Raw genomic sequence first — 56,521 nt, forward strand, 5'->3', positions numbered from 1 at the left:
AGCGGCGACTGGGCGCGCCGCGCGCCACGCGAGCGTGCGCGCGTGCTCAGGCGCTGGGCCGACCTGGTCGAAGCCGATGCGCCCACCCTGGGCCTGATAGAAGCCGTGGGTTCAACCCGCCCGGTGCGCGATGTGATGGCCTGGGACATTCCCTTCACCGCCGAAGGCCTGCGCTTTTTTGCCGAGTATGCCGACAAGATAGGCGGCGAGGTTGCGGCCACGCAGCATAGCCAGCTCGGCATGACGATTGCCGAACCCTATGGTGTGGTGGGCGCGATCACACCCTGGAATTTTCCGCTGGTGATGGTGTCATGGAAGGTCGGCGCTGCGCTCGCCGCAGGCAATGCGGTGGTGCTGAAACCTTCTGAACTCACGCCCTTCAGTTCGCTGCGGCTGGCCGAGTTGGCCGTGCAGGCCGGCGTGCCGGCGGATATCTTTAATGTGGTCCAGGGTTATGGCCATGTGGCCGGCGATGCGCTGAGCCGGCATCAGCGCATTGCCAAGATGACGTTTACCGGATCAACCCGCACCGGCTCCAGCATCATGGCTACCTGCGCGCAATACGGCCCCAAACCCGTGACGCTGGAGCTGGGCGGAAAAAGCCCGCAACTGGTGTTTGACGATGCACCGGACATCGACAAACTGGCGGCCCTGATTGCGGGCGCCATCACCGGCAATGCGGGCCAGGTGTGTGTCGCCGGCTCGCGCCTGATTGTGCAGCGCGGTATTGCCGAGGCATTGACAGAGCGCGTGAGCGCACGTTTTGCCGCGCACCGCCCGGGCCCGACCTGGGATACCGACGCCACCTTGCCGCCGATTATTTCCGCCGCGCAAGGCCAGCGCATAGGCGGCATAGTCGGCCGCGCCAAAGAGGCCGGCGCGGTGGTTCGTTGCGGTGCGGGGTTTGCCGATATTGCGCAAGCACGCCAGGGCGGCTCCTACTACCTGCCCACGCTGCTCGAAGGCGTGGACAGCAGCAACCCCGCCGTGCGTGAAGAGATCTTTGGCCCGGTGCTGACGGTGCAGACCTTTGATGAAGAAGAAGAGGGCCTGGCGCTCGCGGAGCATGAGTGTTATGGCCTGGCCGCCGGTGTGCATACGGCGGACATCAGCCGCGCGCTGCGTGCGGTGCGCAAGCTGGAGGCCGGCACGGTCTGGGTTAACCGGTATGGGCGCAGCAATGACTTTGTGATTCCGACCGGCGGTTATCACCAGTCCGGCATAGGCAAGGACCTGGGACGCCAGGCGGTGGAAGCCAACCTGCGTTTCAAGAGCGTGCTGGTCGATTTTGCCGCGCCGGTTTAGGCCGCGCCCTGTTCATGGGCGGCCTAGGGTTAACGCGAGGTATTTTGGTGCCGGATGCACTTCCAGCGTGCGGACCGCAGTCCATGCCGGGCGGGCCGTCCAAAACACCAGTTTTCGCTTTGAAGTGGCCTCAATACGCCTCAAATATTTTTTATGCCCATGTTTCAATGACGTCATCGTGACAGGCGAATAAGCGCATCGTTTAAACATCTAAAACCTTTTTTCCAACCTTTATAGACAGGATTGCAGACATGACCTTCCGCCCGAAATTCATTACCTTTGACTGCTACGGCACCCTGACACGTTTTCGCATGGGCGATATGGCGCGCGAGATGTTTGCCGACCGCATCCCGGCCGCGCAGATGGAGCTGTTTGTCGCCGACTTCAGCGCCTACCGTTTTGACGAAGTGCTGGGCGCCTGGAAGCCTTATGCCGATGTGCTCAGGAACGCCTTGAACCGCACCTGCAAAAAATGGAACATCAAGTGCACCGACGCCGAAGGCCGGGCTTACTACGACGCCGTGCCGACCTGGGGCCCGCATGCCGATGTGCCGGCCGGCCTGTCGCGCATCGCCGACAAGATTCCGCTGGTCATTCTTTCCAACGCGTCCAACGACCAGATACACAAGAACGTAGACAAGCTCGGTGCGCCATTTCATCGTGTTTTCACCGCTCAGCAGGCCCAGGCTTACAAGCCGCGTCTGCAGGCCTTTGAGTACATGCTGGACCAGCTCGGTTGCGGTCCTGAAGACATCCTGCACGTGTCGTCCAGCCTGCGTTACGACCTGATGTCGGCTGATGACCTGGGCATCAAGAACAAGGTGTTCGTCAATCGCGGTCATGGTCCTGGCAACCCGGCGTACAACTACGTCGAGATCCAGGACATCGGCGGCTTGCCCGGTGTGGTCGGCCTTTAATTTTTGACACGGCGGATATGAAACTCCACTCCTACTGGACCGACAGCGCCCCGCTGTTTGCGCCCGCGCAAGAGGCCTTGCCGGCCCGTGCCGACGTGGTGATTGTGGGCGGTGGGTTTACCGGCCTGTCCGCCGCGCTGGCCCTGGCCAGGCGCGGCGCCAAGGTCGTGGTGCTTGAAGCCGGCGCTGTGGCCGGCGAAGCATCGGGCCGCAACGGCGGCCACGTCAATAACGGCCTGGCGGTGGACTACGCGCTGCTGGCCGAACGTGTCGGTAGCGAAAAAGCCGGCGACTGGTACCGCGCTTATGATGCGGCGGTCAATACCGTGGCCCAAGTGGTCCGCGATGAAAACATAGACTGTTATTTCGAGCGCAACGGCAAACTCAAGCTGGCTTCGCGCCCCGCACATTACGACACGCTGGCGCGCGGCCTGGACCGCCTGCGCCGCGAGGTCGATGCCGATGTGGAATTGCTCAACGCGTCCCAGGTCAGGCAGGAAGTCGATAGCGACAAGTTTTACGGCGGGCTGCTGCAAAAACGCAGCGGGCAAATGCACATGGGCCGTTTTGCCGTGGGCCTGGCGCAAGCGGCGATCAAACACGGCGCGCAGATCCATGCGCGGACGCCGGCCATGAAGCTGGAACGCATCACTTCCACCGGCCATGCGCACCGTGTGCATACCGCGCGCGGCGTGATTGAGGCGGCGCAAGTGCTGGTCGCCACGGGCGCCACGTTGCACGGCAACTACGGCAGCTTCGGTTTCTGGCGCCGGCGCATTGTGCCTATAGGCAGTTTTATCATCACCACCGAATCGCTGGGACGCGAGCGCGCGCTCAAGGTTTTGTCGGGCCGCCGCACCTACACGACGACGGCCAATATCCATAACTATTTCCGCCTCACGCACGACGACCGGCTGGTCTTTGGCGGGCGGGCGCGGTTTGCGATGTCAAGCCCGCAGTCGGACGCCAAAAGTGGCCTCATCCTGCAGCAGGCGCTGGCGCAGATGTTTCCTCAGCTCGGCGATGCGCGCATCGACTACTGCTGGGGCGGCCTGGTCGATATGACGCAAGACCGGCTGCCGCACGCAGGTCAGCACAACGGTTTGTATTACTCGATGGGTTACAGCGGCCACGGTACGCAGATGTCGGTGCACATGGGCCAGTGCATGGCGCGTGTGATGGGCGGCGAGGTTTCGGCCAACCCCTGGCGCGACCTGCGCTGGCCGGCGATTCCGGGCCACTTCGGGCCGCCCTGGTTTTTGCCCGCGATCGGCCTGTACTACCGCATCAAAGACAAATTGCTCTGATCTTTTTTAGTTGTTATCGACCCACCACCCAGGAGAACTGCCATGAATGAAAGCAAGAAACTGCAAGCCTTGATCGGCCCCCAGGAAAGCATGCGCGTGATGAACGCGATGCAGGCAGGCGCCAAGCGGCGCGATGTGCTCGCCATGCTCATGGCAGGCGGCATGCAGGCCACGCTGGCCGGCAGCCTGGCGGGCATTGCCGGCGCCGCCCATGCGCAGACGCCGCGCCGTGGCGGACGGATCCGGGTGGCCGGCGCCACCGCTGCAATCAATGACACGCTGGATCCGGCCAAGCAGTCCAACCAGAGCGACTACATCCGCGGCAGCATGTTCTACAACGGCCTCACGGTGCTGGATGGCAGCCTCACGCCGCGCCCCGCGCTGGCCGAAGAGTTCACCACCAGGGATGCGACCACCTGGGTCTTCAAGCTGCGCAAGGGCGTGGTCTTTCATGACGGCAAGCCGCTGGTCCCAGCCGACGTGGTGTTCTCGCTGATGCGCCACAAGGACCCGGCCACTGCCTCCAAGGCCAAGGCTCTGGCCGACCAGATCGACGACGTGAAGGCCAGCGGCCCTAACGAAGTGACGATCAAGCTCAAGGCGCCCAACGCCGACTTGCCGGTGATCCTGGGCACCTTCCACTTCCATATCGTCAAGGACGGCACCACCGACTTCAATGCCGGCATCGGCACCGGCCCTTACAAGGTCAAGGAATTCAAGCCTGGCGTGCGCTCGATCGCGGTGCGCAACGAGGCCTATTGGAAGCCGGGCCGCCCTTACCTCGATGAGATTGAATATGTGGGCATCGGCGATGAAGGCGCGCGTGTCAATGCGCTGCTGTCGGGCGACCTGGACCTGGTGGGCTCGGTCAATCCACGTTCGGTGCAGCGTGTGCGCGACTCCGCCGGCCATGCGATCTTTGAGACGCAGTCGGGCGGGTACACCGACCTGGTGATGCGCCGCGACGGTGGTCCGGGCTCCAACCCCGACTTCGTGATGGCCATGAAATACATGTTTGACCGCGAGCAGATGAAGCGTTCCATTGCGCTGGGCCATGCGGTCGTTGCCAACGACCAGCCTATCGATCCGACCAACCGCTTTTATTTTGCCGGCCTGCCGCAGCGCGCCTTCGATCTGGACAAGGCCAAGTTCCACTTGCAAAAAGCCAATCTGGGCAGCGCCCCGATTCCGGTTGTGGCCTCGCCCGCAGCGCTGTATTCTGTCGAGATGGCATTGGTGATGCAGCAGACGGCGCAGAAACTGGGCTTGAACCTGGACGTCAAACGCATGCCCGCCGATGGCTACTGGTCGAATCACTGGATGAAAAGCCCGGTCGGTTTCGGCAACGTCAATCCGCGCCCCAGCGCCGACACGCTGTTCACGCAGTTCTTCAAGTCGGATGCGGCCTGGAACGAGTCGGGCTGGAAAAGCGAGAAGTTCGACCAGCTGCTGGTTGCCGCGCGCGCCGAAACCGACGACACCAAGCGCCGCAAGATGTACGCCGACATGCAGGTGCTGGTGCACGAGCAGGGCGGCATCGGCATTCCGCTGTTCCTGGCCAGCATTGACGGCCACTCGAAGAAACTCAAGGGCTTGTCGCCGATCCCGGTCGGCGGCCTGATGGGCTACGCCTTCGCTGAACACGTCTGGCTGGAAGCATGAGCCCCCACGCTCGGCACTGCGTGTCCTCGCTGCCCCCCGAGGGGGCGCTGCGCCTGCGGCCCGGCAAAGCCGGTTCCGCGGCCCCTGCTGGAAGGGGAGGTAGCATGAGTCCCCACGCTCGGCACTGCGTGTCTTCGCTGCTCACCGAGGTGGCATGCCCCGCTTGGGGTGGCCCGGCGCGAGGCATGGCATGAACCTGCAACTCCTGCGCCTTATCGCGGGCCGGCTGGCCGTGGGGGTGGTTTCACTCCTTATTGTGTCGGCCGTTGTGTTTGCGATCACGGGCTTGTTGCCTGGCGACGCGGCGCAGGAGCAGCTGGGCCAGGAGGCGACGCCTGAAGCCCTGGCTGCGCTGCGCCAGCAGATGGGCCTCACGCAGTCCGGCCCGGAACGTTACTGGCAGTGGCTGAACGGCTTGCTGCGCGGCAACCCCGGCCAGTCGATTGTCAGCAGCGCACCGGTCGCCGACCTGATCGGCAGCCGGCTGCCCAACTCGCTGATGCTGGCCGGCGTGACCGCGCTGGTGTCGGTGCCGCTGGCGCTGCTGCTGGGCATTTTGTCGGCGGTCTGGCGCGGCTCCTGGTTTGACCGCGCTGCCAGCATGGGCGCGGTGGCCGTGGTCTCGGTGCCCGAATTTTTGGTTGCCACACTCGCGGTGCTGGTGTTTGCGGTGCATTTGCGCTGGCTGCCGGCGCTGTCTTATTCGGTGGACATCTCGTCGCCGGGCCAGATGCTGCGCTCGTTTGCGATGCCGGTCATGAGCCTGTCCTGCGTGATCATTGCGCAGATGATGCGCATGACACGCGCTGCGGTGATTGACCAGCTGCGCGCGCCGTATATCGAGATGGTCAAGCTCAAGGGCGCTTCGCCTGCGCGCATGGTGCTGGCGCATGCCTTGCCCAACGCGATCGGCCCGATAGCCAATGCGGTGGCGCTGAGCCTGTCGTATTTGCTGGGTGGCGTGATCATTATCGAAACCATTTTTAACTACCCCGGCATCGCCAAACTCATGGTCGATGGCGTGAGCCAGCGCGACATGCCGCTGGTGCAAGCCTGCGCGATGATTTTTTGCGCTGCTTACCTGATTCTTGTGACGCTGGCCGACCTCTGCGGCATCGTCGCCAACCCAAGGCTGCGCCACCAATGAGCTCCGCTATTGAAACAATTCCGCCCGCCGCCGTTCCGGCGCGCCTGGTGCCGCGCCTGTCGCGCTGGTCGCGCACCGGCCTGCTGGGCCTGGCGGTGCTGGTCTTCTGGCTGTTTATTGCGGCCGCAGGGCCGTGGATACTGCCGCACGGCTCGGGCGACATGAGCACGGCAGGCGTTTTTGACGCGATCAGCCGGACCCATTGGCTGGGCACCGATTACCTGGGCCGCGACATCCTGAGCCGCGTCATGGACGGCGCGCGCTACACCGTCGGCGTGGCGCTGGCCGCCACCGTGATGGCCTGCGCTGCGGGCACGCTGCTGGGCCTGCTGGCTGCCGTCAACGGCGGCTGGTTTGACGCCGTGTTGAGCCGGCTGCTGGATACGCTGGTGTCGATCCCGAGCAAGATGCTGGCGCTGATCATTGTGGCGGCTTTCGGCTCCTCGATACCGCTGTTGATAGTCACGGTGGCGGTGGTCTACACGCCGGGCGCTTACCGCATCGCACGCGCGCTGGCGGTCAATATCAACGCCATGGACTATGTGACCGTGGCGCGCGCGCGCGGCGAGGGCCGCACCTACATCATGCTGCGCGAAGTGCTGCCCAACATTGCCGGCCCCTTGCTGGCCGATATGGGCCTGCGTTTTGTGTATGCCGTGCTGTTGCTGGCGAGCCTGAGTTTTCTTGGCCTGGGCGTGCAACCGCCGGTGGCCGACTGGGGTTCGCTGGTGCGTGAAAACATCGGTGCCCTGCCGACCGGCGGCGCAGCGGTGATTGCGCCGGCGCTGGCGATTGCCACGCTCACGATTGCCGTGAACCTGGTCATAGACAACCTGCCCGGCCGGGCCCAAGCCAACCAGGAGAGCCGCTGATGGGCGCGCGTGTAGAAGTCAGCCACCTGAACATCGTGGCCCAAGCGGGCGGCAAAGACCTGCCCATCGTCACCGACGTGTCCTTCAGGATTGAGCCCGGCGAAGTGCTGGCGCTGATAGGCGAATCGGGTTCGGGCAAGACCACCATCGCCTTGTCGCTGATGGGGTATGCGCGCCAGGGTTGCCGGATTTCGGGCGGCACCATCCGTGTCGGCGATGTCGATGTCTTGGGTCTGTCGGCCGGCGAGCAGCGCAGCCTGCGCGGGCGCACCGTGTCTTACATCGCGCAAAGCGCGGCGGCGTCGTTCAATCCGTCGCGAACCATCATGGACCAGGTCGTTGAGGTGGCCAGCATCCATGGGCTGATGCCGCGCGAGCAGGCCGAGGCCAAGGCCGTGGCGTTGTTCCGCGACCTGGCGCTGCCGAATCCGCAAACCATTGGCCAGCGTTACCCGCACCAGGTCTCTGGCGGCCAGCTGCAGCGCCTGATGGCGGCCATGGCCCTGATTTGCGACCCGGCGCTGGTGATCCTGGATGAACCGACAACCGCACTCGACGTGACCACCCAGATCGAGGTGCTGCAAGCCTTTCGCCGCGTCGTGCGTGAGCGCAACACGACAGCCGTGTATGTGACCCACGACCTGGCCGTGGTCGCGCAGATGGCCGACCGCATCCTGGTCTTGCGCCAGGGCAGACAGCAGGAGCAGGCCGAGACCCGGCAGATCATTGAAAGCCCGCAGGACGACTACACCAAAAGCCTGATTGCCGCGGCCAAACCCGCGCCGCGTGATGCCGGCCGTCTGGCACCGGATGCCGCAGCCACGCCGCTGCTGGAAGTGCGCAGCCTGATCGCCGGTTACGGCGCACTCGATAAGCGCGGCCTGCCCAGCTCGCCGGTGCTGAGCGATGTGAGTTTTACATTGCATCGCGGCCAGGCGCTGGGGGTGATCGGCGAGTCGGGTTCGGGCAAGACCACGTTGGCGCGGGCCATCGCAGGCCTGGTCGCGCCCGCGCGCGGCCAGATTCTGTTTGACGGCCAGGCGCTGGCGCCCGATGTGCCAGGGCGCAGCCGCGACCAGCTGCGGCGCGTGCAAATCGTGTTCCAGATGGCCGACACCGCGCTGAACCCGGCGCACACCATAGAGATGCTTTTGGCGCGGCCCCTGCAGCTGTATTTCGGCTTGAAGGGCGAGCCTTTGAAAAAGCGCATTGCCCAGTTGCTGGACCTGGTGCAGCTGCCCGCGCAGTGCGCGCAGCGCCTGCCGGGCGGCCTGTCGGGCGGGCAAAAACAGCGCGTCAATTTTGCGCGCGCGCTGGCCGCCGAGCCGGATCTGATCCTGTGCGATGAAGTCACCTCGGCGCTGGACACCGTGGTCGGCGCTGCGGTGCTTGACCTGCTGGCGCAGCTGCGCCGTGAACTCGGTTTGTCCTATGTGTTCATCAGCCACGACCTCAATACCGTGCGCGCCGTCTGCGACGACATTGTGGTGCTGTATGCGGGCAACAAGGTCGAGTCCGTGCCGCGCGCCGCGTTTTCGCAGGCTGCACGCCACCCTTACTTTGAATTGCTCGCGAGCTCGGTACCCGAACTGCGCCAGGGCTGGCTGGACCAGCGCAGCAGCACCAGCCGCCTGGCCTTGCCGCCCATGGCGGTTGGCACCCCGCCCAATCCCGAACTCTGCAGCTTTCTGGACCGTTGCCCTTTGCGTGTCTCCGGCGCCTGCGATACCACCGCGCCGCCGCGCCGGCGTTTGCGTGGCGATGTGGAAATTTTGTGCCACCGCAGCGAAGCCGACCTGATAGCCCTGCAGCCCGCAAGCGTTTAAAGCCCGCTTCGTCTGCCTAACCTGTTGATCCAATCTCCATGCCTTTGACCCTCTCCCAGACCGATCTGCTGCGCCAGCAGAACTTTATCAACCACCAATGGCAGGATGCGCAAAGTGGCGCCAGGCTGCCGGTCAGCGACCCGGCCACGGGCCTTGACTTTGCCCATGTGCCCGATAGCGGCGCGGCCGATGCGCTGGCTGCCGTGGATGCCGCGCATGCGGTGTTCCCGGCCTGGCGTGCGCGCAGTGCGCGTGAACGCGCGCAGTTTCTGAAACGCTGGCATGCGCTCATCCTGGCCAACCAGCATGACCTGGGCCGGCTGATCTCGCGCGAGCAGGGCAAACCGCTGGCTGAAGGCGTGGGCGAGGTCGCTTATGCCGCCAGTTATGTCGAGTGGTTTGCCGAAGAGGCGACCCGCACCTATGGCGACATGATTCCCGAGCCCGCGCGCGGCCGCAAACTCATGGTGGTCAAGGAGCCGGTTGGTGTGGTGGCCGCCATCACGCCCTGGAACTTTCCCGCCGCCATGATCGCGCGCAAGATTGCGCCGGCGCTGGCCGCCGGCTGCACCGTGGTCGCCAAACCGGCCGAAGACACGCCACTGACCTCGCTGGCGCTGGTGTTGCTCGCGCAACAGGCCGGCCTGCCGCCCGGCGTGCTGAATATGGTCACCGCCTCGCGCGAAAAAACACCTGAAGTCGTGGATGTCTGGCTGGCCGACGCACGTGTGCGCAAGATCACCTTCACCGGCTCCACGCCGGTCGGCAAACACCTGGCGCGCGAGTCTGCGGGTACGCTGAAAAAGCTCTCGCTGGAATTGGGCGGCAATGCGCCGTTCATCGTCTTTGACGATGCCGATATCGATGCGGCGGTCAATGGCCTGATGGTCGCCAAGTTCCGCAACGGCGGCCAGACCTGCGTCTGCCCCAACCGTGTGTTTGTGCAGGACGCCGTGCATGACGCGTTTGTGGAAAAACTGCGGGCGCGTGTGGGTGCGCTCAAGGTCGGGCCGGCCAGCGCGCCCGACTCGCAGATCGGGCCCATGATCAACGCGCGCGCAGTGGAGAAGATCGAACGCCATGTCGCCGATGCCGTGGCCAAGGGCGCGCGCATCGCGGTGGGCGGCCAACGCATGGAGGGCGCGGCTTATGCTAGCCCCAACTACTATGCGCCCACCGTGCTGACCGGTGCTCATTCCGGCATGGCCTGCTCGCTGGAAGAAACCTTTGGCCCGGTGGTGCCAGTGACGCGCTTTGGCAGCGAAGCCGAGGTGATAGCCGCCGCCAACGACACGCCGTTTGGCCTGGCGGCGTATTTTTATTCCAGCAATATCGCGCGCGTCTGGCGCATGGCCGATGCGCTGGAGAGCGGCATCGTCGGCATCAACGAAGGCGCACTGGCCGCCGAAGTTGCGCCCTTCGGCGGCGTCAAGGAGTCCGGTTATGGCCGTGAAGGTTCACGTTACGGACTCGAAGACTACATGCACACCAAATACCTGTGCCAGGGCCTCGTTTAAATAAGAAAGCCCTGAAACCATTGCCAGTCATGCATGACTGGCATGCGGTCTGGTTTTATAGCGTTGGGTAGTCCGTATAACCCTTGGCGCCGCCGCCATAAAAGGTGGCCTGGTCGGGCAGGTTGAGCGGCGCATTGCGGCGCAGGCGCTCCACCAGATCCGGGTTGGCGATGTAGGGCTTGCCAAAGGCGATCAGGTCGGCGCCGTTCGCCACCGCCTGCTTGGCCAGTGCCTGGTCGTAGCCGTTGTTGACCATCCAGGCGCCCTTGCCGCCGGCTTCGCGGTAGGCGGTCTTGAGCGCGGCATAGTCGAACGGCCGGTCGGCGATTTCGCGCGGCCCGCCGGTCGCGCCTTCGATGATGTGGATATAGGCCAGGTTCAGCGTGGCGAGCTGGCGCACCACGTAGTCGAACAGCGGCTGCGGATCGGCGTCATGCACATCGTTGGCCGGTGTCACCGGCGACAGGCGAATGCCGGTGCGTCCGCCGCCGATCGCGCCGGTGACGGCGCGCGTGACCTCGAGCAGCAGGCGCGCGCGGTTCTCGATGCTGCCGCCGTAGTCGTCGGTGCGCTGGTTGGAGCCCCGCTTGAGGAACTGGTCGAGCAGGTAGCCGTTGGCGCCGTGGACTTCGACGCCGTCAAAGCCAGCGGTTTCGACCGCATTGCGCGCCGCGGCTTCATAGGCATGCACGATGCCGGGCAGTTCGTCGGCCCGCAGTGCGCGCGGCTCGGAGGTGGCGACAAAGGTGGGCGCGCCGTCCTTGAGCAGCACGGTCTTGGTCCTGGCGGTGATGGCGGACGGCGCGACCGGCTGGCCGCCGTCCGGCTGCAACTCGGTGTGCGAGACGCGGCCCACATGCCAGAGCTGCACCACGATCTTCCCGCCGGCCTCATGCACGGCGCGGGTCACCTCTTTCCAGCCGTCGAGCTGCGCAGTGCCATAGAGCCCGGGCACATCGGCATAGCCCTGGCCCTGGTGGCTGATGGCGGTGGCTTCGGTGACGAGCAGGCCGCCGCTGGCGCGCTGGGCATAGTACTCGGCCATCAGCGAGGTGGGAATGGCGTCGGGGGCGCGGTTGCGTGTCAGGGGCGCCAGCACGATGCGGTTGGCCAGATGAATGTCGCCGGCCTGGGTGGGGTCGAATAAAGAAGGCATGAAAGTGTCCGGGTTGAAAAGATGAATCGGGAAGATGAAACAGGAAACAGGAAACAGGAAGAGTGAGCAGGCGTCAGTGTGTGCCGATCTGAATTGGCGTGTGCAACACGGGCTGCTGGATTCGTGCTAGAGCGTTCCGGCATGCATGCGTCCAACGGCCGTTTCCGGGTCTGGCCGGACGGCCAAGCCAACAAAATCGGGCCGACCGTGTTCGCAAGGGCTGCAGTTGGTGATGGTTGTCTTGAATCAACCCGATGCATGATTTTCAGGTCTACATTGCAGAGACCGGCCAACCGGACGGCAATTTCGACAAACTCCAACCAGGAGGTCTTTATGTTGAAGAAACTGGCGGCGACTCTGATCTTTCTTTTGGGCGCCGGGGCTGTCGCGGCACAGGAAGTCACCTACCGCACTGACATCGCCCCACTCTGGAAATCCCGATGTGTTGCCTGCCATGGAGCGCAATCGCCTGAGCGGGCCGATTTTCTGCTGGACGAGAAGGGGTACGCGGAGAAGTCACAAGGGCCGCGCATGGATTCGTACGAGCGCTTGATTGCGTTTATCTCCTGGCCCGACACGGGTGCATTCATGCGCCGGCTGGACGATGGAAGCAGCCAATATGCCGGAGGCAAATCCGGCAACATGTATCAGTATCTCGGATCGACGGATGCAGAGCGTGCTGCGAATCTCAAGCTGCTCAAGGGGTGGGTTGGCGACGGTGCATGGAATCTCAATCGCTGGAACAAGCGGGGAGACGTGCCCATGGTCAGCAAAGAGCAACTTGACAAGATCCAGTTGAAGTATTGAGCCAACCCCGTCGTGGCCATGTGCGCCATGTCGACGCCGACACGCGCAGCTCGGTTGGTGACGGTAGAAGTTTCGCTCATCAGGTACTGCTTGCTGGTCAGTCGCCCGTCCACCCGCTTCAGGCGTGACAGCAACTTGTCGGTGGCGATGGTGTTGTACTTTGCGTGCGTGGCCGCCTGGACGGCGGGATGAAGCCCTTGTGCACCTTGGTGCTGATGATGCGCCGCGACTGCAATTGGTCGCGCTCGACGGTGCTGTTGGCCGGTCCTTCAGCCAGGCGCGTGCAGCGCGATATGCGGCGACAGGAAGCAGACGCCGGGGGCGTAGTCATGTTTCCTGGCGTTGTCCTTGTTGATCCTGGAAGGGTGGCTGGAAATAGCTCCCTGATCGGGAGGTGTTTTCTGCGGCGTGCGGCCTGAAACCGCCACAATAGCCGGATGGCAAAAGTTTTTAAGTGGGCGGTGTATGTTTCGCTGGGGCTGGCCGTCCTGCTGGCGGCGGTGGCCTTCACGCTGCACCGTTGGGTGAGCACGGACGATTTCAGGCAGCGCGTCGAGCATGAAGCCTCGGCGGCGTTGGGGATGCCGGTCACGCTGGCCGGGGTGGCCGTGGATGTGTGGCCCTTGCCCGCCGTCGCGCTGACCGGCATCGTGGTGCAGAGCAAGCCCCCCCTCACACTGGAGCGCGTGGAGGTGCGGCCCCAGTGGCAACCCCTGTTGCAGGGGCGCCTGGCGATTTCCACGCTGCTGGTGCGGCGGGCTGTGTTGCCGCAGCAGGGCATAGACGCGGTGTTGCTGGCGCTGCAGAAGAAAAAGCAGCCGGCGTCCGCCAAGCAGGGGCCCAAGCCAAAGACGCCTGACCCCGCGCCGGAGTCGGCGGGTCTGGAGGGCCTGCCGCGCCGCACGGTGCTGGACGAGGTGACCTGGATCAGTGCGGCCGGTGCGCGCACCACGGTGGCGGCGGAGGCCGCGCTGGCCGATGACGGCCTGCCCGACAGCGTGTCGTTCAAGCTGCTCAAGGGAAATCTGCAGGGACTGCGGGCCACGCTGCAACGTGAAGAGCCCAAACCCGCTGACAACGCGAGCAAGGCCGGCGATGCCGTTGTTGGCGAGGACCGCTGGGCCCTGCGGGTCGAGGTGGGCGGCGGCAAGATCGAGGGTCGGCTGGCCCTGCGTCGTGCGCCCGCGGGCGCCCCGGTCAAGCCCGGCGAGGCCCTGGCTCTGCAGGGCCAGCTGCAAACGCGTGGCGTCGAGGTGTCTGCGCTGACCGCACCGGCCGGTGCGCTGTCGGGCCAGCTGGAGGCGACCACCAGCCTGAACGCCCGGGCAGCGACCACGGGCGGCCTGGTGGATGCGCTGCAGAGCCACACCACGTTCACCGTGCGCAATGCGGTGATCAATGGCCTGGACCTGGCCAAGGCCGTACAAACCGTGGGCCTGAGCCGCGGCGGGCAGACGCGACTGGACACGCTGGCCGGGCAGGTCAACACCCAGGGCCGGGCGGCGCAGCTGAGCAACCTCGTGGCGAGCTCGGGCGTGCTGAGCGCCACCGGCAATGTGGCGATATCGCCGGCCAAGGCGCTGAGCGGGCGTGTCATTGTGAATGTGGCGGGCGACAGCAAGGTGGGCCAGGCCATTGGCGGCGCCGTGGGTGTGCCGCTGACGGTGGGCGGCACGCTGGACAAGCCCGAGGTGACGCTGTCGCGTTCGGCCCTGCTGGGCGCGGCCATTGGCACGGCGCTGCTGCCGGGTGTTGGCACCGGGGCCGGCGCCAACCTGGGCGATCGCGTGGGTGAGGGCTTTCGCAGCCTGTTCGGCAAATAAGCCTGACCGGTGCTCCAGGGCCTCTATTGGCAGGCCCTCAACGCTAGAAAAATCATAGCAACCGGATGCACTGCGGCCTTGTCCTACAGTGCCACGCGGGCGTTGCTGATGCGTCACGGCCGCCGGCCTTTCTAGTATGTTGTTAGTGCTTCCGGATAGTCGATGGTCCTTGCGGGCGTTCGCCTCCTGTTTTTTGATGTTGGTTGATGTTTGTTGAGGTCTCATCCGCTCGCAGGCTTGCGGGGACGAGGCATTGCAAAGGAGAACCGATGCTCAAGTACGCGATTATTTTTGCGGTGATTTCACTGATAGCCGGCGCCCTGGGTTTTGGCGGGGTGGCGGCAGGCGCCGCCGGCATTGCCAAGATCCTGTTTGGCCTGTTCCTGATTCTGGCGGTCATTTTTGTGGTGCTCGCCGCACTGGGCGTGGGTGCGGTCAGGAAAGGCATGAAGTAAATGGCCTCACTGCCTCCCATCACACCTTTGCCCTCCGAGCCTTCTGCGCCTTCGTCGTCTTCGTTGACACCTGCTCCCTGCGCGCCGGCAAGTACCTTGATGTCCCGGGTCCGGCAGCGGCTGTTTCCGCCGCGGCCTCCGGGCAGCAGCGCGGCGCCGCGTCTGGACATCGCGCACCGGGCTGCCAACCTGCCCGCGCCCGTGTCGGTGCGCGCCGGTTTTCAGGCGGGCATTGCCGAGTTCCTGTTGGTGATTCGCTTGCGTGCACGGCGCCGGGCTGAGCCCTCTGCCGATGTGCTGGAGCGCGCTGCGCGCATTGTGTTCGTGACGTGCAAAAACTGGTTTGCCGCCGCCGACAGTGGTCATGGTCATGGCGCGGGTCATCACCGCACGCGAATCTGATCCTGCCTGTCCCGTGTCAACAGGGCTGCGATGTCCTTCTGACGGTTTTTATTCTCAACCGGCACCCATTCCATGCACACCACCCTGATCGATTTGCTGCTCGAGTATGAAGTCGGCAGCCCGTCGCATTTTCTTTTCAACATCGAGGCCGCGTTTCACGAGGGGCACCATGTATTGCAGGAGCGGCTGACGATCACGCCGAGCATGAAGGTTCGCAATTTTTGCGACGAGCGCAGCGGCAACCGCTTCATACGCCTGGACGCGCCCAAGGGAATGCTGTCCGTCAACTACCACGCCCGGGTGCGGCTGATTGCCGTGCCCGTGCCCCTGCATCTGGACGAAACGCCGGTGAGCGGCGTGCCCGATGATGTCTTGCGTTACCTGATGCCCAGCCGCTACTGCGAGTCGGACTCCATGAGCCGCGCGGCGCAGCAGCTGTTTGGTGACCTGCCCCCCGGTATCGGCCGCGTGCGGGCGGTCGAGAACTGGATTCACGACTCGATCGCCTACCTGCCGGGTTGCACCTCGTCGACGACCACGGCGCGGGATGTGTTTGTGCAGCGCGCCGGCGTCTGCCGGGACTTTGCGCATCTGGGCATCACCTTGTGCCGGGCACTCAATATTCCCGCGCGGCTGGTGGTGGGTTATGTCCATTTTGACGAGCCGCCGCAGGATTTTCACGCGGTGTTCGAAGCCTGGCTGGAGGGGCGCTGGGTGCTGTTTGATCCCAGCCATCTGGCGCCCATAGACCGGCTGGTGCGCGTGGGAACGGGGCGCGACGCGAAGGACGTGGCCTTTGCCACCATTTTTGGCAATGTGCAAATGCTGCGCAAGGAACTGATCGTGGACGAGGGCGAATTGCTGCCCGACACCCCGCCGGGATCGCATCCGCCGATGCTTTCCCTGGTCAGTACTTAGAGGCCCTTGCAAGCCCCCTGGAGGAAGTCCCTGGCGGTCGCCTTGCACAAGCCGGGTGGGGGCAGTTTATGTGCGGTAGCTGTCGTCCAGCCGCTCCAGCCTGCGGATCAGCGAGGGCCAGGCAAAGGCGCCGCCCATGCCGCCCGTCTGCACGCGCAGGGCTTCCGACACGCCCTGGATGATCTGCGGATTGACCAGGATGAGTTCGCCGCCGGCCTGCGCGTCGAGCTGGATGCGGCAGGTGTTTTCAAATATGTACATGTTCAAAAAGGCGTCGGCAATGGTCTTGCCCACCACCAGCAGGCCATGGTTGCGCAGCATCAAAAAATTGGCGGACCCCAGATCGGCCTGCAGGCGCGGCCTTTCCTCGCCGCGAAAGGCGACGCCCTCGTAGTCGTGGTAGGCCAGCGAGGCCAGCACAAAGGTGGACTGCTGGCTGATCGGCAGCACGCCGCACTTTTGCGCACTGACCGCGACGCCGGCGCGCGTGTGGGTGTGCAGCACGCAGCCGGCGTCGGGCCGGGCGTCGTGCACCGCGCTGTGAATCACGAAACCGGCCGGGTTGACCGGGAAGGGCGAGTCAATGACTTTGTTGCACTGCCCGTCGACCTTGACCAGGCTGGAGGCGGTGATCTCGTCGAACATCAGGCCGTAGGGGTTGATCAGGAAGTGGTGCGCGCCCGGGCCTGCTACCTCCTCTGGCAGCTTGGCGCTGATGTGGGTGAACACCAGGTCGCTCCAGCCATAGAGCGCTACCAGGCGGTAGCAGGCGGCGAGGTCGCAGCGCAACTGCCATTCCTCGGCGCTGACGGTTTTTTTCAGGGATGGGATGTTCACGGGGTTGTCTCCTGGCGGGTTGTTTTTTAAAAAGGCCTGGCTTTGTACGATACGCCTGTGCGGCACGTGCAATTGTCAGAAATTGAACTTTCATCAGCGTGCCTGCTTTCCGCGTGTCGGCCACGCCGTGGTTTGGCGTGCTGCCGCCCGGGTCGGGCTTCAAGTTTGCCGGAACTGCGCCAGCGTCTGCAGCAGGTTGCGCGTGGCCCCGTCAAGGGCTGCCAGCGGCCTGTGCACCACGGCGGTGTGGCGGGTCAATGCGGGCTTGAGCGGCAGCACCTGCACGCCGTTGGGAGTGGCGGCAGCGCCCGCCTGCTCCAGCGGCAGCAGGGCCGCACCATAGCCGGCCACCACCAGGCTCTTCATGGCCTCGGTGTAATTGAGCTCTATGCGCGCCCGGGGCGTGTGGCCGGCCTTGGCAAACCACTCCATGGTCAGGCGGTACATGTGCGTGGTCGAGTCGTTGAATATCAGGGGCTTGTCCATCAGCCAGGGCGGCGTGATGCGCTTGGGCGCCGGCCAGCCGGTGGGGATGAACGCCATCATGGGGTCGCTGCGCCAGTGGCTCATCACCAGCTCGCGCCGCGCCGGCTGGGGCGTAGCCACTAATCCGACATCCAGCGTGCCCTGGCCCAGGCGTTCCATGGTTTCAGCGGAGCCGAGGATGCTGACCTCCACATCGATCTCGGGATGCGCGCGCGCCATGAGCTCCAGCACCCGGGGCAGCAAATGCACCACGATGCCGGTGGAGGTGCCCAGCCGCACGCGGCCTAGCCGCCCCTCTACATGGCGCTTGACGGCATCGGTCGCGTCATCGGCGTCGCGCAGCAGGCGCCGCGCCCGCTCGACCAGCACGGCACCGGCCGCCGTGGGTACCACGCTGCGGCCCCCGCGCACCACCAGCTGTGCGCCCAGCCGGGCTTCCAGCTCGCTGATGTGCAGGCTGACCGTGGGCTGCGCCAGATGCAGCGCCCGTGCCGCGGCGGAGAAGGTGCCCAGGTCGGCGATGGAAACGAGGGTGCGCAGCTGGTCCAGATTGAGTTCACGCATCATTAATCCTGATAGGTTGCATCAGAAAATTCAACTTCCACAATAGCACGACAGGCCGCACCATTGGGCACTTCTCGATCACAGGAGTTGCCACCATGTTGTTAAAGCCGGGTTTTGTTTGGTTGAACCAGGCGCTGACCCGCCTGCGCCGTCACGCGCGTTTCTGGCGTCAGCGCGATGACCGCAGGCAGGTGGCCGAGCTGCAGGGCATGAGCGCGCGGGAACTCAATGATTTGGGGATAGGGCGGGGGGAGATACCGTATCTGCTGCTGAGCCGGGGGCCGGACCGCGAGGAGGGGAAGAGAGGATGAGGGGGAGATGCAGGCTTACTGCGGAGCGGTCAGGGTTTCCAGTCGCGCAAGGTACAGCAGGGCTTGCGTGCGGTTGCTGCCGCACATCTCTGCCGAGGGCGCCAGCTGCCCGCAGACTGCCGGCCGCCCGGGCTGGCCGAAGATGCGGCAGGCATTGGCGTCGTCGAGCTGCACGCAGCGCACGCCGGCCGGCTTGCCTTCGGGCATGCCGGGAATGGGCGAGCTGATGGACGGCGCAATGCAGCAGGCACCGCAGCCGGATCGGCAGTTCATGGGGCTGGAAGGAGAAGGGTGAGTGGACAAATAAGCTTGCCGGTTTTGGCGTCAGTACGGTGTCAGTACGGTTCCGGTGTGGGTCGGCCCCGCGCCTGGGGCTTATCGCGCCAGGCGGCTGCCGGCGAACAGCACCTGGTCTATGACGGCCTGCACGTTCTTGCGATGGGCTTCGCCGGGCAGCTGGCCGTCGGCATCGAAGGCCTCGCCGGCACGGCTCAGGGCGAAGGCCTTGGGCGCTACCCAGCAGTGCAGGTTGAGCAGCAGCGGCACCAGGTGGCTTTGCGAGCGCAGGCCGCCCAAGGCGCCGGGGGAGGCGCTGAGCACGCCCACCACCTTGCCGGTGAAGGGCTTGTTGCCGTCTGTCCAGGCGGGGTCCGACGGGACCGGCCTGGAGGCCCAGTCGATGGTGTTTTTCAGCAGCGCGGTGTAGCTGCCGTTGTATTCCGGCGAGCAGATGATCCAGGCCGGGTGCTCGTACATGATCTGCTTGAGCTTCATCACATCCGGCGGCGTGCCCTTGGCTTCCAGGTCGGCGTTGTACATCGGGACATCGAGGTCGGCCAGTTCGAGGTGGGTGACTTCGGCGCCGCTGGCCCGTGCCATGGCGGCGGTTGCATGGGCGAGCTTGCGGTTGAAGGAGTTCTGGCGGGTGCTGCCGGCGAAGATGAGAAGTTTCATGCCCGCTATTGTGGCGGTTTGCGGCGGGATGCCGCTGCGCGGGGGCGATTTACGGTCCGGACCAGTCTGGGCCTTGTGGGCTTTTTGAGCCCGCAGCCCAAGAGATTCGCGCAGTAGTTGCTATCAAAATAATAGCGTATTGCCACGCCTCGGCGGCGGACCTGCCGAACCGGCTCAATGCCATTACACAGCACAAAATGAGGCCTGCCTGATAAAATTCGCCATTCGCCCCTGTGGGGCGGGGACAGGCTTGGGCGCGATCGGCGCGCGGTCTGGCGTGCCGCTGTCTGTGCCAGCCGCGGCAGGGCGTGGCCGGTCTGGTCATCGCCCAGGCTCGGGGCAGCTCCATGGCGTACAGGCATCTGGCCTGATGGCCACTTTATTGAAGGAGGCGTAATGCAATCGCCTTATATCTATCCGCAAGAATTTGATGTGATCGTGGTCGGTGGCGGCCATGCCGGCACGGAAGCCGCGCTGGCTTCCGCCCGCATGGGCTGCAAGACCTTGCTGCTCTCGCACAACATCGAGACACTCGGCCAGATGAGCTGCAACCCCTCGATTGGCGGCATTGGCAAGGGTCACCTGGTCAAGGAAGTCGACGCCATGGGCGGGGCGATGGCGCTGGCCACGGACGAAGGCGGCATCCAGTTCCGTATTCTGAATAGTTCCAAGGGCCCGGCCGTGCGCGCCACCCGGGCGCAGGCCGACCGGATTCTGTACAAGGCGGCGATTCGGCGCCGGCTGGAAAACCAGCCCAACCTCTGGCTGTTCCAGCAGGCGGTCGATGACCTGATGGTGGAGGGCGACCGGGTGGTGGGCGCCGTCACGCAGGTCGGCATCCGTTTTCGGTCCCGCACCGTGGTGCTGACGGCCGGCACATTTCTGGACGGCAAGATCCATGTCGGGCTCAACAATTACGCGGCGGGCCGGGCGGGCGATCCGCCGGCCGTGTCGCTGTCCAGCCGGCTGAAAGAGCTCAAGCTGCCGCAAGGCCGGCTGAAGACCGGCACGCCGCCGCGCATCGACGGCCGTACGATTGATTTCAGCAAATGCATCGAGCAGCCGGGCGACGGCATGCCGGGCGGAACCGCCGGGCCGGTGCCGGTGTTCAGCTTCATGGGCGGTGCTATTCCCCATCCGCAGCAGATGCCGTGCTGGATCACCCATACCAATGAGCGTACCCATGAGATCATCCGCTCCGGTTTTGATCGCAGTCCGATGTTCACCGGGAAGATCGATGGCGTGGGGCCGCGTTACTGCCCCAGCGTGGAAGACAAGATCAACCGCTTTGCCGACAAGGAAAGCCACCAGATTTTCCTGGAACCCGAAGGCCTGACCACGCACGAGATCTACCCCAACGGCATCTCGACCAGCCTGCCGTTTGACATCCAGTACGAGCTGGTGCGCTCGATGGCGGGTATGGAGAACGCCCACATCCTGCGGCCGGGCTATGCGATCGAATACGACTACTTTGATCCGCGGGCACTGAAGACCACCTTTGAAACCCGCGCGATTGGCGGGCTGTTCTTTGCCGGCCAGATCAACGGCACCACCGGCTATGAAGAAGCGGCGGCCCAGGGCATGTTTGCCGGCATTAACGCCGCGCTGCAGTGCAGGGCACTCGGTGGCTTGCCCAACGATCATGGAGGCGCGTGGTTGCCCCGGCGCGACGAAGCCTACCTCGGCGTGCTGGTCGATGACCTGATCACCAAGGGTGTGACCGAGCCTTACCGCATGTTTACCAGCCGGGCCGAGTATCGCCTGATGCTGCGCGAAGACAATGCCGACATGCGCCTGACCGAAAAAGGCCGCGAGCTGGGCCTGGTGGACGACGCCCGCTGGGACGCCTTCAGCCGCAAGCGCGATGCTGTTTCACGTGAAACAGAGCGGCTTCGCTCCCTCTGGGTCAATCCCCACAATCTGCCTTTGGCCGAAGCCGAGCGGGTGCTGGGCAAATCGATCGAGCGGGAGTACAACCTGCTGGACTTGCTGCGCCGCCCCGATGTGAACTACGCCGGCCTGATGTCGCTGGAGGAGGGCAAGTACGCCAACCCCGAACTGGCAGCGGAAGCGGCCGCGAGCGACGATTTGGCCAAAAGCGTGATCGAGCAAATCGAGATCACGGCCAAGTATGCGGGGTACATCGATCTGCAAAAAACAGAGGTCGAGCGTGCCGCGCACTATGAAAACCTCAAGCTGCCCACGGATCTCGATTACCTGCAGGTGTCGGCCCTGAGTTTTGAAGCGCGCCAAACCCTGGCCAGGCACCGGCCCGAAACGCTGGGCATGGCCTCGCGGATTTCCGGCATCACACCGGCGACAGTCTCGCTGCTGCTGGTGCATCTGAAGAAAAACCTGTGGAAAAACACGGTGCCCCTGAAGACAACGGACACCTCCACCGAAAAAGCCCAAGCCTGATGCGTGGCGGTGAGCAGGATTTGCGCGCCGGCCTGAAGGCGCTGCAACTGGAATTGACCGATAGCCAGGTCGGCCAGTTGCTGGACTACCAGGACCTGATCGGCAAATGGACCAAGGTGTACAACCTTACGGCGGTGCGCGACCCGGTGGAAATGATGACCCACCATCTGCTGGACAGCCTGGCGGCGGTGCCGCCGCTGCGGCGCCATTTGCGCAAAACCGGGCAGGAGCAGGGCGCCTGCCTGCTGGACGTGGGCTCGGGCGCCGGCCTTCCGGGCGTGGTGATCGCCATTTGTTGCCCGGAGGTCGCGGTGACCTGCGTGGACACGGTGGCCAAGAAGGCGGCTTTCATCAAGCAGGCTGCGCTGGCGTTGAAGCTGCCCAATCTCTCGGGTTTGCATGCGCGCGTGGAAACGATCACCACACTGTTTGATGTGATCTGTTCCCGCGCCTTTGCCTCGTTGGCCGATTTCACCCAATGGTCTGGCGATGCACTGGCGTCCCATGGCGTGTGGATGGCCATGAAGGGGAAGCAACCAGCGGAAGAATTGGCCTCCTTACCACCGACCGTGGAAGTGTTTCACGTGGAACAGTTGCAGGTGCCGGGGCTGGATGCCGAGCGCTGTATTGTCTGGATGCGGTGCAAGTCAGCTGCGGCAGGACTGGACCAGCAGGGCTAAAAAGAGGGATTTTCTTCGCCGTGTCGTTGTGCGCGGCACGAAAGACAGGTTCATTCGCGTTGGCGTCGTGACCCCTGTCGTAAACTCAAGCCCTCTACTTCCGGAGAAATTCCATGCTGGGCTCATTCGTCGGTGTTGCCGATTACGGCGCTTTTGTTGTCGCGATCATTGTGTTTCTGTTGATTCCCGGGCCCGGCAACCTGGCGCTGATCACCTCGACCGGCAAGGGCGGAATTCCGGGTGGACTGGGAGCCACCTTGGGCGTGATTGCCGGCGACCAGGTCTTGCTCTGGGCGGCCGTGGCTGGGGTGGCCGCCGTGATGGCTGCCTACCCGACGGCTTTTCATGCCGTGCAGTGGATGGGTGCCATTTACCTGACCTGGCTGGGCATCAAGATGCTGATCGCCAAGCCCGGCGATGCACCCCTCCTGCAAATCAAGCCGCGTCATTATTTCCGCCAGGCCGTGCTGATCACCTTGCTCAACCCCAAGGCGATCGTTTTCTACATGGCCTTCTTCCCGCTGTTTGTCGATCCGGCACAGCACCAGGGCCTGAAGACTTTTGGCGTGATGGCGGCGACGATTGCCGTCCTGACCTTCCTGTATGGCCTGACCTCGGTCATGCTGACCTATCACCTCGCGGAACGCATTCGCGCCAACCCGCAGATCTCTGCCGTCCTGAACAAGCTGGCAGGCGTTTTCCTGATCGGCTTTGGCCTGAAGCTGGCGGTTTCCAAATGAACAATAAAAATCCCACGAACGACAAAATGCAATTTTTCGACGGGCCGCCCCTAGAAAAATTAGCCCCCTCGGGGGGCAGCGCCTTACACGCAGTGAAAAGCGTGGGGGCCTGCTGATGGCCAAAATATTTTGCGTTGCCAACCAAAAGGGCGGGGTGGGCAAGACCACCACCACGGTGAATCTGGCGGCGGGCTTGGCCAAGGTTGGCCAGCGCGTGCTGATGATTGACCTGGATCCCCAGGGCAATGCCACCATGGGTTCGGGCGTGGACAAGCGCAAGCTCGAACTCACCGTCTACGATGTGCTGCTGGAGTCGGCGTCTGTGATGGAAGCGCGCGTGCACAGCGAGAAATGCGGCTACGACGTGCTGGGCGCCAACCGCGAGCTGGCCGGTGCCGAGGTCGAACTGGTGGAGGTGGAGCGCCGCGAACGGCGGCTCAAGCTGGCCCTGAACGCCGTGGACAAAGACTACGACTTCGTGCTGATCGACTGCCCGCCGTCGCTGAGCATGCTCACCCTCAACGGCCTGTGTTGCGCGCATGGCGTGATCGTGCCGATGCAGTGCGAGTACTTTGCGCTCGAAGGCCTGACCGACCTGGTCAACACCATCAAGCAGGTGCATGCCAACCTCAACAAGGACTTGCAGATTATCGGCCTGCTGCGCGTGATGTTCGATCCGCGCATCACGCTGCAGCAGCAGGTCAGCGAGCAGCTCAAGGAACACTTTGCCGAGAAGGTGTTCAACACCGTGATCCCGCGCAATGTACGCCTGGCCGAAGCGCCCAGCTACGGCCTGCCCGGTGTGGTGTTCGACCCGTCTTCCCGAGGCGCGCAGGCCTTCGTCACGTTTGCCGAGGAAATGGTGGCGCGCATCAAGGGCATGTGAGATGGCCTCTTGATAAAAGCACCCGTATCCGCCATGCATATTGCATTTACAGCATCTATAGCTATCAAAAACATAGCAAATGAGTCATTGAGCGCATGAACCCCCGCAATGTCCTGATCCTTCCCGGCTGGCAGAACAGTGGCCCCGAGCACTGGCAGAGCCGCTGGGAGCGGGCGCATGGCTTCACGCGCGTGGAGCAGCATGACTGGGAGCGTCCGCTGCGTGGCGACTGGATCGCGCGGCTGGAAGACGTGCTGCTGTCGTGTGACGAACCCGCCGTGCTGGTGGCGCACAGCCTGGGCTGCATCCATGTGGCGGCATGGGCCGCGCACTCCCGCAACACGCACCGCGTGAAAGCCGCGCTATTGGTGGCGCCGCCCGATGTCGAGCAGGACGGCGTGCGCGAGATGCTGCCGAGCTGGTCGCCGATTCCGCTGCAGACACTGCCTTTTAAAACCATGCTGTTTGCCAGCAGCGACGATCCGTTTTGCGCCCCGGAGCGCGCCCGCCGGTTTGCGGCCGCGTGGGGTGCCGAGCTGATGGATGCCGGCGCGCGCGGCCACCTCAATGCCGAGAGCGGCCTGGCTGACTGGCCGCAAGCCTATGCCGAATTGCAGCACCTGACGCGCTTGTGATGCCCGTGGGTTTCACGACGTAAGGCCAGGCGATTCCCTTCCGATTTGTATTCAAGCGTATTCAAGAAAGAAACGACAGACATGGTCACCAAAAAACCAAAAGGCCTGGGCCGCGGACTCGAAGCCCTGCTGGGCCCCAAGGTCAGCGAATCAGGGGACGTGGACAATGCCAACAGCAGCGCCACCAGTCCCGGCCTGCCGGCAACGCTGCGCCTGGCCGACATGGTGCCCGGCCAGTACCAGCCGCGCACCCGCATGGACGAGGGCGCGCTGTACGAACTGGCCGAGTCCATCAAGGCACAGGGCATCATGCAGCCCATCCTGGTGCGGCGGCTGAACAGCGGTGCGCACGACGGCAAGTACGAAATCATCGCCGGCGAGCGGCGCTTCCGAGCCGCCAAAATCGCCGGGCTGGACAGCGTGCCGGTGCTGGTGCGCGACGTGCCCGACGAGTCCGCCGCAGCCATGGCGCTGATTGAAAACATCCAGCGCGAAGACCTCAATCCGCTGGAAGAGGCCCAAGGCCTGCAACGCCTGGTGAAGGAGTTTGGGCTCACTCACGAACTGGCGGCGCAGGCCGTGGGGCGCTCGCGCAGCGCCGCCTCCAACCTGCTGCGCCTGCTCAATCTGGCCGACCCGGTGCAGACCATGCTGATGGCCGGCGACCTGGACATGGGCCACGCCCGAGCCTTGCTGGCGCTGGACCGCGCCACGCAAATCACCGCGGCCAACCAGATCTCGGCCAAGAAGATGTCGGTGCGCGAGACGGAAAACCTGGTCAAGAAACTCAGCGCCGAGTTCTCCCTGAGGCCGCAAAAAGCCGCCAAGGAAAAATCCCGCGACACCCGCCGCGTCGAAGAAGAGCTGGCCGACCTGCTGATGGCCGAGGTCGAAGTCCGCGTCAAAAAGCAGGTCAAGCGCAATGGCCGGCACGAAGAGATGGGCGAGGTGGCGATCCAGTTCGCTTCGATGGATGAGCTGAACGGGCTGATCGAGCGGCTGCGCGGCGATAAATAAACCTGGAAACGGCAGTTGGATGCGTCCGAGAGTGGAGGCCGATCTTTTGCTTGAATGGTTTCGTTCGGGACACCGATTTGCCCGATCTTTGAGAACTAGCGAAAAAAACTAGTTCAGGGATGTCGATTCAGGCCCATCCCGAACGTCTAGTAGATGAGCGGTAAATTGCGTATCCGGCACTCAACGAGACATCCAGCAAAGGAGAAATCACCATGACCCTTCCGATGACCCCTACCATTACTGCCTTTGAACGGTCGCCCGATCGCGGCAGGGGACTGGCGCGTGACATGCGCGTTCGCTGGGCGCTTGAAGAAGTGGGCCAACCTTACGAGGTTCGTCTTGTTTCGTTCGGGGCGATGAAGGAACCCGCGCATCGAGCGCTTCATCCTTTCGGGCAGATTCCGACCTATGAAGACGGTGATCTTGCGCTGTTCGAGTCGGGGGCGATCGTGTTCCATATCGCAGAGCGTCATGCGGGCCTGCTGCCTGACGATGCGAATGCCCGGGCGCGCGCGATCACATGGATGTTTGCCGCGCTCAACACGGTGGAGCCGCCGATCCTTGATCGCGGAATCGCCACGCTCCTGGAGCACAACAAACCCTGGTATGGGGAGCGCCTGCCTATCCTCGAGGATCGCGTCCGTGTACGGCTGGGCGAACTTTCCAGTCGGCTCGGGCGTGCCAACTGGCTCGACGATGCGTTCAGCGCCGGTGACCTGCTGATGGTGACGGTGCTGCGCAGGTTGAACGGATCAGGTCTACTGGAGAAATATCCGAACCTCTCTGCCTATGTCGCCCGTGGCGAAGCGCGGCCGGCCTACAAGCGTGCTTTCGACGCTCAATTGGCGGTTTTCACTGGCAAGCCACCGACCGGCTGAAAACAACTGGCGTGTCGTACCTTTACGCGACGTCAGGAAAGAAAAAAGGCGGAATTTGAACTGAGCCAAGTAGAGGCGCGTCTCTGGCAAGCCGGTCCAGGACACGGCCCGAAAATGACTCTTCGGACGACAGCCAATGGCGGGTTTCAGGCACCTGATTTTGGTAACTCTTCGACTGGTATTGGCCGGGCGCGGGTGCTGCAAGCATCGAAATCGGCACCAGATTGCCGACCCGCAACCTGCCGATGTCCGTGTCGGGTATGGAGCGAGCAGCCTGGATAACCCTATGTCGGCAGCCAGTCTCCCGCAGGCATTCGGCGCCACACTTTTGACCGGCAGCTGTTGGCCGACTCCCGAAGTCAAGCGCGCTCGTTGCACCCATCGGCGCCTTCACGGCACCCCGCGCCTGCACAGCAAACCGTGGACCCGCCTTATGCTGCACACTTGGGTGAACCACACCATTGAAAGCATTGCCATGGTTACCAACCTTGCCCACTCCTGGTTGATCCGCAGCGCACCTGTGGTGGCTGCACAGGCCGCCGGCCGCCCGCTCGTGGCGCTGGAATCGACCATCATCGCTCACGGCATGCCCTACCCGGAAAACGTTCGCACCGCGCGCGAAGTGGAGGCCGTGATCCGCGACCTGGGCGCCGAGCCTGCGACCATCGCACTGATCGGCGGGCGCATCCGCATCGGCCTTTCCGATGACGAGCTGGAGCTGCTCGGCCGCTCGGGCCAGGCGCTCAAGGTCAGCCGCCGCGACCTGCCGGCCGTGCTGGCCGGCGGCGGGCTCGGCGCCACCACCGTGGCTGGCACGATGATCTGTGCCGCGCTGGCCGGCATCGAGGTGTTCGTCACCGGCGGCATTGGCGGCGTGCACCGCGGTGCGCAGGAAACCTTTGACATCTCGGCTGACCTGCAGGAACTGGCGAGGACCTCGGTGGCGGTGGTGTGTGCCGGTGCAAAGTCCATCCTGGACATAGCGCTCACGCTGGAATACCTGGAAACGCACGGCGTGCCGGTGCTCAGTTGCGAGCAGGACAACTTCGCCGCGTTCTACACGCGCGACAGTGGCTTTCGCGCGGACTTCAGGCTGGACGACGCGGCGGCGCAGGCACGCTTCATCCGCACCAAGTGGGACCTGGGCCTCGCGGGCGGCGTGGTCCTGAGCACGCCAGTGCCGCAAGCGGCAGCGATGGCGCGCGAGGAGATTGACGCGCTGACCGAGCAGGCGCTCGCCGAGGCCAAGGCACAAGGCGTCACCGGCAAGGCCGTGACACCCTTCCTGCTGGCCCGCATCAAGGCGCTGACGGGTGGCCGCAGCCTGGCGACCAACATCGCGCTCGTGAAACACAACGCCGCGGTGGGGGCCAGGCTGGCGCTGGCGTTGGCACGGGCGGAGCGTGGGGCAGGGCATGGGGCGGGCGCGGCGTAGCCGCCCGAACGTCCGCTCTCCACCAAACGTCGCGTCAGTTTGCCGCCCCGGTCCCGCCGTCGAGCGCTTTGGATGCGACCGCCAGACGCAGACGCTCAAGGTCGCTGTCGCAGGCGAAGCCGGGGCTGCATCTTCAACGCCGAAACCATCCCTGGCCGCGCACGCCAGCGCCCGGAAAGTTGCAAGCGCGGCGCTGCATCGGCAGGGCGGTGTAGCCTATGGTCATGGATTCCCTGATTACCGCCTCCGCGCGTGCGCTTGCCGCCGGCGACGCGCTCGGCGCCCTCAAGCGCGTCGCCCTGCGCGACGACCCGCCGGCGCTGGCCCTGCGCGGCATCGCCATGGCCCAGCTTGGCGAGCACCCGCGCGCCCGCGAACTCCTTCGGCGCGCTGCCCGCGGCTTTGGTGCCCATGAAGAACTGGCGCGTGCGCGCTGCGTGGTGGCAGAGGCCGAGGTGGCGATGGCCATGCGCGACTTCGCCGGCTCGCCACGTGCACTGGCGGCAGCGGCGGCCACACTGCAAGCGCATGCCGACAGTGCCAACGCACTGCAGGCGTGGCTGATCACGGCACGCCGGCTGTTGCTGCTGGGCCGGCTGGATGAAGCGGCGGCCGCGCTGGCCCATCTGGACGCGCGCGGCCTGCCGCCCTCGCTGCGGGCCGTGGCTGAACTGACTGCTGCCGAGCTTGCGCTGCGGTCGCTGCGCGTCGGGGAGGCGCGGATGGCGCTGGCGCGTGCGCACGCGGCGGCCGAACGTGCACAGGTGCCGGCGCTGATGGCCGAAGTCACTGAAGCGCGCGCTGCGCTCGACAGGCCCGCCGCCCGGCGCCTTGCCGCCAGCGGTGAACAGGCGCTGCGCCTCGATGAGGTCTCAGCGCTCCTGGCCTCGGACGCGCTGGTGGTCGATGCCTGCCGCCGCGGGCTGGGCGCCGGCGACCAGTGGCGGCCGCTGGCGCGCCGGCCAGTCCTGTTCTCACTGGCTCGCTCGCTCGCCGAAGCATGGCCTGGCGATGTTAGCCGCGAAGCCTTGATCGAATCCGCCTTTCGCACCAAACGTCCTGACGAGACGCACAGGGCACGCCTGAGGGTGGAGATCGGGCGCCTGCGCGCGCTGGTCAAACCGCTCGCGGCCATTGAGGCGACCGAGCGGGGCTTCATCCTCAAGCCACTGGCCGGGCGCGATGTCGCTGTGCTGGCGCCGCCCATTGACGGCGAGCAAGCGTCGCTGGTGGCGCTGCTCTCCGACGGCGCGGCCTGGTCCACCTCCGCCCTGGCGCTGGCCTTGGGGGCGAGCCAGCGTACCGTGCAGCGGGCGCTGGCCGACCTTGAAGCCGACGGGCGGGTGCGCTCCATCGGGCGGGCGCGGGCGCAGCGCTGGCTGGCGCCGCCGCTGGCGGGATTCACGACGATCTTGTTACTCCCCGCTGCGCTGCCGATTGGATAGAGTTGTCTTTAGACCGTGAACAGGTTCTCAGGCGCCGACGGACGGTGCAACACAAGGAGCAACGATGACCCGCAAGACCCTCAACGACAAACCCGAAGTCAAGGCGCGCCCCGCCGAGATCGTGCGCGAATACGGCTTTCCTGGCGTCAATGACGTCGCCGGCGTCACCCACGACGGCCAGCGCGTCTGGGCCGCGACCGGCGCAAAGCTGATTGCCTTTGACCCCGCCAGCGGCGAACAGACGCGCACGCTGGAGTGTGCTGGTGACGCCGGCACCGCCTTCGACGGCACGCACCTCTACCAGATCGCCGAGACGCGCATCGACAAGATCGACCCGGCCACCGGCAAGGTGGTGGCGACCATCCCGGCGCCCGGCAGCGGAAGCGACTCGGGCCTGACCTGGGCAGAAGGCAGCCTGTGGGTGGGCCAGTACCGCGACCGCAAAATCCACCAGGTCGACCCGAAGACAGGTGCCATCCAGCGCACGATTGAATCCAACCGCTTCGTCACCGGCGTGACCTGGGTGGACGGCGAGCTGTGGCACGGCACCTGGGAAGGCGACGACAGCGAGATCCGCCGCATCGACCCGCAAAGCGGCGCCGTCCTCGAGCGGCTGGAGATGCCGCACGGCGTCGGCGTCAGCGGCCTGGAGTCTGACGGCGCAGACCTCTTTTATTGCGGCGGCGGAAAGAGCGGAAAAGTCCGCGCCGTGCGGCGGCCCAAGGCCGCATAGAACGCAGCGCAAGGCATAGCGCCCTTGCGCTGACAACCCCATTCGGTCATTGGACCGATAACGAGCGCACCCGTTACCAGCACGGGTCGGGCAGCGCATTGACCCACGCAAACGGCTCATCGAGCCAAGGAGAAAACCATGAGTACAGCAACTGCCGAAGCGAACAAAGTGAAGACCGTAAACCACCCCGTCGCGTCCAGGGAGCGATGGCTTGCCGAGCGCAAGACGCTGCTGGCGCAAGAGAAGGAGCTGACGCGCCTACGCGACCAGATCGCCAGCCAGCGCCGCGGGCTCCCCTGGGTTCGCATCGAGAAAAACTACGTCTTCGATGCGCCCGAAGGCCGGCGCGCGCTCGCCGACCTCTTCGAAGGGCGGCGCCAGCTGATGGTGCAGCACTTCATGTTCGGCCCCGGCTGGGAGCAGGGCTGCCCGAGCTGCTCCTTCATGGCCGACCACACCGCCGGCATGCAGATCCACCTGGAGCACCGCGACGTCACATTTGTGGCCGTCTCGCGCGCGACGCTGGCAGAGATCGAGCGTTTTCGCCGGCGCATGGGCTGGCAGTTCAAGTGGGTCTCTTCGAACAGCAGCGACTTCAACTACGACTTCCACGTGAGCTTCAAGCCCGAGGAACGGGTCAACGGCACCGTCAACTACAACTACGGCATGGTGGAATTCCCGGCCGAGGAAGCGCCCGGCATCAGCCTGTTCTACAAGGATGACGCGGGCGAAGTCTTCCACACCTACTCGACCTACGGGCGCGGTGTGGAAGTGATGATGGGCACCTACAACATGCTCGATCTCACGCCCAAGGGCCGAGATGAGCATGACGGGTTTTACAAGATGGACTGGGTGCGCCACCACGACCGCTACGAAACCGCGTCCGCATTTACGCCCGCGCCTGAAGTCGCTTCGTGCTGCAGCGCGAAGGCCTGACCGGCCCGGGACCGGTGCGACCATCATGTCAAGCCTTTGGCCGTGGTTCGTGGTGGCAGGGGTCGGCGCCCTTCATGGGCTGAACCCTGCCACCGGCTGGATGCTGGCCGCCGCCTGGGGCCTGCGCTCGCGTGACCGGGCACAGGCGCTGCGGGCCCTGGTGCCGATCGCGGCCGGGCACGCCGCATCGGTCGCGCTGGTGGCCGGCGCGGTGGTGTTCGGTCTGGCCATGGATCGCTTCGCGCTGCAAGTCCTGGCGGGCGGCCTGCTTGCCGCCTTCGCAGTGGTTCACCTGTCAGGCCGCACACCCAAGGTGGCGCGCGCGCCGGCGGGGCATGCCGGGCTGGCGCTCTGGTCCTTCATGATGTCCACCGCGCACGGCGCCGGCTTGATGCTGGTGCCGGCACTGGTTCCGCTTTGCGCGGGAGACGCATCGGCCCGGGAGATCACCGCATCGGGCTCGCTGACGCTGGCGCTCGCGGCCGTGGGGCTCCACACCGCGGCGATGCTCGCCGTTACCGGCGTGGTCGCCACCGGGGTTTGCCGCGGCTTTGATGCCGGCGCCCGTTTGCTTCGAGACCTCAAGCGGGAGCCGCCTGAAGCGCCGCGTTGAAGGTGATGCGTGGCTGCGGGCAGGCATCCTGCAACCCTTCACAATATCGGTCATTGGCAAGTCAGGCGCGCGTGATGGTGCGCATCATGTCCACGCGCCGTCGCCGGCTTCCGCCACCGGGAAGTCCATTTGTACAAGCCCGGCTGGGTCACTTCGATCATGCTGAAGTGCCTGATGCCTCTCGCGGCCAAGTGCTCCTGTGCGGCGTTAGCGGTCCATCAGGCCAGGCAGGCCATCCTGTCGGGCCGGGTTGCAGCCCCGGCCCATGAGGGATACTCCAGCTTGCCTCAACTACCTGCGATTTGAACGGAATCATGCCCACTATCCCAGCCTGCCCCCAGTGCGCCCTGGAGAACACCTACCCGGACGGCGACAACTATGTTTGTGCCGACTGCGGCCATGAATGGCCCATGCTGGAGACCGCAGACGCTGATGACAGCGCCGACGCCGTGGTCAAGGACGCCAATGGCAACGTGCTGGCCGACGGCGACGCCGTGGTGCTCATCAAGGACCTGAAAGTCAAGGGTTCGTCCATCACCCTCAAAATGGGGACCAAGGTCAAAAGCATTCGCCTGGTCGGCGGCGACCATGAGGTGGACTGCAAAATGGACGCCGGCAGTTTCATGCTGAAAGCCTGCTACCTGAGGAAGGCCTGACCGGGACCCGCCGGGCCAGGCGCTTTCCCACCGGCTCTCCCAGATACAGGACAGACAAGACAGGGCCGGAACACACGGCGCTGATCAAATCAGTCGACGCCTCATGAGCCGACAGGGGATCACCGTGCTACCCGCGTTCTGCATGGCGCGTTGAACGCGAACAAGTGGCGCGTGGTAGGACGATGAGGACGATGAGCACGCTGCGTCGAATTGCCGGACAATGTCCGTCCCCAGATACCTCCCAGATACCTTCTTGCCAGGACCCGAACCTCATGACCTACCCCAACACCCAATTGTTCATCGCCGGCGAATGGCAGGAGGCAGCCGACGGCCGCAGCCTGGCCGTCTTCAATCCGGCCACCGGCAAGGAAATCGGCCGTGTGGCCCATGCGGCCAAAGTCGACCTGGACCGTGCCCTGGCGGCCGCGCAGCAGGGGTTTGAAACCTGGCGCAAGGTTCCGGCGTTCGAGCGCAGCAAGATCATGCGCCGGGCGGCGGGCCTGATGCGCGAACGCGCCGGCGAGATCGCGGCGGTTTTGACGCAGGAGCAGGGCAAGCCCCTGGCCGAGGCCAAGGTCGAGGCCATGGCCGCGGCCGACATCATCGAGTGGTTTGCCGAGGAAGGCTTTCGCGTCTATGGCCGCGTCGTGCCGTCGCGCAACCTGGCCACGCGCCAGCTGGTGCTGAAGGACCCCGTCGGGCCGGTGGCCGCCTTCACCCCCTGGAACTTCCCGATCAACCAGGCGGTGCGCAAGCTGTCGGCCGCGCTGGCCACGGGTTGCTCCATCATCGTCAAGGCGCCGGAGGAAACACCGGCCGGACCAGCCGCGCTGATCCAGGCCTTTGCCGACGCGGGCATTCCGGCCGGCGTGATCGGCCTGGTGTACGGCAACCCGGCCGAAATCTCGGGCTACCTGATCCCGCACCCGGTGATCCGCAAGATCACCTTCACCGGTTCCACCCCGGTGGGCAAGCAGCTCGCTGCCCTGGCGGGCCAGCACATGAAGCGCGTGACGATGGAGCTGGGCGGTCACGCGCCCGTGATCGTGGCCGAAGACGCCGATGTCGAGCTGGCGGTCAAGGCCGCCGGCGGCGCCAAGTTCCGCAACGCCGGGCAGGTGTGCATTTCGCCCACGCGCTTTCTGGTGCATGAAAGCATCCGCAACGACTTTGCGGCGGCACTGGTCAAGCACGCGCAAGGCCTCAAGGTCGGTGACGGCCTGGGCGAAGGCATCCAGATGGGGCCGCTGGCCAACCCGCGCCGGTTGACGGCCATGGCCGAGTTCACACAGGACGCGGTACAGCGCGGCGCCAAGGTGGCCGCGGGTGGCGAGCGCATCGGTGACTTGGGCAATTTCTGGGCGCCCACCGTGCTGACCGACGTGCCGCTGGACGCCAAGGTGTTCAACGACGAGCCCTTCGGCCCCATGGCGGCCATCCGCAGCTTCAATACGCTGGACGAAGCCATCGCCGAAGCCAACCGCTTGCCCTTTGGTCTGGCGGGCTACGCGTTCACGCGCTCACTGAAGAATGCGCACGCGCTGTCGCAGCACGTGGAGGTCGGCATGCTGTGGATCAACCAGCCCGCAGCGCCTTGGCCCGAGATGCCCTTTGGCGGCGTCAAGGATTCCGGCTACGGCTCCGAAGGCGGGCCGGAAGCTTTGGAGGCCTACCTGAACACGCGGGCCGTGTCGATCATGAACGTTTGAGCTCCATCGCGCCCCACACACTGACTTCTCTGGGGCGGCGCGGCTCACCGCCGCCCGGCACCGTAGCATTCATGGGTTCGAGCACATGCTCGAGCAATGTTCATGCGCCTGGTGTGTAGGCGCTGACTTCGCTCCGGTCCTGGCTCCGATTTTCAGGTTTTCAGAGGACCACGCGTAAGGGTCCCTGACGCTGGCTCCCGCAGGCGATTTTTGCAAGCCAAAAATGCCTCTGGCCCCTGAACGACGGGCATGAGCAGCTATTAGCTACTAATTGCATGGCCAATCCAACGGCCGCGCCACACCGGCGCGGCGTGCCTGCGCCCGCCATTCCTGCGTAATGCAGCGGTGCAACCTGCCCAAGCCCCTTTTTCCTCAAGACCTAGGGTTAGTCCCATGTTGATATGCTGATGTACTCATCATACCATCACACCTCCTTGGCACTCTCAGCACTGAAGAGGGGTGCTCCCACTCAATCGCAAACTGGAGCTTGGTAATGAAGACAACAATCGCGCTGTTTGGCGCGGGCGGAAAAATGGGGGTTCGGCTGGCCAGGAACCTGCAGGGCTCGGACTACCGGGTGCGCCATGTCGAGGTCGGCGCCGTTGGCCGGCAGCGCCTGAAGGACGAACTGGGCGTCGACTGCGTGTCAGTGGATGCCGCGCTGGACGGCGCCGGGGTGGTGATCCTGGCTGTTCCCGACACCCTGATCGGCAAGGTCGCCGCCGAGATTTCGCCGAAGCTGCAGCCTGGCACCATGGTGATCACGCTGGACGCCGCCGCGCCCTTTGCCGGCCACCTGCCGGACCGGCCGGACCTGGTCTACTTCGTCGCCCATCCCTGCCACCCGCCCATCTTCAATGACGAAAGCACGAGCGAAGCGCGGCGCGACTTCTTTGGCGGCGCGCATGCCAAGCAGTCCATCGTCAGCGCCCTGATGCAGGGCACGGACGCAGACTTTGAATTGGGCGAGGCGGTGGCCAAGGTGATTTACCAGCCCATCCTGCGCTCCTATCGCCTCACGGTAGAGCAGATGGCTTTGCTGGAGCCCGGCCTGTCCGAAACCGTCTGCGCCACGCTGCTCGACGTGATGCGCGAAGCGATGGACGAGGTGGTGGCGCGTGGCGTGCCCAAGGACGCTGCCCGCGACTTCCTGCTGGGCCACATGACCATTCTGGGTGCGGTGATCTTCAAGGAGATCCCGGGCCAGTTTTCCGATGCCTGCAACAAGGCGATTGCCTTCGGCAAGCCGCGCCTGATGCGCGACGACTGGAAAAAAGTCTTCGACCACGACGAGATCGCCGACAGCATCCGCCGCATCACCTGAGCATCCGCGTTCCCCGCCCGGCTGACGCCGCCATAGAAGCGGCGCGGCTGCATTCCTCTGGTTTCCCTTGCAAAACATATTCATGGAGACAAACATGACCCCACGTTCCCGCTCTTCCCGCTCTTCCCGCGCGGTACTCGCCGCCTCTGCACTCCTGATGGCGCTGGCCGGCACGGCCAGCGCCCAGACCATCCTGAAGATCGGCTACACGCCGCCCAAGGACTCGCATTACGGCGTGGGCGCCACGACGTTCTGCGACGAAGTGGAGAAGGGCACGCAAGAGCGTTACAAGTGCCAGCATTTCCCCAGTTCGGCGCTGGGTGGCGAGCGCGAGATGATCGAATCGGTGCAGCTCGGCACTCAGGATCTGGTCAATACCTCGACCGGCCCGCTGGGCAACTTCGTGCCCGAGACCCGTATCGTGGACATTCCCTTCCTGTTCCGCGACTACGAGCACGCCCGCAAGGTGATGGATGGTGCGATCGGCCAGGACCTGCTGAAAAAGATGCAGGCCAAGGGCCTGATCGGCCTGGCATGGACAGAAAACGGCTTTCGCCACATGACGAACAGCAAGCGGCCTATCCTGCAGGCGAGTGATGCGGCCGGCCTGAAGGTTCGCACCATGGAGAACAAGGTCCACATGGACGGCTACAAGACCTTCGGCCTGCTGCCTACACCGATGGCCTTTCCGGAACTGTTCACGGCGCTGCAGCAGGGCACGGTGGACGGCCAGGAGAACCCGATACCGGTGATCCTTTCGTCCAAGTTCTCGCAGGTCCAGAAACACCTCTCGCTGACGGGCCATGTCTATTCACCAGCGGTGCTGATCCTGTCGTCCAGGGTCTGGGACAAGCTGTCCGAGGCCGATAAAAAGGTCTTCGTTGCGGCGGCGCAGAAAGCCACGGTCGCGCAGCGCAAACGCGTCAACGACGACGAGGCCAACGGCATCACCCAGCTGAAGAAGGACGGCATGCAGGTGGTTGAAAAGGTCGACGGAGAAAGTTTCCGCAAGGCCGTGGCGCCTGCCTACGCCGGCTTCGCCAAGGAGTTCGGTGCCGAGCGCATCGCCGCCATCCAGGCCGTGAAATAAGCATGACGCCTCCGTCAGCTCCTGGCCTGGCGATGCCTCTGGCAAGCCAGGGCCGGGCGGCCGGCATCACCGCGGCCCTGCGGGCGGGTGTGCTCGCCCTCGACCGGCGGACCACCGAGTTGGCGCTGCATGTCGGCTGCCTGCTGCTGGCCGTGATCTGCGGCCTCGGGATGTGGCAGGTGGTCACGCGGTTTGTGCTGTCGCAACCATCCACCTGGACCGAGGAGGCAATGCGGCGCCTGCTGATCTGGTGCGTGATGCTGGGGGTGGTGGTGGCATTTCGCCGCGGCGCGCTGGTGTCGGTGGACCTGATGCTGCGCGTATCGCGCGGCTGGTGGCGCCACACCGTGCGCAGCCTGATCACGCTGGCCTCGCTGGCCTTTCTCGCCACGCTGTTGTGGTTCGGCATCGAACTCACGTGGCGGGTGCGCTTCCAGACCTTTGCCAGCATGGAGCTGTCGATGGCCTGGGCCTATGCCGCGCTGCCTGTGGGCGCCGCCCTGAGCGTGCTGGCCGTGCTCGCGCAGCACATCGATCCGATGAACGAAGAACTCGAGAACGCCCAGTAGGCAGCAGGAAGCAGTAAGCCGTCATGCCCATCACACTATTGACTTCGATGGTGCTCGCGTTTGCGCTGAGCATTTCCATTTCCGTGGCCATAGGCGGCTCGGCCATGCTGGGCCTGGCGCTGTTCGACATGGACAAGCTGGTGCTCGCGCCCAAGGAGATGTTTGCCGCGATCGACAAGTTTCCGCTCGCGGCCGTGCCGTTCTTCATCCTGGCGGGCAACCTGATGGAGACCGGCGGCATCTCGCGGCGGCTGGTCGAATTCGCCAAGTCGCTGGTCGGTGGCGTGCAGGGCGGCCTGCCGATGACCTGCGTGCTCACCTGCATGATCTTTGCCGCGGTGTCGGGCTCCTCGGTGGCCACCACCTTCGCCATCGGCTCCATCCTGATTCCCGCGCTGATCAAGCACGGCTACCCGACCAGCTACGCCGCCGCGCTGCAGGCGACCTCGGCCGAGCTCGGCGTGATCATTCCGCCGTCCATCCCGATGATCCTGTTCGGCGTGTCGGCCGAGGTGTCCATCGGCGAACTGTTTATCGCCGGCTTCGGCCCGGGCCTGCTGATCGGCGGCGCGCTGATGCTGTTTGTGCACCTGTATTGCCGCTTCAAGGGCTGGGGCAAGCGCGATGGCGACGGCCGGCTGCCGGTGCGCATCGCCACGGCCAAGGCCGGCTGGGCGCTGCTGATGCCGGTGATCATCCTGGGGGGCATCTACGGCGGCATTTTCACGCCCACCGAGGCGTCGGTGGTGGCGGTGTTCTATGCGCTGACGGTGGGGCTGTTCATTCACCGCGAACTGGAGCTCAAGGACCTGGTTCCGGTCTTTCGCAAGTCGCTGATCTCCAGCGCGGTGATCATGTTCATCATCGCCAACGCCGGGCTGTTCGCCTTCCTGATCACGCGCGCCGGTGTGCCGGAAGCGCTGGGCACCTGGCTGACCGAGGTGTTGAAGTCGCCCACGTGGTTTCTGCTGGGCGTGAACGCGGCGCTGTTCGTCATCGGCATGTTCATTGAGACCTCCGCCGCCATCATCGTGCTGGCGCCTATCCTGGTGCCTGTGGCGCGTCACTTCGGCGTCGACCCGGTGCACTTCGGCACCATCATGGTGGTCAACCTCGCGCTGGGAATGATCACGCCGCCGTTTGGCGTGAACCTGTTCGCCGCCTGCACGGTGGCCAGGATTTCACTCGACCAGATCGTCAGGCACCTGGTGCCCTTCGTGCTCGTGATCGTCGGTTGCCTGATGGTCGTCACCTATGTGCCCAGCATCAGCCTGGCGCTGCGCGACCTGGTCTATCCGCCGAAGGTCGCCAGCGTGGCCCCATCGCCTTCTCCATGGGTCGCGCCGGCCCCCGCGTCGAATTGATGCGGACCGCGTCCCCATTCTTGATTTTGGAAACCACACCATGAAGTCAATCGAGCCACAGCTCAACCTCATCGCCGGCGAACGCTGCGCCGCCACATCCGGACGAACCCTCGACGTGCTCGACCCGTCCGACGGGGAGGTCTTCACCACCTTGCCGCGCAGCGACGCGCGCGACATCGACGCTGCTGTGGCAGCCGCGCGGGCGGCCTTCCACGGCGCCTGGGGCCGCACCACGGCCACCGAGCGCGGCCGCATCATGATGCGGCTGTCGGCGCTGATCCTGCAGCACCATACCGCGCTGTCGGAGCTGGAGTGCCGCGACACCGGCAAGCCGATCCAGCAGGCACAGGCCGACATCATGGCCTGCGCGCGCTACTTCGAGTACTACGGCGGCGCGGCCGACAAGCTGCACGGCGAAATGATTCCGTATGCGCAAGGCACGACCGTGATGGCCGTGCGCGTGCCGCATGGCGTCACCGGCCACATCATTCCGTGGAACTACCCGGCGCAGATTTTCGGCCGCTCGGTCGGCGGCGCGCTGGCTGCGGGCAATGCCTGTGTCGTGAAACCGGCCGAAGATGCCTGCCTGACACCGCTGCGCATCGCCGCGCTGGCCCTGGAGGCCGGCCTGCCCGCCGGTGCGCTGAACATCGTCTGCGGCCTGGGCATTGAAGCCGGTGCGGCGCTCGCCAGCCACACCGGCATCAACCACATTTCCTTCACCGGCTCGCCGCAGACCGGCACCGCCGTTGCGCAGGCGGCCGCCGTCAACCATGTGCCGGTGACGCTGGAGCTCGGCGGCAAGTCGCCGCAGATCCTGTTCGCCGATGCCGACCTGGAGCAGGCGCTGCCGGTGGTGGTGAATGCCATCGTACAGAACGCCGGCCAGACCTGTGCCGCCGGCAGCCGGGTGCTGATAGACCGCGCCATTCATGCGCAGGTCATGGCGCAACTGAAGGAGCGATTCGAGGCGCTGTCTACCGGCCCCGGCCTGCAGGGCCTGGACTGCGGCCCGCTGATCAACCGCAAGCAGCTGGAGCGCGTGCAAACCATGGTCGAGGCGGCGCGTGGCGACGGCGTGCGGGTGGCGGCGCGCGCGCGCCTGGTGGGCGGCGCGCCTTCAGGCGGTTTCTTCTTTCCGCCCATGCTGCTCGATGACGTTCCGCCCGCGCACACGATTGCGCAGTCGGAGGTCTTTGGCCCGGTGCTGGCGGCCATGACCTTCGACGGCGAGGACGAAGCCGTCGACATCGCCAACGGCACGCCCTTTGGCCTGACGGCCGCGGTGTGGACGCGCGACGGCGCGCGCCAGCTGCGCGTCGCGCACCGCATCGAGGCCGGCCAGGTCTTCATCAACAACTACGGCGCCGGTGGCGGCATCGAGCTGCCCTTCGGTGGCATGAAACATTCGGGCTATGGCCGCGAGAAGGCCTTCGAGGGCCTGCGCGGCTTCACGACCATCAAGACCATTGCCATCAAGCACGGCTGAGCCCTTTAAGTTAACCGTTCAGGAGACAGAGACATGAAGAAACTTCAGGACCGCGTCGCCATCATCACCGGCGCCGGCGGCGGATTTGGCGAAGGCATTGCGAAACATTTCGCCGAACTCGGCGCCAAAGTGGTCGTGGCCGACCTGCGCGCCGAGGCCGCGCAGCAGGTCGCCGCCGCCATCGAGTCGGCGGGTGGCCAGGCAATCGCGGTGCACGTCGACGTGACGCAGGACGCATCGGTGGCCGACATGGTGGCCGCCGCGGTCAAGCGCTTCGGCCGCCTGGACATCCTCGTCAACAACGCCGGCACCACGCACAAGAACCAGCCCATGCTGGAGACCGACGAGAAGACCTTCGACCGCGTCTATGCGACCAACGTGAAAAGCATTTACCTCGGCGCGCGCCATGCGGTGCCGCTGTTTCGCCAGCAGGGCGGCGGCGTCATCATCAACATCGCCTCCACCGCCGGCCTGCGCCCGCGCCCGGGCCTGAGCTGGTACGCCGGCACCAAGGGCGCGGCCATCACGCTGACCAAGGCCATGGCGGTCGAGCTGGCACCGGACAAGATCCGCGTCAACGCCATCAACCCGGTGATGGGCGAGACCGGCCTGCTCGCCGACTTCCTGCCCGGCGCGGACAGCGAGGAGGTGCGCCAAAAAATCATCGCGACGATCCCGCTGGGTCGCCTGAGCAAGCCGATCGACATCGCCAAGGCGACCGCCTTTCTGGCCAGCGACGAAGCCGACTTCATCACCGGTGTGGCGCTCGAAGTCGACGGCGGCCGCTGCATCTGAAACGTTCAAGATGAAGACTTACCGCATCGGCGTGATTTCCGGCGACGGCATAGGCCGCGCCACGACCCGCGAGCTTGGTGACGCCATCGTGCGGGCGCTGGCGAACTGAAGGAACATCCATGAGCGAACGTATTCACGCGACCTACTGGCTGGAAACCGGCGATGACCCGCGGCGCGCCGCCGAGGTGATTGCCGGCGAGCAGTCCAGCGGCACCTTCATCACGCTGCCCAACGAGACACCGGCGCTGAAGGCGCGCTCCGGAGCGCGCATCGAACGGCTGGAGGTGCTGGAGCAGGTCGGCCAGCCCAGCCTGCCGGTCGCCACGCCGGCCAAGGTCTACACCCGCTGCACGCTGGAGCTGTCGTGGCCGATCGAGAACCTCGGCCCCTCGTTGCCCAACCTGATGTCGACCATCGCCGGCAACCTGTTCGAGCTGCGCCAGGTGTCGGGCCTGCGTGTGCTGGACCTGAAACTGCCAGCGTCGTTCGCCGCTGCCTACCCCGGCCCGGCCTTCGGCATAGCCGGCACGCGGCGCCTGTCCGGCGTGGCGCAGGGCCCGCTGATCGGCACCATCATCAAGCCCAGCGTCGGGCTGGACCCGGCGCAGACGGCCGAGCAGGTGCGCCAGCTGATTGACGGCGGCATCGACTTCATCAAGGACGATGAGCTGCAGGCCGACGGGCCGCATTGCCCGTTCGACGAGCGTGTGCGCGCCGTGATGCAGGTGGTCAACGACGCGGCCCAGCGCGACGGGCGCAAGGTCATGGTGGCCTTCAACCTGACCGGCGACCTGGACCAGATGCGGCGGCGCCACGACCTCGTGCAGTCGCTGGGCGGCACCTGCGTGATGGCCAGCCTCAATTCCATAGGCCTGGTCGGCCTGCTCGAGCTGCGCCGCCATGCCAGCCTGCCCATCCATGCCCACCGCTGCGGCTGGGGTTATCTCTCGCGCAGCCCGGCGCTGGGCTGGGACTTTGCGCCATGGCACCAGATCTGGCGCCTGGCGGGTGCCGACCACCTGCATGTCAATGGCCTGGCCAACAAGTTCAGCGAATCCGACGCGAGCGTGATCGCCGCCGCGCGCGCGGTGCTGAGGCCGCTGTTCGCCCACCAGCCGATGCCGGCCATGCCGGTCTTCAGTTCGGGCCAGACCGGCCTGCAGGCGCCCGGCACCTATGCGGCGCTCGGCAGCGCGGACCTGATCCATGCCGCTGGCGGCGGCATCTTTGGCCACCCGGGTGGCATTGCCTCCGGGGTCAGCGCCTTCCGCCAGGCCTGGGAGGCGGCGATGGCTGGCACGCCGCTGCACGAGCATGCCAAAACGCATGCCGAGCTGCGCAGCGCGCTTGAGTTCTGGTGAGCGCCGTGGCCGACAACCGCTGGCCGGACGGCCTGCTGCTCGCCTACTACGGCGACGACTTCACCGGCTCCACCGACGTGATGGAGGCCTTCAGCGCGGCTGGCGTGCCGACCGTGCTGTTCCTGCGCCCGCCCACGGCAGACTGGCTGAAGCGGTTTCCCGAGGTGCGCTGCGTCGGCCTGGCCGGCCAGTCGCGCGGCCGCAGCCCGGACTGGATGGACCGCGAGTTGCCGCAGGCCTTCGCCAGCCTGGCCAAACTCGGCGCGCCGATTCTGCAATACAAGGTCTGCTCGACCTTCGACTCCTCGCCCGCGGTGGGTTCGATCGGCCGCGCCATCGATATCGGCGTGCCGCTGATGCCGGGCAACTGGTCGCCCATGGTGGTCGGCGCGCCGCGCCTGAAGCGCTACCAGGCCTTTGGCAACCTGTTCGCGGCGGTCGACGGCGTGGGCTACCGCCTGGACCGGCACCCGACCATGTCGCGCCACCCGGTCACGCCCATGGCCGAGGCTGACCTGCGCCTGCATCTGGCGGCGCAGACACCGCGCCGCAGCGAGCTGATCGACATGGTGCAGCTGCGTACCGGCGACGCGGCCGCCCGCGTGCAGGCGCTCGCCGGTGCCGACGTGCCGGTGGTGCTGCTTGACGTGCTTGACGAAGAAACACTGGCTGCGGCCGGCCGCCTGGTCTGGACGCAGCGCGGCCGTGGCCTGTTCACGGCCTCGTCATCCGGCCTGCAGTACGCGCTGGCCGCGCACTGGCGCAGCCAGGGCCTGTTGCCGGAGCAGCCTTCGCTGCCGGTGGCGGCACCCGTGCCGGTGATTGCCGTGGTCAGCGGCAGTTGCTCGCCGGTGACGGCGGCGCAGATCGCCTGGGCGCAAGGGCAGGGCTTTCAGGCCGAGCGCCTGAATCTGCCGCGCCTGCTCGACGCACGCGAGAGCGAGGTCGAGATAGAGCGCGTGGTGGCCGCCGCCGTGGGGGCCATAGCGCTGGGCGTCAGCCCGCTCGTGTATTCAGCCGCCGGGCCCGACGACGCAGCGGTGCGCCAGTTCGATGCGACGGCCACGCAAGCCGGCCTGGCCCGCGGCGAGGCGGCGCAGCGCGTCGGTGAGGGTCTTGCCGAAGTGATGCGGCGGCTGCTCGAGCGTGCGCCCTTGCAGCGCATTGTGGTGGCTGGTGGCGACAGTTCGGGCGAGGTGGCGAGCGCGCTCGACATCACCGCGCTCAGCGTGGTGGCCGGGCTCGCGCCGGGCGCACCGCTGTGCAAGGCCTGGTCCGAGCGCCGCGAACGCGACGGCCTGGAGATTGTGCTGAAGGGCGGCCAGATGGGCACGGCCTCGTTTTTCGGCGCCGTGCGTGCCGGCCGTTTGCTCGACTAAGTGATAATTAAAAGCTCACCCCGCCCGAAGTTTTTCCGTTTCCACTCCTATCCGCCACCATGACCACCGAACAGATCCAGCGCCGCAAGCTGTACCAGGAAGTGCTCGACCGGCTGCTGGAGCGGATCCGCAGCGGCGAAATTCCGCCCGGTGCCCACCTGCCTTCCGAGCGCGAGCTGATGGAGTTCTACGGCGTGGGCCGGCCGGCGGTGCGCGAGGCGCTGCAGGCGCTCGAGCGCTCGGGCATCGTCGAGATCACCCATGGCGAGCGCGCGCGCGTTGTCATTCCCACGGCCGGGCGGCTGATCGAGCAGCTCGCCGGCGGCGCACGCCACCTGCTGCACAGCCAGCCCGACATGCTGGAGCACCTGAAAGACGCGCGCGTCTTTCTGGAAGTGGGCATGGCCCGCGTGGCGGCCGAGCGCGCGACGGACGAAGACATTGCGCGACTGCGGCAGCGGCTGGCCGAACACCGGGCCTCGGTCGGCAAGGTCGACGAGTTCATCCAGCTCGACATGGCTTTTCACCGCGAGATTGCGCGCATCAGCGGCAACCCGATCTTCCCCGCCATTCTCGAGGCCCTGTTCGGCTGGGCGATCGAGTATTACCACCCCTTTGTCCGCGCGCCCGGCGCCGAGCAGCTGACGCTGGCCGAACACGCGCGGCTCGTCGAGGCCATCGCCACGCGCGATCCGCAAGCGGCGGAGGCTGCCATCCGGGAGCACCTGACGCGGGCCAATGAGCTGTATCGCCAGCTGGACCCGTCGCGCTAGCCAGGCCCGGCGCCGGCTGTTGAGGTCGTCAGCCTCGCCGGCGAAGTACGTTTGCAAGGCGACGGGTCGCTCAGGGCATCTCTCGGGCGTTGTCGCCGATATTGAAGATAACGTTTACGGGGGCCTTTCGAGGCCGCTTCAATCCGATCTGCATGGCGTTTTGAGGTCACGCTGGAAGAATGGCTGCCGGCCAGTACGCAAGCCAGTAAGCAATAACAAGCGATCATCTTTTTTTATGGAGCATCCTATGACGTCTGATAATTCATCCATGTCGGTAGCCGTGATCACAGGCGGTGCCCGCGGCATCGGCCTGGCGATTGGCCAGTGGTTCCTGAAACACGGTCATCGGGTCGCACTGCTCGACATCGACGGCGATACGCTGGCCCAGACGGCCGCCAGGCTGAATGACGATCACGTGCTTGCCGTCCACTGTGACGTGTCCGACCCGCAGCAGGTGCAAGCTGCCGTGGACAAGGTAAGGGCTGCCTTCGGCCGGATTGACGCGTTGGTTAATAACGCCGGTGTGGCGGTGTTCAAACCCATTGCTGAAACTACCTTTGCGGAATGGCGCCACGTGATGGCGACGAATCTTGACGGTGCGTTTCTGTGTACCCAGGCCTGCGCACCGGTCATGCAAAAAACTGGCGGTGGCAGCGTTGTCAATATCGCGTCCATCTCCGGTCTGCGCGCCAGCACACTGCGCGTTGCGTACGGCACCAGCAAGGCCGCGCTCATACACCTTACCAAGCAGCAGGCCGTGGAGCTGGGCAATGTCGGCATCCGGGTGAACGCAATCGCTCCCGGCCCCGTAGAGACCGAGATGGCCAAGCTGGTTCACAGCGTGGCCATCCGCTCGGACTACTACGATGCAATCCCGCTGAACCGCTATGGCACAACCGAGGAGATCGCGTCGGTCGCCGGTTTCCTCTGCAGTGCTGCCGCGAGTTATGTGAACGGCCAGGTCGTGGCCGCGGACGGCGGCTTCGACGCTGCCGGCGTAGGTCTGCCCACGTTGCGCAAGCGGGCCGCAGCCTAGGCAATTCGTTCAACGGTGCAAAAGCGCATAAGGGCGCATCGTGCTGGTGCCGCTCATCTCCTTCCCCCGCTGGGGGAGGGCCCGGATGGCGGCTCACGGCGTGGGCGTCGGGCCACCGTGCTTATCTGGTTGTCGCTGGCCCCCACCCCAACCCTCCCCCGGAAGGGGAGGGAGCTTCACGGGTCCTTGAATGAACCGTATTGGGGCCAGGGCCTGTTCACAGGGGGCCTCACCAGTTGGTGGTGAGGCTGCGCATGCCGGCTTGCGTCAGCTTCCGGTGTGCTTCCACAGGTTGATCGCGAAGCACACGAGGCCGACGCCGATCACCACCGAGGCCAGCGCGAGCACCGGTTCCACGGCCTGGTTGCCGCCCATAAACATGGCCAGCGTGACCATCTGGACCGGCAGGGCGAGGTTGTGCAGCCAGAAATGAACCTTGGCCAGCCGGGTGTCGGCCGCCGCAGGCGCAGACCGGTACCACAGCCCAAACAAGCCCATGCTGGCCCAGCCCAGCAGGTTCAGGTGGGCATGAACCGGTCGCATCGTGTAGTTATGGCTGGCGGCCATCCCAATGCCCAGCGTCACGCCAACCAAAAGATAAATAACGGCCAGACGTAAAAAGCGATTGCCCATGGAGTCCTCCTCGTTGAAAAAACTTAGTGCACAGCTGGACAGCCGCGAGAACCGCGTCGGCGGCGCCCGGCACCCGGCACCCGGCACCCGGCACCCGGCACCCGGCACCCGGCTGCGGTGTCCTTTTCCCGTCGTGTCCTCCAGCAACAGCGCGTTGCCCGGGACGTCGCGTCGGCGTTCGCCATCGCTTGCTTCGAATTCCATTTCACCGTTGAGGAAGAAAATCCACATGTGTAGGGGCGAGGGATGTAAATCGCCGACAAATCCGGCCAGCACGCGCAGGAATCCGCAGCGGGAGACGGGGGTCAATTCGGACACGCCGAACGGCGGGGCCGGCGGCGCAAAGTGACGCGTGGACAGGCTGATTTCCAGGCGCGCGAAATGAGACTCGCCGGCCGTGTCGGAATGCAGCCGGTCATAAGTGAGCAAGGATTCCATGGCCACTCCCTCTACCCGGTGCTTCACCGGGCTCGCCGGAGTTTGCCGTACATCGGCGCATCGCGCAAGCCTTGCGCAACGGTGCTGCTGTCATGCCCGGCGCATTGGCAGGGGAGGAGTGGATGAGCCCTTTACTTCGTCACCGGGCTGCTCACAGGAGCTTCGCGTTATTGTGTTATTCAGTAGTAAGGCACGGTTCGACGTGGCCACAGCCGGGTGGAAACTTTTGCCAGGCAGGGGTCGCCCCGGCCCGTGATGGATACTCGAGGTTGCCTCAACTACCTGCAATTTGAACGGAATCATGTCCACTATCCCAGCCTGCCCCCAGTGCGCTTTGGAGAACACCTACCCGGACGGCGACAACTATGTTTGTGCCGACTGCGGCCATGAATGGCCCATGCTGGAGACCGCAGACGCTGATGACAGCGCCGACGCCGTGGTCAAGGACGCCAATGGCAACGTGCTGGCCGACGGCGACGCCGTGGTGCTCATCAAGGACCTGAAAGTCAAGGGCTCGTCCATCACCCTCAAAATGGGGACCAAGGTCAAAAGCATTCGCCTGGTCGGCGGCGACCATGAGGTGGACTGCAAAATGGACGCCGGCAGCTTCATGCTGAAAGCCTGCTACCTGAGGAAGGCCTGAATCCAGTCATCCGACTCCGCCCGTACGCTGATTGCCACGAACCCCAACTACGATCCAGCTAGGCCGCACCACCGCCCCGGGCGAAGCAGTCGCTCGGCGTGCACTGAGGACGGTTTGAGCTGACGGACGAGTCACCGAGGCTGGCGGTACCGGGCTGGGACAAGCCGGCTCACAAGCGCGCGGCGCGGCTGCGCTTAGCGCCTGGGTCGGGCCCGGTCTGGAACTCCGGCGGTTTTAAGGTGTCCGACCGTTAAAGGGCTCAACAGTCCTGGAAAAATGTGCCGAAACGGTATATCGATTTTTGCTTCAAGACCCCATTTATGAAATCACGCCGTCACTTGCGCTGGCGAAACTCTCGCCGGTATACGTGTTTCTCGCCGTGCCTGTATGCTACGGCTATATCACAGGCATCGTGCTGTCGGTCGCCGGCAGCGCTGGAGCCACTTGACAGGCACGACATTTACATTAGCTGCGCCCGACCATGACGACCCTGAGAAACGACCAGCTCGACCTGCTACGCCGCGCGCTCGCCGAACGAGATGCCCAGTTGCAGGTCGAAGTGCGCGCGGCCAAGGAGGTGGCCGCCGAGCGCCCGCCCGCGACCGCGCGCGATGTGCAGGACCCGGGCGAGGACGCGGAAGAGCGTTACCGCCAAGGGCTCGAACACGTCGACCTGCAGCGCGACCAGGAAGAGCTGCGCGCCATCCAGCAGGCGCAAGAACGCATGGCCGACGGCAGCTATGGCGGTTGCATCGACTGCGGCCAGCCCATTCCCTTCGAGCGCCTGAAGGCGCAGCCGAGCGCGTCACGCTGCATCGCGTGCCAGACGCGCTTCGAGCAAGGGCGCGACACAACCCCGCGCTACACGGTCTGACGCGCCACGACCTCAGTCGCCTCCGGCAAACCACGCGCCCGATGCGGCCACCCTGGGTGCCTTGAGCGATTTTGTTCAGTTGGCTCAGGCGGTCCTTCTTTCGGTGTCGGCCCACTGGTTGACGCAGGGCGCGACCGGCGTGGGCGCGACCCCAAACGCTTCACAATTTCGGTGGATTCCCGCGGGAACTCCATGCAATGCAGTACCCCGCACCCGGTGCCTGCACGCCGCGCCGTGCTTGGCGTGCCGCTCGCCCATGCCGCGGCGGCAGTTCGCAACGGGCCCAACCCCGGTATCACCGGGGGCTGGCGCTGGAGGAAAGTTCTGACCACTGCCGCTGATGATGACAGGCGGCAGCTGGCGGGCTCAAGTTACTGGCGGACTACCTCTGTCGACCCAGTGCTGCCCTTCACGTGCCCTGCGTTCGCCGCCAAGAGCGGTCTTCGGTTGGCGCCGGAACTCTCGCAAGTGTCTCGGCAACACTACGAGCGGGCTCTCTAGTGCAGTGTTGCATGCTTGATGGGACGAATAAAAGCGATGGATGTTGGGTCAGGGCAAGGCGCAAACCACAGCGATACCCGCAGGTATCGCGCGGATTTGCAACGCCGCCATGGCGCAAAAGACGCGGTTTTATGTTCCAGATAGCGTGCAACACTGCACTGGCTAGTCCAAGAGTCCAACGAGATGGCGTTGATCGCATGGCGACACACCGGCCGTGGGAATCTGCGCCATGACGGCGCGATTGGCGAGCTGAATCGAAGCGGCGACGAGAGGGGCGAAAAGCATGATGCCCCTTGAGTGAATGCAGGTCGTTCGAGACTTTGTCGTTGGCAGAGGGCGGGGCTGACGATCGAATTCAGGCCTCAGGAGGCCTGCGGTAGGTAGCTGGGCCTGGCCACCGTCATCCCGCGCTTGACTTGCAGGGTGAGCTCATCGGCCAGCACTTCATCAAGGCCCGATTCGAGTCCGTCGAGCGCGCGCTTGACGATCTCCTCAGGGCTGGACTTCGGGACATCGAACCCGTGCGTGAGATCGGTATCGACGTAGGCCATGTGCAGTGCCAGCACCTGCGTCTTCTGCGTCGCCAGTTCGTTGCGCAGGGCATTGGTGAGAGACCAAGCTGCGGACTTGCTGGCCGAATAGGCGGCCAGCTCGCCGCCGTTCACCCATGAAGCGACCGACAACACATTGAGCAACGCGCCACCGCCGTTGGCCTTGAGAATGGGCGCAAAGGCCTTGCTCATGCGCAACATGGCGAAAAAGTTGGTCTCGAAGATGCGCCGTGCGACGTCTTCGCTGTCCGCTGCGAGAAAGCCTCCAGGCTGGGCAATGCCGGCGTTGTTGATGATCAGCGTGACATCCGACGCCAGCGCTGCGGCGGCGGCCACGTCTGCCGGCTTGGTGACGTCGAGTCGCAGGGCCTGAACACCGGATTGGGTGACGGTCGCAGGATCGCGCGCGCCAGCGTAGACCTTGCGGGCACCGCGGGCGAGCAACTCGCGAGAGAACGCCTGGCCGATGCCGCGATTGGCACCGGTGACGAGGACAACAGAATTCTCGATTTTCATAGGAATCTCCAAAGTGGGGGACAAACAGATTCAGCGGCCGGCTTTCAGGTTTTCCAGCAACACTGACATGAACAAACTCACTTGATCTTGACGACGACCTTGCCCTTGGCGCGGCCTGCTTCGACGTAGGCCATGGCCTCGTTGGTTGATTCGAACGGGAACACCCGATCCATCACGGGGCGGATGACGCCAGCATCGAAAAGACGGGTGACCTCGCGCAGTTGGCTGCCGTTCGCCTTCATGAAGAGGAACGAGAAGCTGACGCCGCGGCTCCTTGCCTTGCGTCTGATGCCTGAGCTCAGCAGCCGCATGACCAGTTTCACGAACCCGGGGGCCCCGCTTTCCTTGCCGAATTCGGGATCAGGCGGACCGGAGATGGAGATGAGCTTCCCGCCGCCCTTGAGCACGCGGAGGGATTTTTCGAGCGTCTTGCCGTCCTGGCTGTTCAGGACCACGTCGTAGTCGCGCAAGACATCCTCAAAGTCCTGCGTCTTGTAGTCGATGACGACGTCCGCGCCCAGACTCTTCACGAGCGCGACATTGGTCGTGCTCGTCGTCGTGGCGACGGTTGCGCCCAGATGCTTGGCCAACTGGATGGCAAAAGTGCCTACGCCGCCCGAGCCAGCCTGGATGAAGACCTTCTGCCCCTTTTTCAGGTTGGCCTTCTCGACCAGTGCCTGCCAAGCCGTCAAAGCCACCAGGGGAATGGAAGCGGCTTCTTCCATCGTGAGGCCCTTGGGCTTGAGCGCAAGCGATGCCTCCTTGACCGGGACGAACTCAGCGAATGTACCGATCCGAAAATCATCCGGCCGCGCATAGACCTCATCGCCCAGCTTGAACTGCCGCACTTGCGGGCCGACCTTGACGATCACCCCAGCGACGTCGTGGCCCAGGATGAGGGGCAGGCGATAGGGCAGGATGAGCTTGAACTCTCCATCCCGGATCTTGGAGTCCAGCAGGTTCACGCCAGCGGCATGGACCTGGACCAAGACCTCGTCGTCGCGCAACTCCGGAGTCGGCATGTCCGCCAAGCGCAACGCGCGCTTTTTTCCATATCGCTCAAGAATAAATGCTTTCATGGTTTTTCCTTATTCCTGGCGTACCCAGGTTTGCGAGCGGCCCAGCATTGGCACGCCGATGTAGCCGCGTACGCTGAGCTTCTTGCCGTTGTCGGTCAGGCGCACTTTGCTGCGATAGACCTTGCCGTTGTCCGGATCGAGAATTTGGCCGCCGCCGTATTCGTCGCCGTCCTTCGTCAGGCCGTTCAGAATCACCAGCCCGATGACCGGTGCATCCTTGTTCGCGCCCTGGCATTTGTCGCACTTCGGATTCGGATCCTCGGTCGGGCCGGGAAACACTTTTTCGATTCTGCCCTGCAGGGTTTCATTCGATTCGGTGATGCGGATCAGCGCCCGTGGCTTGCCGCTGACGTCGTCAACGTTCCTCCACAGGCCCGCGGGCGAGGCATCGTCCGCCCGGACCGGCGGCGCCATCAGCGCCGCGGCCAGGATAAGGCCGACGGAGCCCGTTTGTTTCAAACGAAGTATTGCCATGGCTCCAACGGTTGAAGCTGCTTGGCCGGCGGTCAGTGGCTTGAGGGTGATTGATGGCATGTGTGTTCCTTTCTCAATGGCTGGATTGCCTGGTGGATTTCCTTGTAATTGCGACATGCAAGAACGTCATGGCGAGCACGATCTCGATTGCAACGGCCACCAAGATGCCGGGCCCGGCATGGCCGTTGACGAGCTCAGAGGTGCCAAGAACTGCGAGCAGCAGGCAAGTGACGACAGCACCGCTTAGCAAGGCCGAGCGGGCTGGCGATGGCTCCGCATTCCTTGCGCTGAGGAACATGACGCCGATCCCCGCATACAGAGGCGCCCCCCGGCGACCCACCAAGCCAGCCTGGCTTGTAAGATCAACGCCCCAACTGGACAGCAGTACACCCGGCGCGAGCATCCAGGTGAGTGCCAGGGCAAAGAAAATGAGTGCGGACAGGATCGCCACACGGCGAAAGCTAATCTTCATGGGGCGGTGTCGTGGCATGCTCATGCGTTGACGTCAACGACGGTACGGCCCTGGACTTTTCCCTCGAACAATCGCTCAATGACCGCGGGCACTTCGGCAAGGCCAACCAGATGTGTGGTTCGCGCGAGCTTGCCCAAATCCAGGTCCCGAGCCAGTCGTGACCAAGCCTCGATGCGCACCTGTTGAGGCGCATTGACCGAATCGATGCCAGCAAGCGTCACATTGCGCAGGATGAAAGGCAGCACCGAGGCCGGAAGATCCATGCCCTGGGCCAGGCCGCAAGCTGCGACCACGCCTCGATACCGCGTCTGCGCCAGCACGTTGGCCAGCGTGCGGCTGCCGACCGAGTCGACTGCGCCGGCCCACCTTTCACTGCCCATCGGCGCTCCCGGCTCCGAAAGCATCCGGCGATCGATGATGTCGGCGGCGCCAAGGCTGCGCAGATAGTCGCTTTCCTCAAGTCGCCCTGTGGATGCGACGACCCGGTATCCTAGACCAGACAGGATCGCGATGGCGACGGAACCGACGCCGCCATTGGCGCCCGTCACGAGAACGTCCCCATGCTGGGGCGTGAGCCCGCCATGCTCAAGCGCCAGCACACACAGCATCGCCGTGTACCCCGCCGTCCCGATGGCCATCGAGTCCTTGGTGGACAAAGCGGCTGGGAGCTTGATCAGCCACTCGCCATTAACACGCGCCTTCTGCGCATAGCCACCGTGGTGGGTCTGGCTCAAGCCCCAGCCGTTGGCGACTACGCGGTCGCCAGCAGCGATGCCGGGGTACGAGGAAGCCTTGACCGTGCCGGCGAAGTCGATGCCGGGAATCAAGGGGAACTGGCGAATCACGTCGGCACGACCGGTGACGGCCAACGCGTCCTTGTAGTTCACGGTGGAGTAATCGACGTCGACCACGACGTCCCCGGGCATGAGGTCTTGTTCATTCATTTCGACCACGCTGGTCGAAATCGTTTTACCTGTCTTTGATGCGAGCAATGCTTTGAATGACATCGGGTTCTCCTGAATTAACGACTTGAACTACTTCTCAAGAACCGGAGTGCGAGGCAGCGACACCGTCGGCGCGTCGAGCTGCAGATTCTTTCGAATCCCGGCATCCACCAATCCGGCAGGCGCAAATCTGCGAAGCAATCGCAGACCGCCCGCGCGGATACCGGCTGGGTATCGGAGTTTCGGGCGGGCTGCGAGGGCCGCTTTCAGTACGGCGTCGGCCACAACACCAGGTTTGTCTCCAGCCTCGACGAGCTCCTTCATCTTCTTGGTCAAGGCCGCACGGACCTCGCGATACTCATCGAGCTTGGAGTCGGGTTCCAGCAAGTTCGCGTCGAACTGCGTGTTCGTGTTCGCAGGCTCGATGACCGAGACCCGGATGCCCCACGTGCGCAGCTCATGGTCGAGCGATTCCGAATAACCTTCTATCGCGTGTTTGGTTGCGGCATAGAGCGCCATGTACGGCATGGGCAAGAAACCAAACACTGAGCCGATGTTGATGATGCGACCACTCCCCTGGCGTCGCATGTGGGGCACGACGGCCCGGGTCATCCGCACGATCCCGAAGAAGTTCGTATCGAACATCGACTGGGCCTGCTCGATCGAACTCTCTTCCGCACCGGCTGCAGCGACCCCGAAGCCGGCGTTGTTGACGAGAAGGTCGATGCGGCCTTCCAACTGCATCAGCTTCTGGACCGCAGCTTCGACCGACTCGTTCTTGGTCACATCCAGGGGCAACATCTCGAACGATTGTTGACCCGCCTGGCCGCCGCGCCTGCTGGTGCCGTACACCTTGTAGCCGGCCTTCGAAAGCCGCTGCGCAGTCACTTCGCCGATGCCCGACGAGGCACCCGTCACGAGGGCAATCTTGTTCATCATGTTCATGGCGTTTCTCCTTTAGCGTGTGGGATTCGGGACGCGTCGGCATGCGGGGGGCATTGCCGAACAGAAGGGCTCGCCTGACAGGCGTTATATTGATTTCGCATGATGATCATCATATGTTTAGGCGAGCGAAAAGGCGAGTGTCTCAGTGGATTCAGGCGGGGGGCAGGTGCTTCAATGCGGCCGCGCACAGGCTGTCCGATAGCGCGGGCTCGTCGACTGCACGCGCTAACAGCAATGTGCCCACCATGGTGGCGACGGTCACGAGTGCGCGTTCGTGGGCACCGGGCTGCCCCCAGTCAGGCGACTGACGGGCGACAAGATCGATCATTTCCTTGATGTGCCGGGTGGTCACTCGGCGTACTTCGGGGGCCTGGCGCGGCGTCTCCGAGCCCAGCGCGGCCAGGGGACATCCCATTTCTACCTGCTCCAGGTGCTCCCGCGAGAGGTAAGTGCGAAGCATGGATGCAAAAGCCTGCTCGGAGGGCACGCTGGCAACAACCTCCGCCACTACGGCGGCTGACTCCGCGCACGCCCTCCCCGCCGCTTCGGCCAACATGGCCTCGCGTGACGTGAAGTGGGCATAAAAGGCGCCATGCGTCAGGCCGGCCTCCTTCATGATGTCGGCGACTCCAGTACCGTCGTAGCCGCTACGACGGATTGCTCGGGCGGCCACGGCCACGATGCGTTCGTGCGTGGCATCCTTAGCCGCAGCTCTGGCGTTAGGCTTCCTATTTTGCATGATGAGCATCATACAATAATTTCCAGCAGTGCGCACTGCGGCGTTTTTGGGGCAAGGTCGATCACCGGGGATCCATCCCGACCACGGCCACGACCTATGCGCAAGTGTTCAAGGCTGGCCGCAACGCGGCGTGACGTTGAATGCACTAGGAGGGCGCTCGCGTTGAAGCCGATCCACAACAGCGCGACGCAAAGCTGTCGCCTGAAAATGCCCGCTGGTGGCCGGCACTGGGCATTGGTGAATTAAGCGCCGCATGAGGGTGGGGTGAGCGCTACCGAATCAAAAATGGTTTGCCCGGTTTCTATGATTCAAACCGGGGTTTTACCCTCGTTGGTTGTTCGTCAATAGCTATTAAAAAGAGAGTAAACCGGTGTGCCCCAACACGCACAGCGTAAAAATCTTGCCCGGATCCATGATGTTCTTCGGGTCCAGCGCGCGCTCGATGGTGCGCATCATCTCGACCGCACCGTCGCCGGCTTCCATCACCAGGAAATCCATTTTGTGCAGGCCCACGCCGTGCTTGTCGGTGCAGGTGCCTTCCAGGCTCAGCGCGCGGTTCACCAGCTTGTGATTCAGGGCCTTGGCCACTTCGCGCTCTTCGGGCAGGGTGGGGTCGATCAGGTAGCTGAGGTGGAAGTTGCCGTCGCCCACGTGGCCGACGAGGGTATCACTGGGCTCAGCGAAAACTCAGGCGGCCGGGGTGTCTTCATACAGAGGGTGATGCGTCCAAAAAACTCCCAGCCTATTTGACCGACTGCTGCTGAATCTTCGCTTCAATCCAGCTCTCATTTGCGATCCTGCCCGCGATCCTCGTCCTTGTCGCGGTCTTTCCCCTGTCCTTGCTTGCGCCTTGGCTCCTGCGGCGCTCCCTTGCCTTTCGGAACGTTTTCCTGGCTTGCCCTTGGCGTCTGCTGCTCACGCGGGGCTGCCCCTTGCGGTGGCTGCTGCTGATCCTGGACGGCCGGGCCTCTCTGTTGTTGAGGACGGGCCTGGCCTGGGGCTGACCGCTGATCCCGCTGATCCTCTTCGCCTCCCCGTTGCGGCGGCTGTGCCCGTGGGGCGGCCGGCCGACCCTGCTGGAGCGGTGGTGGCTGATCAGGCCGCTGGATATCCTGCTGCCTGGCGCTTCTCTGCCTCTCCTGCTGCGCTCCCGGCTGTTCCCGCTGAGAAGGCGCGGGCGCTCTTTGCACTGCCTGCCCCTGATAGTGCTGCCGCACTACGGCGTCGCGCGGCTGGTAACGGTAATTTTGGCTGTGCAGTGTCTGCTGCTGCTCCATCTGGGGGTACCTGTCCCCTGAATACTGCCGCTGGTAGACAGGCAGCGGAGCGGGTGCTGGAGCAGAGCGTCGGTCCCACTTGTCCCATCCCCTTCGATGCTGCTCCCATTCACGGCCCCAGTACTCACCCCAGCGTGGCGGCGCATCCGGCCGCCACCCGTAAAAGTACCCGGGAGGAAGCCGGTAGTAGCGCACCGGGACTCGCAGGATGAACAGCGGCACAAACTCAGGCACCACCAGTACCCAGGGCCCGTTGTACCAGGAGCTCGCGTACCAGTGGTCGCGCTGGTATACCCAGTACATGCCGTCGTAAAAGAAGAAGTTGGAATCCAGTCGCGGAGCGTAGTAGACCGGGTAGCCCGGTACCCTGACGAATTCCGGGAACAGCGACAGGTGAATCCCGATGCTCACCTGGGCAATGGCCGAAGTCGCCGACCCAAGCAGTATCAAAAGCCCAATGAGTAAGTGGCGCATTTTGTCCTCCAGTTCGATCACCAGGGGCGGAGTGTCGGCTGCGCAAAGTCACGCCTACCCCGATGCTTCAAAAAAACTGCCATGCCAGAGGGGCCGATTCCGCCAGTGGCATGCCTGGCACCATCGTACGCCCGGCGAGCGGACAGGTCCAGCACGAAGCCCGGCCTGGCTAGTGCAGTGTTGCACGCTATCGGGAACATAAAACCGCGTCTTTTGCGCCATGGCGGCGTTGCAAATCCGCGCGATACCTGCGGGTATCGCTGTGGTTTGCGCCTTGCCCTGACCCAAAATCCATCGCTTTTATTCGTCCCATCAAGCATGCAACACTGCACTGGATATCCCTACAACGCGCGCGGGCAGGGGTCGGCGTCGAATCAAAGCAGATCAGAAGCTGGATCAGAAGTGCCTGGCCACTGCGTGAACGACCACTTGAGCGGCCGTTTGAGCGGCCGTTTTTTGGCCGTCAACAGACAAGCCAGCCGACGCTAAAGAGCACCCGGCGGTTTAAGGGTGACCAGAAGAATGATGGCGGTGATGGCTGCGACCGTGAAGCCGGCTGTCAAGCGCATATAGCCGGGTGCTTGCAGCGCTGAATCACCGCTCATGCGCCTGATGGTGGCCGACTGGTTGCCGTGCAGCGCGGACAGCAGGACGACCCCTGCCAGCTTGGCCCACAGCCATGGCGCGCTATACCAGCCACTCATGACCGCCAGCGTGATGCCCAAAAGCCAGAC

The 56,521-nt window shown here is 64.6% G+C and carries 55 protein-coding genes and 1 pseudogene (2 of these 56 cut by a window edge); 40 read left to right on the forward strand and 16 right to left on the reverse strand.

Annotation, left to right across the window (positions count from 1 at the left end; translation table 11 throughout):
- From BPRO_RS00275 to BPRO_RS00310, 8 genes are all read left to right on the forward strand, one after another.
- Positions 1 to 1,305, forward strand: the 3' portion of a protein-coding gene (locus tag BPRO_RS00275) for an aldehyde dehydrogenase family protein (protein WP_011481032.1). Its footprint begins 192 nt before the window's first position; the window shows 1,305 of its 1,497 coding nt (coding positions 193-1,497); the start codon falls outside the window, past its left edge; it ends in the stop codon at positions 1,303 to 1,305.
- Between the two features lie 251 nt (positions 1,306 to 1,556).
- Complete coding sequence (locus BPRO_RS00280; protein ID WP_011481033.1) at positions 1,557 to 2,222, forward strand: haloacid dehalogenase type II; 666 nt, start codon at positions 1,557 to 1,559, stop codon at positions 2,220 to 2,222.
- Positions 2,223 to 2,239: 17 nt separating this feature from the next.
- Entirely contained in the window at positions 2,240 to 3,529 is a 1,290-nt protein-coding gene (locus BPRO_RS00285; RefSeq protein ID WP_011481034.1) for an NAD(P)/FAD-dependent oxidoreductase, read from the forward strand.
- Between the two features lie 42 nt (positions 3,530 to 3,571).
- Entirely contained in the window at positions 3,572 to 5,191 is a 1,620-nt protein-coding gene (locus BPRO_RS00290; RefSeq protein ID WP_011481035.1) for an ABC transporter substrate-binding protein, read from the forward strand.
- 190 nt (positions 5,192 to 5,381) lie between these two features.
- Positions 5,382 to 6,338 carry an ABC transporter permease gene (locus tag BPRO_RS00295; RefSeq protein ID WP_011481036.1) on the forward strand — a complete coding sequence of 319 codons (957 nt, stop codon included), beginning with the start codon at positions 5,382 to 5,384 and terminating at the stop codon, positions 6,336 to 6,338.
- On the forward strand, positions 6,335 to 7,210 hold the full coding sequence (locus BPRO_RS00300; RefSeq protein ID WP_011481037.1) for an ABC transporter permease: 876 nt from the start codon (positions 6,335 to 6,337) through the stop codon (positions 7,208 to 7,210). Before BPRO_RS00295 ends, BPRO_RS00300 begins: the two co-directional genes overlap by 4 nt.
- On the forward strand, positions 7,210 to 9,036 hold the full coding sequence (locus tag BPRO_RS00305) for an ABC transporter ATP-binding protein (RefSeq protein ID WP_011481038.1): 1,827 nt from the start codon (positions 7,210 to 7,212) through the stop codon (positions 9,034 to 9,036). Before BPRO_RS00300 ends, BPRO_RS00305 begins: the two co-directional genes overlap by 1 nt.
- A 38-nt stretch (positions 9,037 to 9,074) precedes the next feature.
- Entirely contained in the window at positions 9,075 to 10,553 is a 1,479-nt protein-coding gene (locus BPRO_RS00310) for an NAD-dependent succinate-semialdehyde dehydrogenase (RefSeq protein WP_011481039.1), read from the forward strand.
- A gap of 55 nt (positions 10,554 to 10,608) precedes the next feature.
- Here BPRO_RS00310 and BPRO_RS00315 read toward each other — a convergent pair whose 3' ends face one another.
- Positions 10,609 to 11,709 carry an alkene reductase gene (locus BPRO_RS00315; protein WP_011481040.1) on the reverse strand — a complete coding sequence of 367 codons (1,101 nt, stop codon included), beginning with the start codon at positions 11,707 to 11,709 and terminating at the stop codon, positions 10,609 to 10,611.
- A 333-nt stretch (positions 11,710 to 12,042) separates the two neighbouring features.
- On the opposite strand from BPRO_RS00315, the gene BPRO_RS00320 reads away from it, so the two are divergent.
- The 5 genes from BPRO_RS00320 to BPRO_RS00340 all read left to right on the forward strand — a co-directional run bounded on the left by BPRO_RS00320 (position 12,043) and on the right by BPRO_RS00340 (position 16,114).
- On the forward strand, positions 12,043 to 12,516 hold the full coding sequence (locus tag BPRO_RS00320; RefSeq protein ID WP_011481041.1) for a hypothetical protein: 474 nt from the start codon (positions 12,043 to 12,045) through the stop codon (positions 12,514 to 12,516).
- Between the two features lie 437 nt (positions 12,517 to 12,953).
- On the forward strand, positions 12,954 to 14,339 hold the full coding sequence (locus tag BPRO_RS00325; protein WP_011481042.1) for an AsmA family protein: 1,386 nt from the start codon (positions 12,954 to 12,956) through the stop codon (positions 14,337 to 14,339).
- A gap of 269 nt (positions 14,340 to 14,608) precedes the next feature.
- Complete coding sequence (locus BPRO_RS00330) at positions 14,609 to 14,794, forward strand: DUF1328 family protein (RefSeq protein ID WP_011481043.1); 186 nt, start codon at positions 14,609 to 14,611, stop codon at positions 14,792 to 14,794.
- Complete coding sequence (locus tag BPRO_RS00335) at positions 14,795 to 15,196, forward strand: hypothetical protein (protein ID WP_011481044.1); 402 nt, start codon at positions 14,795 to 14,797, stop codon at positions 15,194 to 15,196.
- Positions 15,197 to 15,268: 72 nt separating this feature from the next.
- A complete protein-coding gene (locus BPRO_RS00340; RefSeq protein WP_011481045.1) occupies positions 15,269 to 16,114 on the forward strand; it encodes a transglutaminase-like domain-containing protein in 846 nt (281 codons plus the stop codon).
- A gap of 66 nt (positions 16,115 to 16,180) precedes the next feature.
- Here BPRO_RS00340 and BPRO_RS00345 read toward each other — a convergent pair whose 3' ends face one another.
- Both BPRO_RS00345 and BPRO_RS00350 read right to left on the reverse strand, forming a co-directional pair.
- Positions 16,181 to 16,951, reverse strand: coding sequence for a class II aldolase/adducin family protein (locus BPRO_RS00345; RefSeq protein WP_011481046.1), 771 nt, complete (start codon positions 16,949 to 16,951; stop codon positions 16,181 to 16,183).
- Between the two features lie 159 nt (positions 16,952 to 17,110).
- Positions 17,111 to 18,001 carry a LysR family transcriptional regulator gene (locus BPRO_RS00350; RefSeq protein WP_011481047.1) on the reverse strand — a complete coding sequence of 297 codons (891 nt, stop codon included), beginning with the start codon at positions 17,999 to 18,001 and terminating at the stop codon, positions 17,111 to 17,113.
- A 95-nt stretch (positions 18,002 to 18,096) separates the two neighbouring features.
- Between BPRO_RS00350 and BPRO_RS00355 the strand changes: the two genes are divergently transcribed.
- Positions 18,097 to 18,312, forward strand: a complete 216-nt coding sequence (locus BPRO_RS00355) for a DUF1127 domain-containing protein (protein WP_041388133.1) — start codon at positions 18,097 to 18,099, stop codon at positions 18,310 to 18,312.
- 15 nt (positions 18,313 to 18,327) lie between these two features.
- On the opposite strand, the gene BPRO_RS00360 is transcribed toward BPRO_RS00355, so the two are convergent.
- On the reverse strand, positions 18,328 to 18,585 hold the full coding sequence (locus BPRO_RS00360; protein ID WP_011481048.1) for a YkgJ family cysteine cluster protein: 258 nt from the start codon (positions 18,583 to 18,585) through the stop codon (positions 18,328 to 18,330).
- 102 nt (positions 18,586 to 18,687) lie between these two features.
- A complete protein-coding gene (locus BPRO_RS00365) occupies positions 18,688 to 19,266 on the reverse strand; it encodes an NADPH-dependent FMN reductase (RefSeq protein ID WP_011481049.1) in 579 nt (192 codons plus the stop codon).
- A gap of 396 nt (positions 19,267 to 19,662) precedes the next feature.
- Here BPRO_RS00365 and mnmG point away from each other — a divergent pair, with 396 nt between their 5' ends.
- From mnmG to BPRO_RS00485, 24 genes are all read left to right on the forward strand, one after another.
- Positions 19,663 to 21,684, forward strand: coding sequence for a tRNA uridine-5-carboxymethylaminomethyl(34) synthesis enzyme MnmG (gene mnmG / locus BPRO_RS00370; protein WP_011481050.1), 2,022 nt, complete (start codon positions 19,663 to 19,665; stop codon positions 21,682 to 21,684).
- Positions 21,684 to 22,364: a 16S rRNA (guanine(527)-N(7))-methyltransferase RsmG gene (gene rsmG, locus BPRO_RS00375; RefSeq protein ID WP_011481051.1), complete on the forward strand. Its 681-nt coding sequence runs from the start codon at positions 21,684 to 21,686 to the stop codon at positions 22,362 to 22,364. The genes mnmG and rsmG overlap by 1 nt, the downstream gene beginning before the upstream one ends.
- A gap of 113 nt (positions 22,365 to 22,477) precedes the next feature.
- Entirely contained in the window at positions 22,478 to 23,104 is a 627-nt protein-coding gene (locus tag BPRO_RS00380; RefSeq protein ID WP_011481052.1) for a LysE family translocator, read from the forward strand.
- A 115-nt stretch (positions 23,105 to 23,219) separates the two neighbouring features.
- A complete protein-coding gene (locus BPRO_RS00385) occupies positions 23,220 to 23,990 on the forward strand; it encodes a ParA family protein (RefSeq protein ID WP_011481053.1) in 771 nt (256 codons plus the stop codon).
- Between the two features lie 95 nt (positions 23,991 to 24,085).
- Positions 24,086 to 24,625, forward strand: a complete 540-nt coding sequence (locus BPRO_RS00390) for an RBBP9/YdeN family alpha/beta hydrolase (RefSeq protein ID WP_011481054.1) — start codon at positions 24,086 to 24,088, stop codon at positions 24,623 to 24,625.
- 81 nt (positions 24,626 to 24,706) lie between these two features.
- Entirely contained in the window at positions 24,707 to 25,642 is a 936-nt protein-coding gene (locus tag BPRO_RS00395; protein WP_011481055.1) for a ParB/RepB/Spo0J family partition protein, read from the forward strand.
- A gap of 212 nt (positions 25,643 to 25,854) precedes the next feature.
- Positions 25,855 to 26,520: a glutathione S-transferase family protein gene (locus BPRO_RS00400; RefSeq protein WP_011481056.1), complete on the forward strand. Its 666-nt coding sequence runs from the start codon at positions 25,855 to 25,857 to the stop codon at positions 26,518 to 26,520.
- Between the two features lie 475 nt (positions 26,521 to 26,995).
- A complete protein-coding gene (locus tag BPRO_RS00405; RefSeq protein ID WP_011481057.1) occupies positions 26,996 to 27,955 on the forward strand; it encodes a pseudouridine-5'-phosphate glycosidase in 960 nt (319 codons plus the stop codon).
- A 224-nt stretch (positions 27,956 to 28,179) separates the two neighbouring features.
- On the forward strand, positions 28,180 to 29,400 hold the full coding sequence (locus tag BPRO_RS00410) for a hypothetical protein (RefSeq protein WP_041389070.1): 1,221 nt from the start codon (positions 28,180 to 28,182) through the stop codon (positions 29,398 to 29,400).
- Between the two features lie 64 nt (positions 29,401 to 29,464).
- Positions 29,465 to 30,133 carry a Vgb family protein gene (locus tag BPRO_RS00415; protein ID WP_011481059.1) on the forward strand — a complete coding sequence of 223 codons (669 nt, stop codon included), beginning with the start codon at positions 29,465 to 29,467 and terminating at the stop codon, positions 30,131 to 30,133.
- A gap of 138 nt (positions 30,134 to 30,271) precedes the next feature.
- Complete coding sequence (locus tag BPRO_RS00420; protein WP_011481060.1) at positions 30,272 to 31,069, forward strand: DUF899 domain-containing protein; 798 nt, start codon at positions 30,272 to 30,274, stop codon at positions 31,067 to 31,069.
- A 25-nt stretch (positions 31,070 to 31,094) separates the two neighbouring features.
- Positions 31,095 to 31,682: a hypothetical protein gene (locus tag BPRO_RS00425; protein ID WP_011481061.1), complete on the forward strand. Its 588-nt coding sequence runs from the start codon at positions 31,095 to 31,097 to the stop codon at positions 31,680 to 31,682.
- Positions 31,683 to 31,996: 314 nt separating this feature from the next.
- Positions 31,997 to 32,338 (forward strand): zinc ribbon domain-containing protein YjdM, encoded by a 342-nt coding sequence (locus BPRO_RS00430; RefSeq protein WP_011481062.1) that lies wholly within the window; start codon positions 31,997 to 31,999, stop codon positions 32,336 to 32,338.
- A 272-nt stretch (positions 32,339 to 32,610) separates the two neighbouring features.
- Positions 32,611 to 34,047, forward strand: a complete 1,437-nt coding sequence (locus BPRO_RS00435) for an NAD-dependent succinate-semialdehyde dehydrogenase (protein WP_041388136.1) — start codon at positions 32,611 to 32,613, stop codon at positions 34,045 to 34,047.
- 493 nt (positions 34,048 to 34,540) lie between these two features.
- Positions 34,541 to 35,371, forward strand: coding sequence for a phosphogluconate dehydrogenase C-terminal domain-containing protein (locus BPRO_RS00440; RefSeq protein WP_011481064.1), 831 nt, complete (start codon positions 34,541 to 34,543; stop codon positions 35,369 to 35,371).
- 94 nt (positions 35,372 to 35,465) lie between these two features.
- Positions 35,466 to 36,461 carry a TRAP transporter substrate-binding protein gene (locus tag BPRO_RS00445; RefSeq protein WP_011481065.1) on the forward strand — a complete coding sequence of 332 codons (996 nt, stop codon included), beginning with the start codon at positions 35,466 to 35,468 and terminating at the stop codon, positions 36,459 to 36,461.
- Between the two features lie 2 nt (positions 36,462 to 36,463).
- Entirely contained in the window at positions 36,464 to 37,030 is a 567-nt protein-coding gene (locus BPRO_RS00450) for a TRAP transporter small permease (RefSeq protein WP_011481066.1), read from the forward strand.
- A gap of 23 nt (positions 37,031 to 37,053) precedes the next feature.
- Complete coding sequence (locus tag BPRO_RS00455; RefSeq protein WP_011481067.1) at positions 37,054 to 38,394, forward strand: TRAP transporter large permease; 1,341 nt, start codon at positions 37,054 to 37,056, stop codon at positions 38,392 to 38,394.
- Between the two features lie 49 nt (positions 38,395 to 38,443).
- Positions 38,444 to 39,883: an aldehyde dehydrogenase family protein gene (locus BPRO_RS00460; RefSeq protein ID WP_041389072.1), complete on the forward strand. Its 1,440-nt coding sequence runs from the start codon at positions 38,444 to 38,446 to the stop codon at positions 39,881 to 39,883.
- A 33-nt stretch (positions 39,884 to 39,916) separates the two neighbouring features.
- Positions 39,917 to 40,678, forward strand: a complete 762-nt coding sequence (locus BPRO_RS00465; protein ID WP_011481069.1) for an SDR family oxidoreductase — start codon at positions 39,917 to 39,919, stop codon at positions 40,676 to 40,678.
- Between the two features lie 119 nt (positions 40,679 to 40,797).
- Positions 40,798 to 42,039 (forward strand): ribulose-bisphosphate carboxylase large subunit family protein, encoded by a 1,242-nt coding sequence (locus BPRO_RS00470; RefSeq protein WP_011481070.1) that lies wholly within the window; start codon positions 40,798 to 40,800, stop codon positions 42,037 to 42,039.
- A 5-nt stretch (positions 42,040 to 42,044) separates the two neighbouring features.
- On the forward strand, positions 42,045 to 43,418 hold the full coding sequence (gene oiaK, locus BPRO_RS00475; RefSeq protein WP_011481071.1) for a 3-oxo-isoapionate kinase OiaK: 1,374 nt from the start codon (positions 42,045 to 42,047) through the stop codon (positions 43,416 to 43,418).
- Positions 43,419 to 43,477: 59 nt separating this feature from the next.
- Positions 43,478 to 44,191, forward strand: coding sequence for a transcriptional regulator NanR (locus BPRO_RS00480; RefSeq protein WP_011481072.1), 714 nt, complete (start codon positions 43,478 to 43,480; stop codon positions 44,189 to 44,191).
- A 247-nt stretch (positions 44,192 to 44,438) separates the two neighbouring features.
- On the forward strand, positions 44,439 to 45,227 hold the full coding sequence (locus tag BPRO_RS00485) for an SDR family NAD(P)-dependent oxidoreductase (protein ID WP_011481073.1): 789 nt from the start codon (positions 44,439 to 44,441) through the stop codon (positions 45,225 to 45,227).
- Between the two features lie 267 nt (positions 45,228 to 45,494).
- On the opposite strand, the gene BPRO_RS30790 is transcribed toward BPRO_RS00485, so the two are convergent.
- Positions 45,495 to 46,298, reverse strand: a complete 804-nt coding sequence (locus BPRO_RS30790; protein WP_011481074.1) for a hypothetical protein — start codon at positions 46,296 to 46,298, stop codon at positions 45,495 to 45,497.
- A gap of 301 nt (positions 46,299 to 46,599) precedes the next feature.
- Between BPRO_RS30790 and BPRO_RS00500 the strand changes: the two genes are divergently transcribed.
- Entirely contained in the window at positions 46,600 to 46,941 is a 342-nt protein-coding gene (locus BPRO_RS00500; protein WP_011481075.1) for a zinc ribbon domain-containing protein YjdM, read from the forward strand.
- 481 nt (positions 46,942 to 47,422) lie between these two features.
- Complete coding sequence (locus BPRO_RS00505; protein ID WP_011481076.1) at positions 47,423 to 47,815, forward strand: TraR/DksA family transcriptional regulator; 393 nt, start codon at positions 47,423 to 47,425, stop codon at positions 47,813 to 47,815.
- Between the two features lie 863 nt (positions 47,816 to 48,678).
- Here BPRO_RS00505 and BPRO_RS00510 read toward each other — a convergent pair.
- The 10 genes and pseudogenes from BPRO_RS00510 to BPRO_RS00555 form a co-directional block, all read right to left on the reverse strand.
- Complete coding sequence (locus BPRO_RS00510; RefSeq protein ID WP_011481077.1) at positions 48,679 to 49,383, reverse strand: SDR family oxidoreductase; 705 nt, start codon at positions 49,381 to 49,383, stop codon at positions 48,679 to 48,681.
- A gap of 77 nt (positions 49,384 to 49,460) precedes the next feature.
- Positions 49,461 to 50,462 carry an NADP-dependent oxidoreductase gene (locus BPRO_RS00515; protein ID WP_011481078.1) on the reverse strand — a complete coding sequence of 334 codons (1,002 nt, stop codon included), beginning with the start codon at positions 50,460 to 50,462 and terminating at the stop codon, positions 49,461 to 49,463.
- 9 nt (positions 50,463 to 50,471) lie between these two features.
- Positions 50,472 to 50,936 (reverse strand): DUF2147 domain-containing protein, encoded by a 465-nt coding sequence (locus tag BPRO_RS00520; protein WP_049764183.1) that lies wholly within the window; start codon positions 50,934 to 50,936, stop codon positions 50,472 to 50,474.
- Between the two features lie 73 nt (positions 50,937 to 51,009).
- Entirely contained in the window at positions 51,010 to 51,408 is a 399-nt protein-coding gene (locus tag BPRO_RS00525; RefSeq protein ID WP_157045699.1) for a hypothetical protein, read from the reverse strand.
- 20 nt (positions 51,409 to 51,428) lie between these two features.
- Positions 51,429 to 52,415 carry an MDR family oxidoreductase gene (locus BPRO_RS00530; protein WP_011481081.1) on the reverse strand — a complete coding sequence of 329 codons (987 nt, stop codon included), beginning with the start codon at positions 52,413 to 52,415 and terminating at the stop codon, positions 51,429 to 51,431.
- A 27-nt stretch (positions 52,416 to 52,442) separates the two neighbouring features.
- Positions 52,443 to 53,297 carry an oxidoreductase gene (locus BPRO_RS00535; RefSeq protein WP_011481082.1) on the reverse strand — a complete coding sequence of 285 codons (855 nt, stop codon included), beginning with the start codon at positions 53,295 to 53,297 and terminating at the stop codon, positions 52,443 to 52,445.
- Positions 53,298 to 53,448: 151 nt separating this feature from the next.
- Entirely contained in the window at positions 53,449 to 54,048 is a 600-nt protein-coding gene (locus tag BPRO_RS00540) for a TetR/AcrR family transcriptional regulator (protein WP_011481083.1), read from the reverse strand.
- Positions 54,049 to 54,387: 339 nt separating this feature from the next.
- Positions 54,388 to 54,699, reverse strand: a pseudogene (locus BPRO_RS00545) (FAD-linked oxidase C-terminal domain-containing protein); the annotation flags it as partial.
- A gap of 122 nt (positions 54,700 to 54,821) precedes the next feature.
- On the reverse strand, positions 54,822 to 55,787 hold the full coding sequence (locus BPRO_RS00550; protein ID WP_011481084.1) for a hypothetical protein: 966 nt from the start codon (positions 55,785 to 55,787) through the stop codon (positions 54,822 to 54,824).
- Positions 55,788 to 56,272: 485 nt separating this feature from the next.
- A protein-coding gene (locus BPRO_RS00555; protein WP_011481085.1) for a CopD family protein crosses the window boundary here: on the reverse strand, positions 56,273 to 56,521 show its 3' portion. Its footprint extends 189 nt past the window's final position; 249 of the gene's 438 nt are visible here — the last part of the coding sequence; its start codon lies beyond the right edge, outside the window; the stop codon is at positions 56,273 to 56,275.

This window comes from Polaromonas sp. JS666, from assembly GCF_000013865.1.
Classification (GTDB): domain Bacteria; phylum Pseudomonadota; class Gammaproteobacteria; order Burkholderiales; family Burkholderiaceae_C; genus Polaromonas.

Coding starts and splice junctions, on each gene's coding strand:
- BPRO_RS00280 (WP_011481033.1), top strand. CDS start 1,557: ATGACCTTCCGCCCGAAATTCATTACCTTTGACTGCTACGGCACCCTG.
- BPRO_RS00285 (WP_011481034.1), top strand. CDS start 2,240: ATGAAACTCCACTCCTACTGGACCGACAGCGCCCCGCTGTTTGCGCCC.
- BPRO_RS00290 (WP_011481035.1), top strand. CDS start 3,572: ATGAATGAAAGCAAGAAACTGCAAGCCTTGATCGGCCCCCAGGAAAGC.
- BPRO_RS00295 (WP_011481036.1), top strand. CDS start 5,382: ATGAACCTGCAACTCCTGCGCCTTATCGCGGGCCGGCTGGCCGTGGGG.
- BPRO_RS00300 (WP_011481037.1), top strand. CDS start 6,335: ATGAGCTCCGCTATTGAAACAATTCCGCCCGCCGCCGTTCCGGCGCGC.
- BPRO_RS00305 (WP_011481038.1), top strand. CDS start 7,210: ATGGGCGCGCGTGTAGAAGTCAGCCACCTGAACATCGTGGCCCAAGCG.
- BPRO_RS00310 (WP_011481039.1), top strand. CDS start 9,075: ATGCCTTTGACCCTCTCCCAGACCGATCTGCTGCGCCAGCAGAACTTT.
- BPRO_RS00315 (WP_011481040.1), bottom strand. CDS start 11,709: ATGCCTTCTTTATTCGACCCCACCCAGGCCGGCGACATTCATCTGGCC.
- BPRO_RS00320 (WP_011481041.1), top strand. CDS start 12,043: ATGTTGAAGAAACTGGCGGCGACTCTGATCTTTCTTTTGGGCGCCGGG.
- BPRO_RS00325 (WP_011481042.1), top strand. CDS start 12,954: ATGGCAAAAGTTTTTAAGTGGGCGGTGTATGTTTCGCTGGGGCTGGCC.
- BPRO_RS00330 (WP_011481043.1), top strand. CDS start 14,609: ATGCTCAAGTACGCGATTATTTTTGCGGTGATTTCACTGATAGCCGGC.
- BPRO_RS00335 (WP_011481044.1), top strand. CDS start 14,795: ATGGCCTCACTGCCTCCCATCACACCTTTGCCCTCCGAGCCTTCTGCG.
- BPRO_RS00340 (WP_011481045.1), top strand. CDS start 15,269: ATGCACACCACCCTGATCGATTTGCTGCTCGAGTATGAAGTCGGCAGC.
- BPRO_RS00350 (WP_011481047.1), bottom strand. CDS start 18,001: ATGCGTGAACTCAATCTGGACCAGCTGCGCACCCTCGTTTCCATCGCC.
- BPRO_RS00355 (WP_041388133.1), top strand. CDS start 18,097: ATGTTGTTAAAGCCGGGTTTTGTTTGGTTGAACCAGGCGCTGACCCGC.
- BPRO_RS00360 (WP_011481048.1), bottom strand. CDS start 18,585: ATGAACTGCCGATCCGGCTGCGGTGCCTGCTGCATTGCGCCGTCCATC.
- BPRO_RS00365 (WP_011481049.1), bottom strand. CDS start 19,266: ATGAAACTTCTCATCTTCGCCGGCAGCACCCGCCAGAACTCCTTCAAC.
- mnmG (WP_011481050.1), top strand. CDS start 19,663: ATGCAATCGCCTTATATCTATCCGCAAGAATTTGATGTGATCGTGGTC.
- rsmG (WP_011481051.1), top strand. CDS start 21,684: ATGCGTGGCGGTGAGCAGGATTTGCGCGCCGGCCTGAAGGCGCTGCAA.
- BPRO_RS00380 (WP_011481052.1), top strand. CDS start 22,478: ATGCTGGGCTCATTCGTCGGTGTTGCCGATTACGGCGCTTTTGTTGTC.
- BPRO_RS00385 (WP_011481053.1), top strand. CDS start 23,220: ATGGCCAAAATATTTTGCGTTGCCAACCAAAAGGGCGGGGTGGGCAAG.
- BPRO_RS00390 (WP_011481054.1), top strand. CDS start 24,086: ATGAACCCCCGCAATGTCCTGATCCTTCCCGGCTGGCAGAACAGTGGC.
- BPRO_RS00395 (WP_011481055.1), top strand. CDS start 24,707: ATGGTCACCAAAAAACCAAAAGGCCTGGGCCGCGGACTCGAAGCCCTG.
- BPRO_RS00400 (WP_011481056.1), top strand. CDS start 25,855: ATGACCCTTCCGATGACCCCTACCATTACTGCCTTTGAACGGTCGCCC.
- BPRO_RS00405 (WP_011481057.1), top strand. CDS start 26,996: ATGGTTACCAACCTTGCCCACTCCTGGTTGATCCGCAGCGCACCTGTG.
- BPRO_RS00410 (WP_041389070.1), top strand. CDS start 28,180: ATGGATTCCCTGATTACCGCCTCCGCGCGTGCGCTTGCCGCCGGCGAC.
- BPRO_RS00415 (WP_011481059.1), top strand. CDS start 29,465: ATGACCCGCAAGACCCTCAACGACAAACCCGAAGTCAAGGCGCGCCCC.
- BPRO_RS00420 (WP_011481060.1), top strand. CDS start 30,272: ATGAGTACAGCAACTGCCGAAGCGAACAAAGTGAAGACCGTAAACCAC.
- BPRO_RS00425 (WP_011481061.1), top strand. CDS start 31,095: ATGTCAAGCCTTTGGCCGTGGTTCGTGGTGGCAGGGGTCGGCGCCCTT.
- BPRO_RS00430 (WP_011481062.1), top strand. CDS start 31,997: ATGCCCACTATCCCAGCCTGCCCCCAGTGCGCCCTGGAGAACACCTAC.
- BPRO_RS00435 (WP_041388136.1), top strand. CDS start 32,611: ATGACCTACCCCAACACCCAATTGTTCATCGCCGGCGAATGGCAGGAG.
- BPRO_RS00440 (WP_011481064.1), top strand. CDS start 34,541: ATGAAGACAACAATCGCGCTGTTTGGCGCGGGCGGAAAAATGGGGGTT.
- BPRO_RS00445 (WP_011481065.1), top strand. CDS start 35,466: ATGACCCCACGTTCCCGCTCTTCCCGCTCTTCCCGCGCGGTACTCGCC.
- BPRO_RS00450 (WP_011481066.1), top strand. CDS start 36,464: ATGACGCCTCCGTCAGCTCCTGGCCTGGCGATGCCTCTGGCAAGCCAG.
- BPRO_RS00455 (WP_011481067.1), top strand. CDS start 37,054: ATGCCCATCACACTATTGACTTCGATGGTGCTCGCGTTTGCGCTGAGC.
- BPRO_RS00465 (WP_011481069.1), top strand. CDS start 39,917: ATGAAGAAACTTCAGGACCGCGTCGCCATCATCACCGGCGCCGGCGGC.
- BPRO_RS00470 (WP_011481070.1), top strand. CDS start 40,798: ATGAGCGAACGTATTCACGCGACCTACTGGCTGGAAACCGGCGATGAC.
- BPRO_RS00480 (WP_011481072.1), top strand. CDS start 43,478: ATGACCACCGAACAGATCCAGCGCCGCAAGCTGTACCAGGAAGTGCTC.
- BPRO_RS00485 (WP_011481073.1), top strand. CDS start 44,439: ATGACGTCTGATAATTCATCCATGTCGGTAGCCGTGATCACAGGCGGT.
- BPRO_RS30790 (WP_011481074.1), bottom strand. CDS start 46,298: ATGGAATCCTTGCTCACTTATGACCGGCTGCATTCCGACACGGCCGGC.
- BPRO_RS00500 (WP_011481075.1), top strand. CDS start 46,600: ATGTCCACTATCCCAGCCTGCCCCCAGTGCGCTTTGGAGAACACCTAC.
- BPRO_RS00505 (WP_011481076.1), top strand. CDS start 47,423: ATGACGACCCTGAGAAACGACCAGCTCGACCTGCTACGCCGCGCGCTC.
- BPRO_RS00510 (WP_011481077.1), bottom strand. CDS start 49,383: ATGAAAATCGAGAATTCTGTTGTCCTCGTCACCGGTGCCAATCGCGGC.
- BPRO_RS00515 (WP_011481078.1), bottom strand. CDS start 50,462: ATGAAAGCATTTATTCTTGAGCGATATGGAAAAAAGCGCGCGTTGCGC.
- BPRO_RS00520 (WP_049764183.1), bottom strand. CDS start 50,936: ATGGCAATACTTCGTTTGAAACAAACGGGCTCCGTCGGCCTTATCCTG.
- BPRO_RS00525 (WP_157045699.1), bottom strand. CDS start 51,408: ATGAAGATTAGCTTTCGCCGTGTGGCGATCCTGTCCGCACTCATTTTC.
- BPRO_RS00530 (WP_011481081.1), bottom strand. CDS start 52,415: ATGTCATTCAAAGCATTGCTCGCATCAAAGACAGGTAAAACGATTTCG.
- BPRO_RS00535 (WP_011481082.1), bottom strand. CDS start 53,297: ATGAACATGATGAACAAGATTGCCCTCGTGACGGGTGCCTCGTCGGGC.
- BPRO_RS00540 (WP_011481083.1), bottom strand. CDS start 54,048: ATGATGCTCATCATGCAAAATAGGAAGCCTAACGCCAGAGCTGCGGCT.
- BPRO_RS00550 (WP_011481084.1), bottom strand. CDS start 55,787: ATGCGCCACTTACTCATTGGGCTTTTGATACTGCTTGGGTCGGCGACT.